Annotated in this window: 54 protein-coding genes and 1 tRNA gene (1 of these 55 running past the window's edge); 27 read left to right on the top strand and 28 right to left on the bottom strand. The window is 37.0% G+C overall.

What is annotated here, in order from left to right; genetic code table 11:
* Window positions 1-1,403 carry the 3' portion of a ribonuclease Y gene (gene rny / locus NAT51_RS11540; RefSeq protein WP_250599082.1) on the top strand. It extends 160 nt beyond the left edge of the window, so only the last 1,403 of its 1,563 coding nucleotides appear in the window; its start codon lies beyond the left edge, outside the window; the stop codon is at window positions 1,401-1,403.
* A gap of 43 nt (window positions 1,404-1,446) precedes the next feature.
* Here rny and NAT51_RS11535 read toward each other — a convergent pair whose 3' ends face one another.
* Window positions 1,447-2,910, bottom strand: a complete 1,464-nt coding sequence (locus NAT51_RS11535) for a PAS domain-containing sensor histidine kinase (protein ID WP_250599081.1) — start codon at window positions 2,908-2,910, stop codon at window positions 1,447-1,449.
* 315 nt (window positions 2,911-3,225) lie between these two features.
* Here NAT51_RS11535 and NAT51_RS11530 point away from each other — a divergent pair, with 315 nt between their 5' ends.
* Window positions 3,226-4,890, top strand: a complete 1,665-nt coding sequence (locus NAT51_RS11530) for a S8/S53 family peptidase (RefSeq protein ID WP_250599080.1) — start codon at window positions 3,226-3,228, stop codon at window positions 4,888-4,890.
* Window positions 4,891-5,275: 385 nt separating this feature from the next.
* Here NAT51_RS11530 and NAT51_RS11525 read toward each other — a convergent pair.
* A tRNA-Met gene (locus tag NAT51_RS11525) sits at window positions 5,276-5,349 on the bottom strand.
* A gap of 149 nt (window positions 5,350-5,498) precedes the next feature.
* Between NAT51_RS11525 and NAT51_RS11520 the strand changes: the two genes are divergently transcribed.
* Both NAT51_RS11520 and NAT51_RS11515 read left to right on the top strand, forming a co-directional pair.
* Window positions 5,499-5,891 carry an START-like domain-containing protein gene (locus NAT51_RS11520; protein WP_250599079.1) on the top strand — a complete coding sequence of 131 codons (393 nt, stop codon included), beginning with the start codon at window positions 5,499-5,501 and terminating at the stop codon, window positions 5,889-5,891.
* A gap of 65 nt (window positions 5,892-5,956) precedes the next feature.
* Window positions 5,957-6,766, top strand: coding sequence for an aminotransferase class IV (locus tag NAT51_RS11515; protein WP_250599078.1), 810 nt, complete (start codon window positions 5,957-5,959; stop codon window positions 6,764-6,766).
* Here the strand turns inward: NAT51_RS11515 and NAT51_RS11510 are convergent.
* The 5 genes from NAT51_RS11510 to NAT51_RS11490 form a co-directional block, all read right to left on the bottom strand.
* Window positions 6,763-7,323, bottom strand: coding sequence for a YqgE/AlgH family protein (locus NAT51_RS11510; protein ID WP_250599077.1), 561 nt, complete (start codon window positions 7,321-7,323; stop codon window positions 6,763-6,765). The genes NAT51_RS11515 and NAT51_RS11510 overlap by 4 nt on opposite strands.
* A gap of 117 nt (window positions 7,324-7,440) precedes the next feature.
* A complete protein-coding gene (locus NAT51_RS11505) occupies window positions 7,441-7,716 on the bottom strand; it encodes an HU family DNA-binding protein (protein ID WP_250599076.1) in 276 nt (91 codons plus the stop codon).
* Between the two features lie 180 nt (window positions 7,717-7,896).
* Window positions 7,897-8,847, bottom strand: a complete 951-nt coding sequence (fmt, locus tag NAT51_RS11500; protein WP_250599075.1) for a methionyl-tRNA formyltransferase — start codon at window positions 8,845-8,847, stop codon at window positions 7,897-7,899.
* A complete protein-coding gene (locus NAT51_RS11495) occupies window positions 8,847-10,742 on the bottom strand; it encodes a RecQ family ATP-dependent DNA helicase (protein ID WP_250599074.1) in 1,896 nt (631 codons plus the stop codon). The genes fmt and NAT51_RS11495 overlap by 1 nt, the downstream gene beginning before the upstream one ends.
* Before the next feature lie 77 nt (window positions 10,743-10,819).
* Window positions 10,820-11,353 carry an AAA family ATPase gene (locus NAT51_RS11490; protein WP_250599073.1) on the bottom strand — a complete coding sequence of 178 codons (534 nt, stop codon included), beginning with the start codon at window positions 11,351-11,353 and terminating at the stop codon, window positions 10,820-10,822.
* Window positions 11,354-11,491: 138 nt separating this feature from the next.
* Here NAT51_RS11490 and NAT51_RS11485 point away from each other — a divergent pair, with 138 nt between their 5' ends.
* The 4 genes from NAT51_RS11485 (at window position 11,492) to NAT51_RS11470 (ending at window position 14,718) form a co-directional block, all read left to right on the top strand.
* Entirely contained in the window at window positions 11,492-11,779 is a 288-nt protein-coding gene (locus tag NAT51_RS11485) for a DUF493 family protein (protein WP_250599072.1), read from the top strand.
* On the top strand, window positions 11,779-12,495 hold the full coding sequence (locus NAT51_RS11480; RefSeq protein WP_250599071.1) for a DUF4290 domain-containing protein: 717 nt from the start codon (window positions 11,779-11,781) through the stop codon (window positions 12,493-12,495). Before NAT51_RS11485 ends, NAT51_RS11480 begins: the two co-directional genes overlap by 1 nt.
* A gap of 58 nt (window positions 12,496-12,553) precedes the next feature.
* Window positions 12,554-13,864 carry a UDP-N-acetylglucosamine 1-carboxyvinyltransferase gene (murA, locus tag NAT51_RS11475; protein ID WP_250599070.1) on the top strand — a complete coding sequence of 437 codons (1,311 nt, stop codon included), beginning with the start codon at window positions 12,554-12,556 and terminating at the stop codon, window positions 13,862-13,864.
* Between the two features lie 83 nt (window positions 13,865-13,947).
* Window positions 13,948-14,718: a sulfite exporter TauE/SafE family protein gene (locus NAT51_RS11470; protein ID WP_250599069.1), complete on the top strand. Its 771-nt coding sequence runs from the start codon at window positions 13,948-13,950 to the stop codon at window positions 14,716-14,718.
* Here the strand turns inward: NAT51_RS11470 and NAT51_RS11465 are convergent.
* Complete coding sequence (locus tag NAT51_RS11465; protein WP_250599068.1) at window positions 14,715-15,128, bottom strand: type II 3-dehydroquinate dehydratase; 414 nt, start codon at window positions 15,126-15,128, stop codon at window positions 14,715-14,717. The genes NAT51_RS11470 and NAT51_RS11465 overlap by 4 nt on opposite strands.
* A 71-nt stretch (window positions 15,129-15,199) precedes the next feature.
* Window positions 15,200-15,739 (bottom strand): porin family protein, encoded by a 540-nt coding sequence (locus tag NAT51_RS11460; protein ID WP_250599067.1) that lies wholly within the window; start codon window positions 15,737-15,739, stop codon window positions 15,200-15,202.
* 294 nt (window positions 15,740-16,033) lie between these two features.
* Between NAT51_RS11460 and NAT51_RS11455 the strand changes: the two genes are divergently transcribed.
* From NAT51_RS11455 to xerD, 5 genes are all read left to right on the top strand, one after another.
* Complete coding sequence (locus NAT51_RS11455) at window positions 16,034-16,591, top strand: porin family protein (RefSeq protein ID WP_250599066.1); 558 nt, start codon at window positions 16,034-16,036, stop codon at window positions 16,589-16,591.
* Between the two features lie 112 nt (window positions 16,592-16,703).
* On the top strand, window positions 16,704-17,267 hold the full coding sequence (locus NAT51_RS11450) for a porin family protein (protein WP_250599065.1): 564 nt from the start codon (window positions 16,704-16,706) through the stop codon (window positions 17,265-17,267).
* A 162-nt stretch (window positions 17,268-17,429) separates the two neighbouring features.
* Window positions 17,430-18,023: a porin family protein gene (locus NAT51_RS11445; protein WP_250599064.1), complete on the top strand. Its 594-nt coding sequence runs from the start codon at window positions 17,430-17,432 to the stop codon at window positions 18,021-18,023.
* Window positions 18,024-18,310: 287 nt separating this feature from the next.
* Entirely contained in the window at window positions 18,311-18,868 is a 558-nt protein-coding gene (locus tag NAT51_RS11440) for a porin family protein (RefSeq protein ID WP_250599063.1), read from the top strand.
* Between the two features lie 77 nt (window positions 18,869-18,945).
* The gene (xerD, locus tag NAT51_RS11435) at window positions 18,946-19,845 is read left to right on the top strand and encodes a site-specific tyrosine recombinase XerD (protein ID WP_250599062.1); all 900 of its coding nucleotides are present in this window, start codon (window positions 18,946-18,948) and stop codon (window positions 19,843-19,845) included.
* 69 nt (window positions 19,846-19,914) lie between these two features.
* Here xerD and hisS read toward each other — a convergent pair whose 3' ends face one another.
* The gene (gene hisS / locus NAT51_RS11430) at window positions 19,915-21,342 is read right to left on the bottom strand and encodes a histidine--tRNA ligase (RefSeq protein WP_250599061.1); all 1,428 of its coding nucleotides are present in this window, start codon (window positions 21,340-21,342) and stop codon (window positions 19,915-19,917) included.
* Window positions 21,343-21,502: 160 nt separating this feature from the next.
* Here hisS and NAT51_RS11425 point away from each other — a divergent pair, with 160 nt between their 5' ends.
* Complete coding sequence (locus NAT51_RS11425) at window positions 21,503-22,744, top strand: ABC transporter permease (protein ID WP_250599060.1); 1,242 nt, start codon at window positions 21,503-21,505, stop codon at window positions 22,742-22,744.
* Window positions 22,745-23,261: 517 nt separating this feature from the next.
* On the opposite strand, the gene prmC is transcribed toward NAT51_RS11425, so the two are convergent.
* Both prmC and NAT51_RS11415 read right to left on the bottom strand, forming a co-directional pair.
* Window positions 23,262-24,116, bottom strand: a complete 855-nt coding sequence (prmC, locus tag NAT51_RS11420; protein WP_250599059.1) for a peptide chain release factor N(5)-glutamine methyltransferase — start codon at window positions 24,114-24,116, stop codon at window positions 23,262-23,264.
* Window positions 24,116-24,607, bottom strand: a complete 492-nt coding sequence (locus NAT51_RS11415) for a GNAT family N-acetyltransferase (protein ID WP_250599058.1) — start codon at window positions 24,605-24,607, stop codon at window positions 24,116-24,118. The genes prmC and NAT51_RS11415 overlap by 1 nt, the downstream gene beginning before the upstream one ends.
* A 46-nt stretch (window positions 24,608-24,653) precedes the next feature.
* On the opposite strand from NAT51_RS11415, the gene ribD reads away from it, so the two are divergent.
* From ribD to NAT51_RS11400, 3 genes are read left to right on the top strand one after another with little or no spacing between them, the layout of a single operon-like run.
* A complete protein-coding gene (ribD, locus tag NAT51_RS11410; protein ID WP_394799699.1) occupies window positions 24,654-25,709 on the top strand; it encodes a bifunctional diaminohydroxyphosphoribosylaminopyrimidine deaminase/5-amino-6-(5-phosphoribosylamino)uracil reductase RibD in 1,056 nt (351 codons plus the stop codon).
* Entirely contained in the window at window positions 25,706-26,314 is a 609-nt protein-coding gene (locus tag NAT51_RS11405) for an HAD family hydrolase (RefSeq protein WP_250599057.1), read from the top strand. The genes ribD and NAT51_RS11405 overlap by 4 nt, the downstream gene beginning before the upstream one ends.
* Window positions 26,315-26,356: 42 nt before the next feature.
* Window positions 26,357-26,956: an IMPACT family protein gene (locus tag NAT51_RS11400; protein ID WP_250599056.1), complete on the top strand. Its 600-nt coding sequence runs from the start codon at window positions 26,357-26,359 to the stop codon at window positions 26,954-26,956.
* On the opposite strand, the gene NAT51_RS11395 is transcribed toward NAT51_RS11400, so the two are convergent.
* Window positions 26,953-27,354, bottom strand: a complete 402-nt coding sequence (locus NAT51_RS11395; protein ID WP_250599196.1) for an acyl-CoA thioesterase — start codon at window positions 27,352-27,354, stop codon at window positions 26,953-26,955. The genes NAT51_RS11400 and NAT51_RS11395 overlap by 4 nt on opposite strands.
* Before the next feature lie 199 nt (window positions 27,355-27,553).
* Here NAT51_RS11395 and dnaA point away from each other — a divergent pair, with 199 nt between their 5' ends.
* Genes dnaA through NAT51_RS11380 form a run of 3 tightly spaced genes read left to right on the top strand, consistent with a single transcriptional unit; the run spans window position 27,554 to window position 30,170 of the window.
* On the top strand, window positions 27,554-28,981 hold the full coding sequence (gene dnaA / locus NAT51_RS11390) for a chromosomal replication initiator protein DnaA (protein ID WP_250599054.1): 1,428 nt from the start codon (window positions 27,554-27,556) through the stop codon (window positions 28,979-28,981).
* Window positions 28,981-29,439, top strand: coding sequence for a low molecular weight protein-tyrosine-phosphatase (locus tag NAT51_RS11385; protein ID WP_250599052.1), 459 nt, complete (start codon window positions 28,981-28,983; stop codon window positions 29,437-29,439). Before dnaA ends, NAT51_RS11385 begins: the two co-directional genes overlap by 1 nt.
* A gap of 5 nt (window positions 29,440-29,444) precedes the next feature.
* Window positions 29,445-30,170 carry an SAM-dependent methyltransferase gene (locus tag NAT51_RS11380; RefSeq protein WP_250599050.1) on the top strand — a complete coding sequence of 242 codons (726 nt, stop codon included), beginning with the start codon at window positions 29,445-29,447 and terminating at the stop codon, window positions 30,168-30,170.
* Here NAT51_RS11380 and NAT51_RS11375 read toward each other — a convergent pair.
* The 5 genes from NAT51_RS11375 to dapF form a co-directional block, all read right to left on the bottom strand.
* Window positions 30,167-30,811, bottom strand: a complete 645-nt coding sequence (locus tag NAT51_RS11375; RefSeq protein WP_250599049.1) for a peptidoglycan-binding protein LysM — start codon at window positions 30,809-30,811, stop codon at window positions 30,167-30,169. The two genes, NAT51_RS11380 and NAT51_RS11375, sit on opposite strands and share 4 nt — an antisense overlap.
* 119 nt (window positions 30,812-30,930) lie before the next feature.
* Window positions 30,931-31,809, bottom strand: a complete 879-nt coding sequence (locus NAT51_RS11370) for a YfiM family protein (RefSeq protein ID WP_262921811.1) — start codon at window positions 31,807-31,809, stop codon at window positions 30,931-30,933.
* Window positions 31,810-31,842: 33 nt separating this feature from the next.
* Window positions 31,843-32,871, bottom strand: a complete 1,029-nt coding sequence (gene mltG, locus NAT51_RS11365) for an endolytic transglycosylase MltG (RefSeq protein WP_250599048.1) — start codon at window positions 32,869-32,871, stop codon at window positions 31,843-31,845.
* Window positions 32,872-32,882: 11 nt separating this feature from the next.
* On the bottom strand, window positions 32,883-33,416 hold the full coding sequence (locus NAT51_RS11360; protein WP_250599047.1) for a GNAT family N-acetyltransferase: 534 nt from the start codon (window positions 33,414-33,416) through the stop codon (window positions 32,883-32,885).
* Between the two features lie 11 nt (window positions 33,417-33,427).
* Entirely contained in the window at window positions 33,428-34,210 is a 783-nt protein-coding gene (dapF, locus tag NAT51_RS11355; protein WP_250599046.1) for a diaminopimelate epimerase, read from the bottom strand.
* 222 nt (window positions 34,211-34,432) lie between these two features.
* On the opposite strand from dapF, the gene NAT51_RS11350 reads away from it, so the two are divergent.
* From NAT51_RS11350 to NAT51_RS11340, 3 genes are all read left to right on the top strand, one after another.
* The gene (locus NAT51_RS11350) at window positions 34,433-35,824 is read left to right on the top strand and encodes a Do family serine endopeptidase (protein WP_250599045.1); all 1,392 of its coding nucleotides are present in this window, start codon (window positions 34,433-34,435) and stop codon (window positions 35,822-35,824) included.
* Window positions 35,825-35,966: 142 nt separating this feature from the next.
* The gene (locus NAT51_RS11345) at window positions 35,967-37,415 is read left to right on the top strand and encodes a glyceraldehyde-3-phosphate dehydrogenase (protein WP_250599044.1); all 1,449 of its coding nucleotides are present in this window, start codon (window positions 35,967-35,969) and stop codon (window positions 37,413-37,415) included.
* Between the two features lie 120 nt (window positions 37,416-37,535).
* Window positions 37,536-37,868: a YegP family protein gene (locus NAT51_RS11340; protein ID WP_250599043.1), complete on the top strand. Its 333-nt coding sequence runs from the start codon at window positions 37,536-37,538 to the stop codon at window positions 37,866-37,868.
* Between the two features lie 68 nt (window positions 37,869-37,936).
* On the opposite strand, the gene NAT51_RS11335 is transcribed toward NAT51_RS11340, so the two are convergent.
* Window positions 37,937-39,148, bottom strand: a complete 1,212-nt coding sequence (locus NAT51_RS11335) for a peptidoglycan endopeptidase (protein ID WP_250599042.1) — start codon at window positions 39,146-39,148, stop codon at window positions 37,937-37,939.
* Between the two features lie 219 nt (window positions 39,149-39,367).
* On the opposite strand from NAT51_RS11335, the gene NAT51_RS11330 reads away from it, so the two are divergent.
* The 4 genes from NAT51_RS11330 (at window position 39,368) to NAT51_RS11315 (ending at window position 41,963) form a co-directional block, all read left to right on the top strand.
* The gene (locus tag NAT51_RS11330; RefSeq protein WP_250599040.1) at window positions 39,368-40,180 is read left to right on the top strand and encodes an SMP-30/gluconolactonase/LRE family protein; all 813 of its coding nucleotides are present in this window, start codon (window positions 39,368-39,370) and stop codon (window positions 40,178-40,180) included.
* Window positions 40,181-40,185: 5 nt separating this feature from the next.
* Window positions 40,186-40,431 (top strand): hypothetical protein, encoded by a 246-nt coding sequence (locus tag NAT51_RS11325; RefSeq protein WP_250599039.1) that lies wholly within the window; start codon window positions 40,186-40,188, stop codon window positions 40,429-40,431.
* A 156-nt stretch (window positions 40,432-40,587) separates the two neighbouring features.
* On the top strand, window positions 40,588-41,463 hold the full coding sequence (locus NAT51_RS11320; RefSeq protein WP_250599038.1) for a TolB family protein: 876 nt from the start codon (window positions 40,588-40,590) through the stop codon (window positions 41,461-41,463).
* Window positions 41,463-41,963, top strand: coding sequence for a 2'-5' RNA ligase family protein (locus tag NAT51_RS11315; protein WP_250599037.1), 501 nt, complete (start codon window positions 41,463-41,465; stop codon window positions 41,961-41,963). The genes NAT51_RS11320 and NAT51_RS11315 overlap by 1 nt, the downstream gene beginning before the upstream one ends.
* Before the next feature lie 50 nt (window positions 41,964-42,013).
* Here NAT51_RS11315 and NAT51_RS11310 read toward each other — a convergent pair whose 3' ends face one another.
* The 9 genes from NAT51_RS11310 to NAT51_RS11270 form a co-directional block, all read right to left on the bottom strand.
* On the bottom strand, window positions 42,014-44,278 hold the full coding sequence (locus NAT51_RS11310; protein WP_250599036.1) for an aconitate hydratase: 2,265 nt from the start codon (window positions 44,276-44,278) through the stop codon (window positions 42,014-42,016).
* Window positions 44,279-44,811: 533 nt separating this feature from the next.
* Window positions 44,812-47,583, bottom strand: a complete 2,772-nt coding sequence (locus NAT51_RS11305) for a bifunctional aconitate hydratase 2/2-methylisocitrate dehydratase (RefSeq protein WP_250599035.1) — start codon at window positions 47,581-47,583, stop codon at window positions 44,812-44,814.
* Window positions 47,584-47,747: 164 nt separating this feature from the next.
* Window positions 47,748-48,869 (bottom strand): acyltransferase family protein, encoded by a 1,122-nt coding sequence (locus tag NAT51_RS11300; protein WP_250599034.1) that lies wholly within the window; start codon window positions 48,867-48,869, stop codon window positions 47,748-47,750.
* 11 nt (window positions 48,870-48,880) lie between these two features.
* Window positions 48,881-49,834: an AAA family ATPase gene (locus NAT51_RS11295; RefSeq protein ID WP_250599033.1), complete on the bottom strand. Its 954-nt coding sequence runs from the start codon at window positions 49,832-49,834 to the stop codon at window positions 48,881-48,883.
* A 78-nt stretch (window positions 49,835-49,912) separates the two neighbouring features.
* On the bottom strand, window positions 49,913-51,274 hold the full coding sequence (locus NAT51_RS11290) for a peptidylprolyl isomerase (protein WP_250599032.1): 1,362 nt from the start codon (window positions 51,272-51,274) through the stop codon (window positions 49,913-49,915).
* Window positions 51,275-51,296: 22 nt separating this feature from the next.
* Window positions 51,297-53,273, bottom strand: coding sequence for a peptidylprolyl isomerase (locus NAT51_RS11285; protein WP_250599030.1), 1,977 nt, complete (start codon window positions 53,271-53,273; stop codon window positions 51,297-51,299).
* Between the two features lie 165 nt (window positions 53,274-53,438).
* Window positions 53,439-55,376 (bottom strand): OmpA family protein, encoded by a 1,938-nt coding sequence (locus NAT51_RS11280; protein ID WP_250599028.1) that lies wholly within the window; start codon window positions 55,374-55,376, stop codon window positions 53,439-53,441.
* Window positions 55,377-55,388: 12 nt separating this feature from the next.
* Window positions 55,389-56,306, bottom strand: coding sequence for a PorP/SprF family type IX secretion system membrane protein (locus tag NAT51_RS11275; RefSeq protein WP_250599026.1), 918 nt, complete (start codon window positions 56,304-56,306; stop codon window positions 55,389-55,391).
* 34 nt (window positions 56,307-56,340) lie between these two features.
* A partial coding sequence (locus NAT51_RS11270; RefSeq protein WP_250599024.1) for a gliding motility-associated C-terminal domain-containing protein occupies window positions 56,341-57,671 on the bottom strand: 1,331 nt, incomplete at its 5' end.

The following is a 57,671-nucleotide window of genomic DNA, read 5'->3' as shown; positions in this document are numbered from 1 at the left end:
CCAAAAAAGATAAAATCTTACAGGCCAAAGAAAAATTCATCGAATTAAAAGCTGAGCATGAGCAGGTAATTATTGCCCGTGACCGAAAAGTTGCCGAGGTTGAAAAAAGGGTAAGAGACAAAGAATCACAGATCTCAAATGAATTAGCAAAAGCTAAAAAAGTTAACGACGAATTTGAATCAAAAGCAGCCGAATACCAAACAAAGATTGAGTCTTTGGACAAAAAAGCTGCCGAAGTAGAAAAAATGCACCGCTCACAAGTAGAACAACTGGAAACTATTTCGGGATTATCTGCAGAAGAAGCAAAAGAACAATTAGTAGAAAGCTTAAAAGCTGAAGCTAAAACCAGTGCTATGGCGCACATTCAGGAAACAATTGAAGAAGCCAAGTTAACAGCACAACAGGAAGCTAAAAAAATCATCATCAATACCATTCAGAGAGTTGGTACAGAAGAAGCCGTTGAAAACTGTGTTTCTGTATTCAACATCGAATCTGACGACGTAAAAGGACGTATCATTGGCCGTGAAGGACGTAACATTCGTGCTATTGAAGCCGCTACAGGAGTTGAAATCATCGTTGACGATACACCTGAAGCTATTATCCTTTCATGTTTTGACCCGGTACGCCGTGAAGTTGCCCGTTTAGCATTACACAAACTAGTTACAGACGGACGCATCCACCCGGCACGTATTGAAGAAGTTGTTGCCAAAACGCAAAAACAAATCGAAGATGAAATTATTGAAGTTGGTAAACGTACCGTTATCGATCTTGGTATTCACGGATTACACCCTGAATTAATCAAAATCGTAGGACGTATGAAATACCGTTCTTCATACGGGCAAAACTTACTACAACACTCCCGTGAAGTGGCTAAACTATGTGGTTTGATGGCTGCTGAACTTGGATTAAACGTAAAACTGGCAAAAAGAGCCGGTTTATTACACGACATCGGAAAAGTTCCTGATACTGAAAGTGACCTACCACATGCTTTGTTAGGTATGCAATGGGCCGAAAAATACGGTGAAAAAGAAGAGGTTTGCAACGCAATTGGAGCACACCACGATGAAATCGAAATGAAATCATTGCTATCTCCTATCATTCAGGTTTGTGATGCCATTTCCGGAGCACGTCCAGGAGCTAGACGTCAGGTTTTAGACTCTTATATCCAACGTTTGAAAGATCTTGAAGATATCGCTTACGGATTTGGCGGGGTAAAAAGCGCTTACGCCATTCAAGCCGGTAGAGAATTACGCGTAATTGTAGAAAGCGAAAAAGTTTCCGATGAAATGGCAGCCAAATTATCTTTCGACATTTCGCATAAAATCCAAACAGAAATGACTTATCCTGGACAAGTGAAAATCACTGTAATCAGAGAAACAAGAGCGGTTAACATCGCTAAATAAGATAAAACAAAAAAAGACCGTTAAAAATTATAGCGGTCTTTTTTTATCTCTTAAAATACACTTTAAAAATCGTTCCTTCACCTACTTCACTCTGCACCTCTATCTTCCCTCCCATGGCTTCAATCTGGTTTTTGGTAATATACAGCCCGATTCCTGTCGAATCTTTATGCTTGTGGAATGTTTTATACAAACCAAAAATAACATCTTTATATTTAACCAAATCAATCCCCAAACCGTTGTCTTTTACACAAAGTACGTAATACTCTATAAATTCTTCACAATCTTCCAAATAAAACTCAATCTTAGTTTCGGGTTTATCAGGGTCAGAATACTTAATTGCGTTCGTTGCCAGATTCAGAATAATACTTTCCAGATAAGCCGGAATAAATGAAACAGCAACATCATTAGGCACTTTATTGACTATAGAGACTTTTTTCTTCTGTATTTCATCATTCAAAATCAATAACACCTTAGCCAAATATTCGGCTATATTCAGATCTTGTTTTTCAACACTTGCAGAAACCTGGACATTCACCAATTCAACAAGATTTTCAATCGTCCCGGTCAATTCATCCGAAACAGTCTGTAAACTATTAATCACCTCTTCAGTAGTCAGGTAGCCATTTTTATGAAACGTAAGCAACGTACTGAAATTACCGGTATGGTTTTTTAAATTATGAGAAACAATATGGGCAAAATTAAGCAGCTTCCCTTTTTGGTTATTTACCATATCAAAAGTCTCCTGAAGCTTCTGTTCTTTTTCCTTTTGAGCCGTAACATCTGTATGTGTACCTATAATCCGCAAAGGTTTTTCATTTTCATCCCGCAGAATCACTTTCCCTCTGTCCAAAATCCATTTGTAGCGACCCTTACACAAAACCCTGTGATACGTTTCGTAATAAGGTATTTTTCCGTCAAAATGCTCCTGAATATTTCCAAAATAAGCCGCCTTGTCATCAGGATGCACCAACTCATCCCATTTCTCAGGATTATCAACTAAATCATTATCATTATCTTCTATTTCAAGGATTTTAAGTGACTGGGCGGAGTAAAACACCTTATTGGTAACCATATCCCAGTCCCAAACCCCGATACTGGACGCCAAATTTGCAAATTGACTACGCAACTCGGAAACTTTATGTTCTTCTTCCTGCTTTTTCTGACGGGTGATATTCGAATTGATTCCGTAAAAAATAACTGTTCCGTTATCTGTTTTTTCGGTCATGGCCATCACCTTACACCAACGTAAACCATCATCCGGAACAAGAATACGGAATTCAATTTCCCAATTTCCCGGAAAAACCCTTTTCTCATTAACAGATTCAATTATTCTGGATTTATCTTCGGGATGTATCAGACGTTTAAAAACAGCCCATGGATCATCTTCAAATTCAGAAAAAGTAGCACCGCAGAATTCTTCAATCTGACCATTCAAATAGTCAAATCTAAGCTCACCATCCTGATCAATAGTAAACTGAAAGAAAATATAAGGTTGTTTAGAAATCATTCGGTTCAAATAAATTTCATCAAGTACATTCAATTTCTTCTCCCTCACCTCTTAAAATTTATCGTGTTGTTAAGCAATATTAATGAAATTATTGAATAAAAGTAAGAATTTTATAAAAATTTCAGCCATTTTTTCTGCCCAAATTTCAATCCTAAAACATTTAACTTCAAGATTTTCAAACCATCACTTTTAACATTCAACTAAACAGAAATAGATTTCATTCTTATCAAATTTAAAATTTAAATCTTCAAATAAGATTGAAATACAACAAATTGACATTGGCTTTTAATACCTTTGTCAAAAACACCAAACAATTTGAAACAGCTAACCTACCTATTAATTTTAACGAGCTTACACTTTTTTGCACAAAACAGAAAAGGAAATCTCCATTTGACTCCCAATTCAGAATCACACGAGTTGTACATATCTATAAAACCATCAATCAATCTTAATCCTGAAGATTTCAATAAGGACCTCATCCAACTTATTCCTGAGATGAAATCATTGATTACCGAATACGGCATTCATTTTGAAAAAGGAATAAATATTTCAGAAGACAAATTGAAATTCCTGTCATCTGAAGCCTTCCGATTAACCAAAAACGATGTTTCCATACAAAAACTCAGAAATATTTTAAAAATTAAAATCAACAACCCGACCAATCAAAAACTTTGGGAATTAGCCGAAAAACTGGAAGCGCTCAAAGACGTCGAATATTGTTCTTTGATGACATTGACTCCTATCGCTCCACCAACCGATATACCGCCAACAACAAGCAATTACGAGCTCAATCAAACATATTTTGGAGCTAATCCGGGTGTAAACATGAATTACGCACACGGATTGGGGCTTTCCGGAAATGGAATCCGTGTTCGTGATGTTGAATATGGTTTCAATCATAATCATGAAGACCTGAACGAAGTAAACGCCTCAATTGCTCCGGGAATGACCATAAGTCCTGATGCCACATCTTTATACACAGAACATGGAACGTCAGTTTTCGGAATTGTAATGGGACACAAAGACACCTATGGAACTACAGGATTAGCTTATAATGCCCAGGAAATGGTTTTATTTCCTGAATGGCAGGAAATTGGCTATGACCGTGTAAATGCAGTCAGCGAAGCCATTACCGCATCTCAGGCCGGAGATGTGATCATATACGAAATGCAAACTTACGGACAAGGGAATAATTACGTGCTTGCTGAATTTGACAATCCAATCTGGGATTTGACAAAAGCTGCAACCGACGCCGGAATCATTATCGTTGCAGCAGCCGGTAACGGCAACCAAAATTTGGATTCGGCGTATTATACTTCTTACAGGGCCAGAGGAAATTCGGGCGCTATCATTGTAGGCGGCGGAAGATCTAACACGACACACAACAGAATTTCATACAGCACATACGGAGCAAGAGTCGACGTGCAGGGATGGTCTGAAAATGTTTTCACCTGTGGTTACGGAGATTCGGTTTTGATCAACAATGATATGAATCAGGGCTATACTAATTTTTCAGGAACAAGTTCAGCCACACCAATGGTAGCATCCTGCGTGGTTGTCTTACAATCTTATTACCACAATTCAACCGGATCATTCATGTCACCTTCAGAAATGAATACCTTATTAAAAAACACAGGAACACCACAAGGAAGCGGAGTAAGCGGACATATCGGACCACTTCCCAACATGCAGGCAGCCATTCAGCAAATACAAGGAACTTTAACTGTTGATGACGAATCACAATTACAGTTTTCTGTTTTCCCAAATCCTGCAGAAGATCACCTGACAATTAATTTACCTGAATCGGTTTCAGGAAAAACTTCTGTTGAATTGTATGATAACTTAGGAAGAAGCTTATTTTTTAATCCTGAATTCATAAAAGAAATCCAAATTGACCTTTCAAATTTCCCAACCGGGATGTATTTTATCAAAATAACATCTGAAAATAAAACCGCAACAAGGAAATTTCTAAAAAAATAAATACACTTTTTAAAACAACAGAAGAAATAAAGTTATCTGACCACACTTTTTAAAATTATTGAAACGAACCTAAGAAAAAAAAAAAAAAAAATCATCTCTATCTTTTAGTTTCGTTTCACCTTGTGACAAATAATTAATTCTCATTTTTTTGTCACAACTTTAAAACAAGATTTCATTGTCCGGCAGCAAAACAAGAAGTAAATCGAAGCAAAAACCATGTTTTTTTTTGAATCGGGATCGGGATACTGAATCTTCAATTGAGTTATAAAACAATGTTCGCTTTTATGTTCTAAGCGAACACACTTTCAAATTAGTTTCAGATAATTTTAAATTTTTGAACATAAAAAAACCCTAACTATTTGATTAGTTAGGGTTTACTTTTCAGTAGCGAGGACGGGAGTTGAACCCGTGACCTCAGGGTTATGAATCCTGCGCTCTAACCGACTGAGCTACCTCGCCATTTTACGTCGGTATTGCATCTCTCAATGCGGGTGCAAATATAACACTAAATTCATTTGTTCCAAATTTATTTTAAGAAAAATATTTATTTCAAATTTTATTTTTTTTTCAAACTTAATTCTATATATTTCCAAAAAAAACAATAGTACATGGATAGCAAAATACGTTATGAATTAGAATTTCCTATTCACTCTTCGCCGCAACTTTTATATCAATATATATCAACACCATCAGGTTTACAGGAATGGTTTGCAGACAATGTAAATTCGCGTGGCGAATTCTTTACTTTCATTTGGGACGACTCGCAGGAAAAAGCGCGCTTGTACTCAAAGAAAACAGGTGAAAAGATTAAGTTCAGATGGGTTGATGATGAAAATAAAGACACTGAATATTACTTCGAATTACGAATATTGGAAGATGACATCACAAAAGACGTTTCTTTAATGGTAATTGATTTTGCCGAAAAAGATGATCTGGAAGAAGCCAAAATGCTTTGGGAAAACCAAGTATCCGATTTGAAACACGTGATAGGATCTGTATAGGAATTCCAAATATTAAAACTTAAATTTGTCCCGTCTTGTTCTAAAAACAAGTCGGGATTTTTTTTATGCAACCACATTCTTTACATACAAACAGAGGTTTTTTATTTGGCGATGCTGTTTTTGAAACGGTAAAAATTTTAGACAGCAAAGTTCTTTTTGCCGAAGATCATTATTTCAGGTTAATGGCTTCTATGCGTATTTTGAGAATGGAAATCCCGATGGATTTTACTTTAGAATTCTTCGAAAACATAATCCTTTCCGATGCCAAAAAAGAACAAGTGGAAAATTCTTCCAGAGCCCGTTTAACCGTTTTCAGAAAAGACGGCGGTTTGTATTTACCAAAAACCAATGAAGTGGATTACATCATTTCCGTTTCCGGAGTTGAAAATCCGCTATACACAATCGAAAACAAAACATACGAGGTCGATATCTACAAAGATTTTCATGTTTCGAAGCAATTGCTTTCCACTTTAAAAACAACCAACAAGATATGCCACATAACCGGAAGCATCTTTGCCAATGAAAACGGATTGGACAGTTGTATTTTATTAAATGAAGAAAGAAATGTAACTGAATTCCTGAACGGCAATATTTTCATGCTAAAAGAAGGCGTTTTAAGCACTCCTCCCATCAACGAAGGATGTTTGAACGGCATTATGCGCAAACAAGTCTTAGCGATAGCCAAAACCATCAAAAACATCGAAGTCAAAGAAGAACCTGTCTCACCTTTTGATCTTCAAAAAGCAGACGAACTTTTTCTTACAAACGTAATAAAAGGAATCCAGCCGATTACCAAGTACCGAAAAAAGGAATTTGAAACAGTTTTTTCAAGTAATTTACTTCAAAAATTAAATACTAAAATTAGATTGGGTTAATTATAAATTGGATTTTCCGGAGCGTTAGACCAAATCAAATACTCACCGCCCTGCTCTTTGATTTTTTCTTTCCAGAAATCGGTAGGTGATTTTGCAATGATTTTATTTCTCAATTCATTTTCAGAAATAATCCAGGAATTAGACTCCAATTCATTCTGCAATTGTTCGGCATCCCAACCGGAATACCCCAAAAAGAACCGGATATTGTTACGCCCAACCTTACCTTCATTAATCAGGTTTTTGGTCAGTTCAAAATCGCCACCCCAATAAATACCTTCTGCAATTTCAATGCTCCCGGGAATTAGCTGTGGAACGTTGTGGATGAAATACAGATTGTCCTGTTCGATTGGTCCGCCGTTATAAATCTTGAATGTAGCACTGATTTCAGGTATCAGCTCATGTAAGGTATAACCAAGCGGTTTGTTAAGTATGAATCCTACCGAACCATCTTCGTTGTGGTCTGCAAGCAAAACCACAGATCTATTAAAAGATAAGTCTCCCGTAATAGAAGGTTCTGCCACAAGCAAGTGTCCTTTTTTTGGTTTTACAGCTATCATAACTCTATATTTTAGACTTAAATTTAACAAATTAATTGTCGATACTCCAAATAAAATCGTCAAATAGCACAAAAAAAGCCACGCAATGCGTGGCTTTTTATAATTTATAAAAAACTATTATTTGTTTACTGCACCTTCTAATTCAGCTCCAGCTTTGAATTTTACTACATTTTTAGCAGCAATCTTGATAGTTTTACCTGTTTGAGGATTTCTTCCTTCTCTTGCAGCTCTTTTAGAAACTGACCAAGATCCAAATCCAACTAGAGATACTCTTCCACCTTTTTTCAAAGTACCTTCAACATTGTCTAAGAATGATTCTAAAGCTAATTTAGCAGCAGCTTTTGTAATACCAGCGTGAGCTGCCATAGCATCGATTAAATCTGATTTGTTCATAATAATTGTTATTAATGATTGGTTAATACTAATTGTTAGTCTTACAAATTTAATAGGATTTCCTTACTACACAACACCTTAGCGTTATTTTTGCCAAATTTGTTAATAACTTCGATTTTTTGTTGATAAAACCCCGCTATTCATCGATAAAACCTACGATTTCTTTATTTTTTTCAAGGATTAACAGGCCTTGACAGCATCTGTAAATATCATTCCATTCAACAATTCATGGATTAACATTCGTTTTTTGCCCGGAAATTGTATGGATTTCACAACAAGATAACCACCATTTACAGCTAATTTCATCTCTTTTTTACCCAAAATTACCTTACCCGCTTCAAAATCATGATCCTCAATCTCCTTTTCAACATCATAAATTTTAACATTCCACTCTTCTTCACCATCCCTAAAACTACAGTAAGCAGCCGGATAAGGAGACAAACCTCTTATTAAGTCATAAACCTCATCAATGGATTTAGAAAAATCAATTTTACAATTTTCCCTGTCTAATTTATAGGCCGTCCTTATTTCAGGAGTATCTTTCTGTATGGTTGTTGCTACGTTCCCTTCTGAAATCCGGGATAGTGTTTCCAAAACCGCCCCACATCCTATAGCCATCAACCTGTCGTGTAATTCACCTGCATTTTCATCTGCTCCAATCATAGTCTCTTTGCTTAAAATCATGGCTCCGGTATCAATTTTCTCATCAATAAAAAAAGTTGTAACTCCGGTTTTTGCTTCACCATTAATAATTGCCCAATTAATAGGCGCTGCACCACGATAATTTGGCAAAAGCGAAGCATGCAGATTAAATGTCCCAAATTTTGGCATAGCCCAAACTGCTTTTGGCAACATTCTGAAAGCAACCACAACCTGCAAATTTGCTTCAAGTGAAGCCAACTCTGTTAAAAATTCTTCACTTTTCAAATTGGTTGGCTGTAATAATCGCAATCCTTTTTCAAGTGCATATTCTTTCACCGCCGAATACTTAATCTTCTGTCCACGCCCAGCAGGCTTATCTGCTGCTGTTATCACGCCAACTACTTCATGTTTCCCTTCCTGTACAATAGCATCCAGGATTCCCACCGCAAATTCCGGGGTACCCATAAAAACGATTTTTAATTTTTCCATTATTTATTTAATGTAAACTGATTTTTTGTGTTGATTGAAATTATATGATACTCCAGCATTTGCCTCAGTATATCCAAAATTTCCCTTTCTTCAAATTTTACCATTTCAACAATTTCCCTTGATGATAAATCTTTTTCGTTGAGCACTCGCCTTATGGCATCCTGAATTTCTTCTTTATTATTGACCACTTTATTTTTGGCAAGACAATAAGAACAAACTCCACATTGGCCAGTTGTTTCTTCTCCAAAATAATGCAACAATAAATTACTCTTACATTCCTTTCCGTCTTTCACATAATCAATTACAGAAGCCAATTGTCCCTTCTTAACTTCATTTTGTTTTTCAAGATACTTTGCTACCCGGTTTATGGTACGGTCATCTTCCCTGACTTCTAAAAAAGTAATTTTAGATTCATTTTGCTGGGCTAAATAATCAATAATTTGTGATTCTCCCAATTTTTCGAGCAAAGTTAAAACTTTAGCTTCTGTTGTACCTGCTTTTTTAGCCACAAATGCAGTATTGATATTTACCTGCATGTCAAAAACCCCGGGATAAGCACGCAAAACAGTTGTCATGACCAACTCATCTTCAGGATGCAGACTTATATAGCGGATCACTTCTTTGGATTCTATTATAAACTGAATTTGGGCTTTTTCTGAATATTCATTACTCAATGCAATAATCCCTTGCCGGTCCAAGAATTGCAAAGCATTAAAAGCTTTCAAAACCGGCAATTGGTATTTGGCACAAAACTGATTCAAACTGAACGCATATTCCTCATTAATTCCTTCTCCGTAAGCAATCTGAAAATAATTACAAAGTTTGACATATACCAACTTCAGAAAGGAGACATCCGGTAAAACAGCAATAAACTGACTTTCAGCCTGAATAGTATCCTGAGGCGAATGAATCAAAATCCCGAACGCTTTTTCACCGTTACGACCAGCCCGCCCAGCTTCCTGATAATAACTTTCCAGATTTTCCGGCAAATTAACATGGATAACCGTTTTTACATCCGGTTTATCAATCCCCATTCCGAAAGCACTCGTCGCAATCATTATCTGTGCTTCATTTTTCATCCACAAACCCATGTTTGACTCTTTCTCTTTTACAGGTAAACCTCCGTGATAGTAAGTAGCCTTAAATCCCATTTGATTCAATTTGGCTGCATACTCATGGCAACTTTTCCTGTTACGTACATACACAATGGATGACTGTTGGTTCTTAATCAGAATCTGATTGATTTTATACAATTTATCTTCAGCATTGACAACATGATAACCCAAGTTAGTTCTCGCGAAAGATTGTTTAAAAACCACAGGGTTATCCAAAGAGAGCAATTCAACAATATCTTTTTGGATCTGCGGAGTAGCCGAAGCTGTTAATGCTATAAAAGGAATTTTCGGAAAATGTATTTTAAGATTTTTTATTTTCAGATAAGAAGGTCTGAAATCGTGCCCCCATTGTGACACACAATGCGCCTCATCAACGGCAATCATGGAAATCGGCAAAGCTTTAATCCGCTCCAGAATCCATTCCTGCTCAAGGCGTTCAGGAGAAAGATACAAAAACTTATAATTACCAAACTGACAATTATCAAGCAGTTGAATCATCTCATCAGATTTAATACTCCCTGTCAGTGCAATTGCTTTAATATTTCTGTTTTGCAGCTGGGCAACCTGGTCTTTCATCAAAGCCACCAAAGGAGAAATCACAAGACATATTCCATTAAAAACCATGCCCGGCACTTGAAAACACAATGATTTCCCACCTCCGGTTGGCATTAGTCCGAAAGTATCTTTTTTTTCTAAAACAGAATGAATGATTTCTTCCTGTACCGGCCTGAACTCAGAATAGCCCCAATATTTCCCAAGAATCTGTAATGCTTCCTGCATTCTAAAAGTTTATGGTTTTATGGTCAGCAAGTTAAGTAATTTCGTTTTTAACTCACAATACCATAAACCAACTTTATTTATAAGTGGTTTAAGATATAGAGAATGCGGTCTTCAACCGTACCTTTAGGAACTTCAACCAGGGAATATCCATATTTAGCATAGGTTTCCTTCAAATGCTCATAGATAACTTTAGCCTGTTCAAAATCTTCATAACGGGCTTCATCACTTTCGTAGATTTCTTCCCAAGGAGGTAAAACAAAGACTTTTGAATAACGGCTTTCATGGCAGGTATTATCAAAATGATCAGGATAATCATCACCTATAAAATGCATATAAGCTAATATATCAGGAATTCCCCTGTCCATAAAGACAAGATCACTTTCTTCCGTTATGGCGCTTTGAAACTGTTTAAGTCTTCCCTCAAGCAACATTTGACTAAACAAAAGAGGCTCAGTCAAAAACAACTGGTCAATTCCCTGTCTTTTCGCTTCCAAAGTAACTTCGCGCGAAATTTCAGGATAACAAGAATATCCTTTTTCGATTAATGCATCGATAATGGTCGATTTACCGGTTCCCGGTCCACCGGTTATAACAATTACTTCTTTTTTCAAAACCCGATTTTCAAGGTGCAAACTTAAATAAACTATTTGGTTTTTTAAAATTGAATTAAAATATTAGCATTTCAATTTTCAGATATCCCGGTTTCTAATTTCAAAAAACGTATATTTGCGTTTATTTTAATGCAGAAGATGGATAAAAAAACTACCGAATTTTATATTCGTTTAAAAGAAGAATTAAATAGTGTTAACAAAGTTTGGCCTTCAAAATATTTATATAAATTTATAGTTCCGACAGATACTGATAAAATTCATGCTGTGGAAAAAGCTTTTGACAGAATGGGCGCAATTATAGACACTCGCCAATCGAAAAACGGTAAATTTACCAGTATTTCGGTAGATGTTGTGATGCCAAGTGCTGACGAAATCATTAAAAAATATCAAGAAGTCTCAACTATTGAAGGTATAATCTCATTATAATGGTCACAAAATACACGCAAGAAAATGCCGGGGATGTGGTAATTCATTTAGAATACAATTCTGAAAGAAAACCTTTAATCATTCCTGAATATGGACGCCATTTGCAAAAACTGATTGATCAGGCAGTAGCAGTAGAAAGCCGAGAGGAAAGAAACAAATTGGCCAAATATATCATTTCGGTTATGGGAAGCATGAATCCCCATTTAAGAGATGTACCTGATTTCCAACACAAATTATGGGATCAGATTTTCATCATGTCTAAATTTGAATTGGATGTCGACTCTCCTTACCCTATTCCTTCAAAAGAGGTTTTAGAGTTAAAACCGGATCCTTTGAAGTACCCTCAAAACTTCCCTAAGTATCGTTTCTACGGAAATAACATTACCTACATGATTGAAAAAGCCAATCAATGGGAAGACGGAGAAATGAAACAGGCTTTGGTGCGTGTAATTGCAAACCATATGAAAAAATCATATTTAAGCTGGAACAAGGACACCGTTACCGATGCTGTTATTTTCGAACATTTGTACGAGCTTTCGGGAGGAAAATTAAATTTAATGAGTACAACCGAAGAATTGTCCAACACCCAGGATTTGATGCGCACCAACAAACGCATGTCAAACAAAATCCAAAACAATCCGGGAGGTAAGCCAAAATTTAATCCAAAAAACAACAACAACAAAAAACCATTCAATAAAAATAATAATCAGAAATAAAGTCAAAAGCAAAGTCTGTAATTAAAACACCAGACCTAAACTTTTAATCATAAAACATATGGGTACTTTTAAAATCGAAGGAGGGAAACCGTTAAAAGGGAATGTACAACCGCAAGGAGCAAAAAATGAGGCATTACAAGTGTTATGCCCAGTTTTGTTAACTTCGGAAAAAGTCAGAATTACCAATATTCCAGACATTATTGATGTTAATAAACTTATTATCCTTTTAGGCAATTTAGGTGTTAAAATACAAAAAAACGGCCCTGGTGATTATACTTTTCAGGCCGATGAAGTTAATATTGACTACTTAAAAACCGAAGCTTTCAAAAAAGAAGGCGGAAGTTTGAGAGGATCTATCATGATTGTCGGACCACTTTTAGCTCGTTTTGGCTGTGGTTACATCCCAAAACCAGGAGGAGATAAAATCGGACGTCGTCGTTTAGACACACATTTTGAAGGATTCATCAATTTAGGCGCTAAATTCAGATACGAAAGAGAAGATCATTTTTACGGAGTTGAAATTGACGGACGTTTACAAGGCGCCTACATGTTACTGGATGAAGCATCAGTAACCGGAACGGCAAACATTGTTATGGCTGCAGTATTAGCAGAAGGAACAACCACAATTTACAATGCTGCCTGCGAACCTTATCTTCAGCAATTATGCAAAATGTTGAACTCCATGGGAGCAAAAATCACAGGTGTTGGTTCTAACTTACTTACTATTGAAGGAGTTGAGAAGTTAGGAGGATGCGAGCATAGAATTTTACCGGATATGATTGAAATAGGTTCATGGATTGGCTTAGCTGCCATGACCCGAAGCGAAATTACAATCAAAGATGTTTCGTGGGAAAATTTAGGAGTAATCCCTAATGTGTTCCGAAAATTAGGAATCACTTTAGAAAGAAAAGGTGATGATATTTATATTCCGGCACATAAAGACGGTTATGAAATCAAAACTGATATTGATGGATCAATTTTAACTGTTGCCGATGCACCTTGGCCAGGATTTACACCAGATCTATTAAGCATCGTTTTAGTAGTGGCCACTCAGGCTAAAGGAGACGTTTTGATTCATCAGAAAATGTTCGAAAGCCGTTTATTCTTCGTGGATAAATTAATTGACATGGGCGCAAAAATCATGTTGTGCGACCCACACAGAGCAGTTGTAATGGGGCATAATTTCCAATCACAGCTAAAAGCAACGACCATGAGTTCACCTGACATCAGAGCCGGTATCTCATTATTGATCGCAGCCTTAACAGCTAAAGGAACCAGTACAATCCAAAACATTGAACAAATCGACCGTGGTTATGAGCGTATCGACGAACGTTTAAGAGCATTGGGAGCAAATATCGTTAGAGCATAATCATCAAAAGCAAATGATAAATAATTCCAAATTCCAATTGCATCACTATTGGGATTTGGAATTTCTTTTTTAACCAAACTGCTATGGAATCCTACATTATTATTTTGCTTTGCATTGCTTCTTTTTTAGCTGGCTTTATAGATGCTGTTGCCGGTGGTGGCGGACTTATACAGACACCTACTGCGCTTATTCTACTACCTCAACAACCGGTCTCAAGTTTAATGGGTTCACTTAAAATACCTGGATTCACCGGGACAAGCGTAGCATCATTACAGTATTTGAAAAAAGTCGACATGAACTGGAAATTATTACTCACAATGTCATTTTTCTCATGTTTGGCAGCTTTTGCCGGAAGTTATGTCATGACAATTGTTAGTAATGATTTCATGAAACCTTTATTATTTCTTGTCTTGACAGGAGTTGCAATTTATACTTTCTTCAAAAAAGATTTCGGGAACCATAAACCAAAAAAAATCAGCTATAAAAAATCGGTAGCTTTAGGAATACTAATTAGTGTACTGATAGGTTTTTATGATGGATTCATCGGTCCGGGAACCGGAAGTTTCCTGATACTCGCTTTTATCTCAATTTTGGGGTTTGACTTTCTCCATGCTTCCGCAAATGCCAAATTAGTCAATCTGGCTTCAAACGTAGGCTCGTTGGTTTTATTCATTTCCAAAGGAAAAATTCTTTGGATAATGGCAATTCCAATGGCTTTTTGCAACGGGATTGGCGGATGGATGGGTGCCAAACTCGCAATAAAAAAAGGGAATTCCTTTATCAGGGTCTTTTTTCTGGTTGTCGTAATCGGGACTTTAATCCGTTTGAGTTACGATATTTTTATGAAAGCCTAAAGAAGAGATTGAATCCCCAAATCATAACTTTGTAATCCAAATCCAATAATTATTCCTTTTGCATTGGGTGAAATATAGGATTGATGACGAAAACTTTCCCTTGAAAAAGTATTCGATATATGCACTTCTATCACTGGTGTTGTAATCGCTTTTATACAATCCCCTATTCCTATTGAAGTATGTGTGTAAGCACCGGCATTCAAAACAATTCCATCATAATCAAATCCGACTTCCTGAAGTTTATTTATCAGCCCCCCTTCAACATTACTTTGGTAATACTCCAATTCAACTTGTGGGAATTTAAGTTTTAAGTCGGTGAAATATTGCTCAAAACTCTGACTCCCATAAATTTCAGGTTCTCTTTTTCCAAGTAAATTAAGGTTCGGTCCGTTGATGATCAGAATTTTCATATGGTGATTTTTGGTAAAAATAAAAAAACCATTCCGAATTAGAATGGTTTTTTATAAGTAGATTGAGATTCTTAAAATCTAAAACCGGCCGACAATTGTCCTACAGAGTTCTTAACATCCGCGCTTTTGGATATTTCAGTCAACCCAAGCACATATCTTCCCTGAATAAATATATTATCAGTTATGTTAACGGTCAAACCTCCAACTCCGGCAAAATCGAATTCATTGATATCAGTATCAAAATCTACATCTTTGGATAATAAATACGAGAATTGCGGACCTAAATCAAGACTGATTGTTTTTCCCATATGAATTCTTGCCAATAAAGGAACCGAAATATAACCAAGTTTAGCTTTCACTTCTTCCGAAAGATTATCATATGAAGCTCCTTGTGTTGAATACATTACTTCAGGCTGAAAAGACAGTTTTTCCCCCAGCTTAATCTGTGCCAACAATCCGGCATGATAACTGGTTATAGCATCTGTTTGCAAATCAGATCCGCTGAAGTTTGCATAATTAACCCCAGCTTTAACACCTAACTTCAATACTTGTGCGTGACCAAAAGTTGCAAATCCGGCAACCATAAGTCCAGTAAAAATTAGTTTCCTCATAAATTTGTTTTTATAATAAAGTAACGAAAATTATGCCAAATTTATTACTTTCCCTTCATTTTCAAGCCCATATCAAGAAAACCATCAAAACCAACCAAAAGAAATAACTTACAAAATATCACCAAAATTAGTGAGACATCAACACCAAAATTAGGTATAAAACCAACCTAAAAAACACTTAAACCACTGGTTTTCAATGTTAATTAAAATTGTTAATAACTTTAATATAGCCCATATGTTAAATTATTAAATTTTAGTACTTTTCAATCAACAAATTTTAATACAAAATAGACTATGAAAAAATTATTTTTAACTGCAGCTGCAATTTTCGCATTCGGATTTGCTAATGCACAGGAAACAAAGTTTGGGGTAAAAGCTGGTTTAAACATGGCTGACCTTGGAGGTGATGACGCTGACGGAATCGATTCTAAAATAGGTTTTCACGTTGGTGGTTTCGCTGAAATCAAATTATCTGACAAATTTGCCGTACAACCAGAGTTAGTATACTCTACACAAGGAGGTAAAGTTGATGGTGGTAAATACAACTTCGACTACCTTAACATCCCAGTAATGGCTAAATTCTATGCAACTGAACAATTCAGTATTGAAGCTGGTCCACAAATCGGTTTCTTAATGTCTGCTAAAGTTAAGCCGGATTCTGGTGACAGTGTTGACGTAAAAGATGAATTAAAATCTACAGATTTTGGTGCTAACTTAGGTCTTGGATACAACTTCACAGAAAACATTTCAGCTAACTTAAGATATAACTTAGGTTTATCAAACATTATTGATGCTGACGGTGCAGATGTTAAAAACAACGTATTCTCTTTATCAGTAGGATACAAATTTTAATCTGAACCAAGATTAATAAAAATATAAAAAGCCATGTTAAACATGGCTTTTTTTTATACGAAAAAGATTAAGTATTCAAAACAAATTAAATAAACAATTAAACTAGAAAACAATGAAAAAACTATTATTCGCAGCTGTAGCTGTATTTGCATTTGGGACTGCAAATGCACAGGGAATGAAATTCGGGGCTAAAGCCGGTTTAAACATGGCAGACTGGTATGGGGACGATGCCGAAGGTGCTGATTCAAGAACAAGCTTCCACGTAGGAGGTTTTGCTGAATTCAAAGTGTCTGACAAATTCGCTGTACAACCTGAATTACTTTATTCATCACAAGGCGCCAAAGGGGAAGGCGCTAAAATCAACACTGATTATATTAACTTACCTGTAATGGCTAAATTCTATGCAACTGACAAATTAAGCATCGAAGCCGGTCCACAAATCGGTTTCTTAATGTCTGCTAAATTAAAACCAGAATCAGGTGGAGGTTCTCAAGACGTTAAAGACCAATTAAAGTCTACAGATTTTGGTGTAAACTTTGGTCTTGGCTACAACTTCACGGATAACATTTCAGGCAATTTAAGATACAACTTAGGTTTATCTGAAGTTCCTGATTCTGCTGATGTAAGTGATGTAAAGAACGGGGTATTCTCTTTATCACTGGGATACAGCTTCTAAGAACTATTTAATTAAAATATTACAAAAAGCCATGTTTACCATGGCTTTTCTATTTTAAAAACATTCTAAATACCTCATTTTAAGGCATCAAAAACACAAAAATGGCTGATCGATAATAATTTTTTGAATATTTTTGCCTTAAATTCAAATACATAACAAACTATGAAAAAGATTTTACTTACCACAGCTGCATTGTTTGCATTTAGTTTTGCACATGCACAGGAAACAAAATTCGGAGTTAAAGCTGGTTTAAATTTGGGGAATTTATCCGGTAACGCTACTGATGCTTTCGTTGATGAAGACACTAAAATGAGAACTTCATTCCACGTAGGCGGATTTGCCGAAATCAAATTATCAGAAAAATTTGCTCTTCAACCGGAGGTTTTATACTCTGTAGAAGGAGCTAAACAGGACATCGATGGTGAATCTGAAAAACTAATCTGGGATTTAGCCTTTGTAAACATTCCTGTAATGGCTAAATACTATGCAACAGACAAATTAAGCATTGAAGCCGGACCACAAATTGGTTTCCTGACAAAAGCTGAATTAACTTTTGACGGGGATACTGTAGAAGATTTAAAAGAAGACTCTACAAAATCAACTGCTTTCAGTGGAAATTTCGGAGTAGGTTATAACTTTACCGATAATATTTCTGCTAATTTAAGATACAGTTTAGGTCTGTCTGACATCCTAGACGTTGACGGATTTGAATTAAAAAGCAATGTATTATCATTATCAGTTGGATATAAATTCTAATACAATATATAGAACATTAAAAACCTCCGCTATGGAGGTTTTTTTATTTAAAGAAGAAAAGTAGAATTATGATTTTCCCTTTTATATTATTTTTTTCTATTTATTCCAAAAAACAGTATTTTCTCACTTTCTTTACAAATGAAATTATAATTTTTTCACAAATTAAAAACAAAAGAGACTGATAATCAATTGTTAAAAAACGAAAACAAAAAAAGCGGCCACCCAGTGCTTCAAGCTATTGGTAATTTTACCTAACTTCGCATTCAAATTTTAAATAAAAACAAATTATGAAAAAATTGGTATTAACTGTTGCTGCAGTTTTCGCTTTTGGTTTTGCAAATGCACAAGAAACTAAATTTGGTGTTAAAGGTGGTTTAAACTTAGCTGACTGGTCAGGTGATGACGCAGACGGTATTGATTCTAAAATTGGTTTCCACATTGGTGGTTTCGCTGAAATTAAAGTTTCTGACAAATTCGCTGTACAACCAGAATTATTATACTCTGCTCAAGGTGGTAAAGCTGACGGTGGTAAAGTAAATGTTGATTACATCAACATCCCGGTAATGGCTAAATTCTATGCTACTGAGCAATTCAGCATTGAGGCTGGACCACAAGTTGGTTTCTTAATGTCTGCTAAAGTAAAACCAGATTCAGGTGATGATGTTGATATCAAAGATCAATTAAAATCTACTGACTTCGGTGTTAACGTTGGTTTAGGTTACAACTTTACTGAAAATGTTTCAGCTGGTTTAAGATATAACTTAGGTTTATCTAACATCGTTGATGCTGACGGTGCTGATGTTAAAAACAACGTTTTCTCTTTATCAGTAGGATACAAATTCTAATCTGTAAACATATCTACAAAGAATCCCGTCTTTTATGGCGGGATTTTTTTATGCTTATTTTTTCCTAAATTGGCCGTATGAATTGGCAAGGCTACATCAAAAATTATCAATCGTATTTAAAAATAGAAAGAGGCTTATCAAAAAACTCCATCGACAACTACACCCTGGACATTGAAAAGCTGTGCCTTTATCTTGACGCAAACAATATTTCTGTTTCTCCTGTGCAGATTAATGAAGAAACCATCCAGGAATTCATTTATGATGCCTCCAAAAAAGTAAATCCCAGAAGTCAGGCCCGTTTAATTTCGGGATTGAAAAGTTTTTTCAATTATTTGATTTTTGAAGATTACAGGAAAGACAATCCGCTTGAACTCATCGAAGCACCACGTTTAGGCAGAAAATTACCGGACACCCTCAATATTGAAGATATCGACAACCTGATTGCCGCCGTTGATTTATCCACTAACGAAGGTGAGCGCAACAGAGCCATGCTCGAAACACTTTATGGTTGTGGCTTACGTGTTTCGGAGATGGTCAGCTTGAAGATATCCGACTTATTTTTTGAAGAGGGTTTCATCAAAATAACCGGTAAAGGAAACAAGCAGCGCTTTGTTCCGGTTAGCCCGCATACCCAGAAATACATTGAACTTTACAAGAATGAAGTCCGTATTCATTTGCCCATACAAAAAGAATTCGGGGACACCCTGTTTTTAAACCGTAGAGGAAAACAACTCACCAGAGCGATGATATTTACGATCATCAAAGATTTGGCTAAAAAAATCAACCTCAACAAAACGATTAGTCCGCACACCTTCCGCCATTCCTTTGCAACGCATTTGCTTGAGAACGGCGCCGATTTACGTTCCATCCAATTAATGTTGGGACACGAATCGATCACCACAACAGAGATTTACATGCATGTAGACCGGAAACACCTCAATCAGGTTATGCAAACGTATCACCCGAGAAATAAATAAAGAAACCGCAGATTCACAAATTAAATAAGTACAATTTGCGAATCTGCGGTCTATTTAAACTAAAGCTTATTATTTTAAAGCTTTCAGCAACTCATCAAAATTTACGGTTTGCTTTTCACCTGTAACCAGGTTTTTAATATTGTATTCGTTTTTCATCACTTCTTCCCCACCCACAATTACGGCGTACGGAATTCCGCGCTTTTCAGCATGCTTGTACTGCTTGTCCATTTTAGCCGCATCAGGATATAATTCTACTTTGATTCCCTGTTGACGTAATTTGGCAATTGCACGCATCGCATATTTAGCCTCGGCATCACCAAAGTTCAGGAATATGGCTTTTGAAGTCGATGTAACGGTTTCAGGGAATAAATCCAATCCGAAAATTACATCATAAATCCGGTCAAGACCAAAAGAAATACCAACACCACTCATTTTATTCTTGGAGTCAAATATTCCTGTAAGATCATCGTAACGGCCACCGCCACCGATAGAACCTATACTTACTCCTTCTGGAGCCGAAACTTCAAAAATTGCTCCGGTATAGTAATTCAATCCGCGGGCTAAGGTTACATCCAAATCCAGATTAGCCGAAAGCAACCCAATTTCCAGTACGTTCTCACAAATGAATTTTAATTCGGCCACACCTTTCAAACCTTCTTCCGAAGACTCCAGTAACTGCGATAATTTTTGAATCTTCTCATCAATTGTTCCGTCAAAACTGAACAAAGGCTGTACTTTAGTAATAGCTTCTGATGAAATACCTTTACCCAGCATTTCATTCTTCACCCCTTCTTCTCCTATTTTATCCAATTTATCCAGCGCCACCGTAAAATCAATCAATTTATCAGAAGCTCCGATTACTTCGGCAATACCGGATAAAATTTTGCGGTTATTGATTTTTATCGTTGTTCCTTTTAAACCTAAATCGTTAAAAACCGAATCGTACAATTGCACCAATTCCACTTCCTGCCACAATGAAGTTGACCCCACTACATCGGCATCGCATTGGTAAAATTCCCTGTAACGGCTTTTCTGTGGTTTATCAGCACGCCATACCGGCTGAATCTGGTAACGTTTGAACGGAAATTCAATCTCATTCCTGTGTTGCACTACATAACGCGCAAACGGCACGGTTAAATCATAACGCAATGCTTTTTCGGAAATACTGTTCGTAAATTTATTCAACTCGATTCGTTGTTCCAAACTAATTTTATCGGCAGGATTCGCCTGTAGTTCCTCAATTGATTTTGGTAGTTCAATCTTTTTACTATCAAATAAGAAATTCCCCGAATTCAATATCTTAAAAATCAGACGGTCACCTTCTTCACCGTATTTCCCCATCAATGTTTCCGAATTTTCAAACGTAGGCGTTTCAATAGGCTGGAATCCGAAACGCTCGAAATGGGTACGGATCGTACTGAATATATAGTTACGTTTAGCCACTTCGGCTGGTGAAAAATCTCTGGTTCCTTTTGGAATACTGGGTTTCTGGGCCATCTTTTGAATTATGAGTTATAAATTATGAATTATGAATGAGCAATGCACAGATAATTGTGGCCATTTCATAAATTGCCCTACAAATATCTTACATTTTGAACGAATACTAAAATTTAGTAAGTGATTGTAACAAAAAACACAAATTAGTGTCTTATTGACTATGGTAGGATTATTTAGAGAAAACGTAAAAATCGCCCTGGGCTCGATCAGAACCCAATTACTGCGTACGATTTTAACTGTCATCATTATTGCTTTCGGAATAACTGCTTTAGTGGGTATCCTGAGCCTGGTTTCTGCATTGGAAAACACGTTATCGAAAGATTTTGCCTCAATGGGTTCCAACACGTTTACCATCAATCAATATGATAATTTAACCCGTACCGAAGGCGGCGGCGAACTCAAGAAAATTAACCCTATTATTTCTTATCCAGAGGTTAAAGCCTTTAAAGAAAACTACAATTATCCTTTTACACATACCTCCATATCGTTTACAGCCACAGCATCCGCAGAAGTAAAGTTCGAAAATAAAAAAACCGATCCCGAAGTATCTGTATTGGGAATTGATGATAATTACACCTCAAATTCAGGTCTTGAAGTAGTGAAAGGACGAAACTTCAATCCTTTTGATATCGAAAATAACAACTACGTATGTATCCTTGGTTCTGATTTTGAAAAGAAATTACTGGCCGGTGTAAACCCGATTGGCAAAACCATTTCGGTACGTGGTGCCAAATTCAAGGTTGTGGGTGTTTTGAAAGAAAAAGGATCTACTTTCGGAAACAGTCAGGACTTAAGGGTTTTGGTTCCCATCCAGGTAGCCCGCACTTTATTTACCGCTCCGAATATCAATTACACGACCAGTGTCATGATTGATAAAAAGGAACTGCTTAATGAAGCGGTTGACAACGCGACCATCACCATGCGTAAAGTACGTAAACTCAATCCGGTTGAAGATGACAATTTCGGTGTTTCGAGAAGTGACGACCTTATCAATAAAATCTTGGGCATTACCCAATATTTAGGTATGGCTGCATGGGTAATTGGGGTAATTACCATTTTCGGTTCTTCGATTGCATTGATGAATATCATGCTGGTTTCGGTAACGGAAAGAACACGCGAAATAGGCACAAGAAAAGCATTAGGCGCCAAAAAAAGTACCATTGCGATGCAGTTTTTTATGGAAACTCTTGTTATCGGACAATTAGGCGGACTCTTTGGTGTTATTTTCGGGATTTTAATCGGTTATGCCATTGCAGCCGGTATGAGCTTCCAGTTTGTTATTCCGTGGCTGGCCATTTCATCTGCTTTTGTGGTTTGTTTTATCGTTGCAGTGGCATCAGGCTCTTATCCTGCCATTAAAGCCGCAAATCTGGATCCTATCGAAGCGCTTCGTTACGAGTAATCTTTTGGTTTAGTAATTAGTGACTAGTGAAGAGTGATTAGTAAATAGTCCTTAGTAATTAGTGACTAGTACTTAGCGAGTAGTTCACGTCACTTAATAACTCGTTCTAATCTTTTAGTTTATAGTTCACGTTACTTAATAACTAGTTCTAATCTTTTAGTTTATAGTTCACGTTACTTAGTAACTAGTTCTCATCTTTTAGTTTATAGTTCACGTTACTTAGTAACTAGTTCACCTAATTAAGTTTGGAGTTCTACTTACTTAATAACTAGTTCACCTAATTAAGTTTGGAGTTCTACTTACTTAGTAACTAGTTCACCTAATTAAGTTTGGAGTTCTACTTACTTAATAACTAGTTCACCTAATTAAGTTTGGAGTTCTACTTACTTAATAACTAGTTCACCTAATTAAGTTTGGAGTTCTACTTACTTAGTAACTAGTTCACCTAATTAAGTTTGGAGTTCACATTTTCGAATTGACAAAATTGTCTCTTAACCTGTAATAAAGCAGATATTCATTACAAAATACCGAAAATCATCCGGTCGTTTCCGTAAATATCTTTGCGGAGTTCGATGTTTGAGAAATTATAATCCTTAAGCAATTGGATCATCTCGTTCCCTAAGTATTGGTTGATCTCAAAAAACAACTGGCCGCCATCCGAAAGATTCTTTTGGGCTAATTCAGTAATTTTCCGATAGAAAAGCAAGGCGTCATGATCTTCCACAAAAAGCGCCAGATGCGGTTCGTATTCCAGGACATTCTTTTTGATTTCTTCTTTCTCCAGATTCCGCACATAAGGCGGATTGGAAACGATGATATCAAACTGCTGAAGCAAATCTTCGGTCTCCAGAATACTTTGGTGCAGAAAAGTAACTTCCGCTGTGTTGCGGTTTGCATTTTTTTGGGCTACAGCCAAAGCCTTCTCCGAAACATCCATGGCATAGACTTCGGCATTTGGCAAGTTTTTGGCCAAAGATATTGCAATGCATCCCGTCCCTGTTCCGATGTCTAAAATTTTTACTTTGCTCTTTGGATTTTCGACTTTGGACTTCTCCAGAATCCAATCGACCAATTCTTCGGTTTCCGGTCTCGGAATTAACGTATTTTCATTTACATAAAAAGGCAATCCGAAAAACTCGGTTTCTCCTAATATATACTGAATGGGTTTTTGTTCTTTAAGTTGGGATAAAACCGTTTCCCACTGCAACAATTGCATGGTATCGATTTCCATTTCAGGCTTCATCGCCAGATCGATTCTTTTCATCTGATGGAAAGCTTCCAGCAGGATATAGAAAAAACTGTCGATCTCATGTTCATCATAAACAGGAGTTAATTCTTGGGTAAACTGGATTTTATATTCTTTCAGTATCATTATTCGGTATCAGTTGTCAAATCCTTAATCATCCAGACTCCGCAAGAAGTGTGTCCGGTACAACCCATCGGTTTATCTAAATATTCAAAACCGGATCTTTGATATAGTTTTTGAGCAGCTTCCATATAAGGCATGGTTTCCAGGTAACATTGTTTAAAACCAAGTGACTTTGCTTTTTCAAGACAAACTTCCATCATTTTGGCCCCCACTCCCAGCCCTCTTGTTTCCGGTAAGAAATACATCTTTTGCAATTCACAGACATCCGGCGAACCGTTAGCTAACGGAGCTATTCCGGCCGTACCGATAATTCTTTCTTCGTTTTCGACCACAAAGTAAGCCGATTTGGGTTCCTTATACGTTTCATACATTCGGTCCAATTGCGGATCAGCATAAGCAGTCCCCACTTTAGGCACATTAAATTCTTCCAGAACAGTACGGATTACCTTAGCAACCTGTACATTATCTTCCAACTGGATTTCACGGATCAACATAAATTTAAAAGCTTATTTTTGTGTTGTGAAGATACACGAAACGTCAATGAAAAAAAAGAGTTATTCCGAAATAATGAGCCATACATCCAAAGCTGCTTTTACAACAGATGAGAAATTCATCAGCCGCTGCATTGAATTAGCCCAAAACGGGTTAGGCACCACTTACCCCAACCCGTTAGTAGGCAGTGTTATTGTTCACGACGGAAAAATCATTGGCGAAGGCTGGCACAGGAAAGCCGGCGAACCCCATGCCGAAGTTAATGCGGTCAATTCGGTAAAAGACAAAACATTGCTATCCCAATCGACGATTTATGTCAGTTTAGAACCTTGCAGTCATTTTGGAAAAACACCTCCCTGCGCTGATTTAATCATTCATCATAAAATACCGAATGTGGTCATCGGAACAATCGATCCTTTTGCCAAAGTTTCGGGTAACGGCATCCGCAAACTGAAAGAAGCCGGGGCCAATGTCACAGTTGGTATCTTGGAAGACCGGTGCAATGCGCTCAACAAACGATTCTTTACCTTTCATACCGAAAAGCGTCCCTACATCATCTTAAAATGGGCCGAAACCGAAGACGGCTTCATTGCTCCAGAAAAAAGAGACAAACAGGAACCGGTATGGATAACGAATCAATACTCACGCCAACTGGTTCACAAATGGCGCACCGAAGAACAGGGAATACTCGTTGGCACCCAGACCGTAATCGATGACAACCCGAGTTTAACAGCCCGCAACTGGAAAGGAAACCATCCGGTGCGAATTGTTCTCGATAAAAAAAACCGGATTTCAAAAGAAAGTGCTATATTTGATAATTCGGCCTTAACTTTTTTGATTACCGAAACCGAAATTGACTTCACCCAAAACGTTGCAAAACAGCTTTGTGACTATTTATTTGGGAAGGGAATCCAATCTGTAATCATCGAAGGCGGAAACCGGACCCTACAAACCTTTATTGATTCCCAACTGTGGGATGAAGCAAGGGTTTTCAAAGGAAATTCGCATTTTTCAAGTGGAATAACAGCCCCTAAAATCACTGGAAAAATAATAGAAGAACAAAAAATAGGAAGTGACGAACTAATAATTTATGCTAAACTATGATTAACACTATTATTTTCGATTTTGGCGATGTATTGATTAATTTAGATAAGAATGCTTCACTCAATGCATTAAAGAAACTGGGGCTACCCGGATGGAGTAAAGAACTTGATGATATCAACATACAATTTGAAAAAGGAAAAATCACCGAAGTTCAGTTCATGATTGAAATGAAAAAGATGATTCCGAATGCATCCATCGACGAAATAAGAACTGCCTGGAATTCAGTTTTGCTTGATTTTCCGTTAGAGAGACTTGAGTTTTTACAGAAACTGTCACACAAATACCGCTTATTCCTTTTAAGCAACACAGACGAAATACATGTTGCCAAATTTGAACACAAAGTAGGCCACACATTCGCCCGTGAATTTTACCAATGCTTCGAAAGAATTTACTTTTCTTTTGAAATAGGCTGGCGTAAACCCGAGCCCGAAGCTTTTAACTACATTGTCAAGAAACATGAGTTATCAATGAAACGCACTTTATTTATTGATGACAAAAAAGAGAACACTGACATTGCCGCATCCCTTGGAATGCACGTTTGGAACCTTCAGGTGGGTGAAGAAGATGTAACCGATTTGTTCATGCAGAAAGAAATTCCGGTTTAAATTTCAAAAAATAAGTATTTTTGAAGCCGAAAAACAACTTCATTGGATACTTACAAAACAATAGACGAAGCTTCACCGGAAACTTTATACAAAGAGAAAAACAGTAAGTTTTTCGGCTTTGCCTTTCCCATTACTTCCGAAGAAGAAGTCAAAACCCATATTGATAAGCTCAAAAAAGAACATTTTTCGGCCAGACACTGGTGTTATGCCTATCAGATAGGAACAACCAAAATACAATACCGCGCCAATGATGACGGCGAACCCAACAACAGTGCCGGAATGCCCATTTACGGACAGATACAGTCATTTGACGTCACCAATGTCTTAGTTGTTGTTGTGCGGTATTTCGGCGGTGTAAAATTAGGTGTTGGCGGATTGATATCCGCTTACCGCGAAAGTGCCAAAATGGCTTTGGAGGCTTCGACCATAATCGAAAAAACGATCGATATTCATTTCAGTGTAACATTTGATTACAAAAACATGAACAAAGTGATGCGTATTATTAAGGAGAAAAACCTCAATATCGTTTCACAGAAAATGGAAGAAAACTGTCAGATTGAAATTTCAACCCGAAAAAAAAATGCCGAAATGGTATTCGACATTTTTACAAATTTGTTTGAAGTTGACATAAAAGAAATCTAAAGTTCTGTCAACAACTTTTTAAGATAATCAGGAGGTAAAATTGGCTTACCGGTTTTCATATCCACAAACACCAAAACAGAATTTCCGGTTGTTAATAACTCACCTTTACTGTTAAAGATTTCATAGTCGAATTCTATCTTAACCGACTCCTGTTTTTTCATAATCGTACGCACCGTCAACTCATCATCGTAGCGAGCCGGTTTTTTATAATTCATCGTCAGGGAAACCACCGGAAGCATTATTCCTGCTTCTTCCATCAACTTATACGAAACACCCAGATTTCTAAGCCATTCCACACGTCCCAACTCAAAATACTGCGCATAATTCCCGTGATAAACCATTCCCATCTGATCCGTTTCGGCATACCTGACCCTTACTTTTAATTCATGAATTTTCATCAATTTCTTATAATTATTATTTAAACATTTCTTAACCCCAATAAAATTTCTTACAACAATTTTTTCATAAAATCAATATCAAAAAAATTTTTTTTTACAATATTTATAATCCATATTTGCTATCCCAATCTACTCAAATTCTTGGCCCGTAATTTGTCCAAGTAAAACCTTTAAAACTAACAATATAAGAATGCACACAATGAATAAAACTGCGGAATCGGTCTGGGAAAATTGTCTGTCTTTCATAAAGGACAACATACAGGAGCAAGCATACAAAACTTGGTTTGAACCAATCAAGTCTGTAGAGCTTACCGATAATGCGCTTTATATTCAAGTGCCGAGTAAATTCTTTTACGAATGGCTAGAGGAACACTATGTTAAGTTATTAAAAGTTGCCTTACAGAAAGAACTTGGAAAAAATGCGAAGTTACTGTATAAAATTAAAATGGAAAACACCTACGGGAACAAACTTCCATTTACAGAACAGCTACCAAGCGCAACACGCCAACCTGTAAAAACACAGGAAATCGACGTGCCGGTTCAACAAAAAAATCCGGAATTAAAAAACCCATTTATCATCCCGGGAATCCGAAACATCAAAATCGAATCACAACTGAATGCCAATTACAGTTTTGACAATTTCCTTGAAGGAGATTCAAACCGTTTGGCCCGTAGTGCCGGTATGGCTGTTGCCAATAAACCGGGCGGAACTTCATTCAACCCGTTATTGATTTTCGGAGGTGTAGGATTAGGAAAAACACACTTAGCACATGCTATCGGTGTTGAAATAAAAGACAAATACCCTGAAAAAACGGTTTTATATATTTCTGCTGAAATTTTCACACAACAATATATAGATTCCGTTAAAAAAAATACCCGAAATGACTTTATTCATTTCTACCAGTTAATCGATGTATTAATCATTGACGACGTACAGTTTTTATCAGGAAAATCAGGAACCCAGGATGTGTTTTTCCACATCTTCAACCACTTGCACCAAAACGGCAAACAGGTTATCCTGACTTCAGATAAAGCTCCGGTTGACATGCAGGACATCGAGCAACGTTTATTATCCCGTTTCAAATGGGGATTATCTGCCGAGTTACACCAGCCAGACTACGAAACAAGGGTTTCAATTTTGAAAAACATCCTGTTCCGCGATGGTGTTGAAATGCCGGAAGACATTATTGAATATGTTGCCCGCAACATCAAAACCAATGTACGCGAACTGGAAGGCGCAATCATTTCATTGATCGCCCAATCTTCTTTTAACAAAAAAGAAGTTACCATTGACTTAGCAAAACAAATCGTTGAGAAGTTTGTGAAAAATGTGAAGCGTGAAATTTCTATCGACTACATCCAAAAAGTAGTTTCGGATTATTTCCAGCTTGACGTATCAACCTTACAATCACAGACAAGAAAACGCCACGTGGTACAGGCACGCCAGTTAGCGATGTTCTTTGCTAAAAAATACACGAAAGCATCTTTGGCAAACATCGGATCACAAATTGGAGACAGAGACCATGCCACCGTTTTACACGCCTGCAAAACAGTAGACAATTTAGTTTCTACCGATAAACAGTTCAAAAAATTTGTTGACGACATCAACAAAAAATTATCACTGTAATGACTACAAAAATATTGATGGTTTGTTTGGGGAACATATGTCGTTCTCCATTGGCCGAAGGCATACTTCGCTCTAAACTTTCCAACGATTATATTGTAGATTCTGCAGGAACCGGAAGTTGGCACGTAGGTCAGCCCCCCGACAAAAGATCTGTACTCACGGCTAAAAACTACAATCTCGATATCACCCACTTAAGAGGCCGTCACTTTTCGAAAAAAGATTTTCAGGAATTTGACTATATTTATGTTATGGACAATCAAAATTATAAAGATGTGATTGCCCAGGCACAAAATAATACAGATAAAGCTAAAGTACAGCTTATTCTGGATGAGATTTTTCCCGGCGAACGCGTAGACGTTCCGGATCCGTATTACGGACAACAGGATGGCTTTGAAAAAGTCTACCACATGTTAGACAAAGCCTGCGACAGTATTGCACAAAAACTTTTGAAAAAATAAAACCGATGAAGCCCATTACATTTTTAGGAAAATTATATCTAATCCCAACCACTTTGGGCGAAATGAATCCAGAAGATGTATTACCTCAAACTATCAAAAGGAGCATTGATTTCATTGATCATTACATCGTTGAAAACGAAAAAACCGCACGCCGCTTTATCAAAAGTGTTCATCCTGAAAAAAAACAACCCAGCTTACACATTTCAGTATTAAACAAACATACCGAAACACACGAGCATCAGGAATTCATCAAACCACTTTTAAGCGGGCAGAACATAGGCTTAATGAGTGAAGCCGGATGTCCGGGTGTTGCCGATCCAGGAGCCGTTATTGTAAAATTAGCCCACGAAAAAGGAATTCAGGTCGTTCCGCTAGTTGGACCAAGCTCAATTTTACTAGCCGTGATGGCATCAGGGATGAATGGCCAGAGTTTTGCTTTCAACGGTTATTTACCAATTGACAAAGGTGAAAAAAAATCTGCACTGAAGAATTTTGAAAAGTTGTCTTTTGAAAAGAATCAATCTCAGCTTTTCATTGAAACTCCGTACCGAAACAACAAATTAATGGAAGATCTTTTAAGTACATTGCAACCCAACACCAATCTTTGTATTGCATGCGACATCACGCTTCCCACTGAATACATTAAAACATTAGCTGTAAAAGACTGGAAAAAACAAAAGGTCGATTTACATAATCGACCTTGCATTTTCATCATCCACAAAAACTATTAATACACGTAGTAATTAGCTTTTGCTTTTTTATTTGCCTCAATAAAACTGGTATCATAACCAGCGAATTCTCTTAAATACTCAGCAATCGAAGTCCCAAAACCATCGACAAACTTTTTACGTCCTCCCGAACGCAAAAAACGTTTAACCGATCCCGGCCCTCCAAGATGTGCTGCAGCTAATATACCCGATTCAGTAATAGGAATACCCCTGATTACCTTTCCGGAATACCTTTCAATCTCTTTCCGTAAGTCCCATTTGTTACGCGCCAAATAAGCAATAAATGCCTTCTCCTGAAGCTTTCTGCTTTTCAGGAAGTTTTGTTCATCATTGATTCCTAACTCTTCTAGAGTTTCGGTACCAAATTGATATTTTCCAAGATAACCAAAAGAATTTACTTTATGATATTTTCCCTGGGATTCACGGGCCGCTAAACTCTGCTGGAAACCAACGAAAGTTTTCCCCGTAAAAGGAATATCAAAAAATGTTTGGCCAACTTCTACTTCTGTAGGTACTGTGTAGGTAATTTCCTTTTCAAATACATGAAACCAAGGAAATAATTCAGATTGGAATGGTCTAAAACCAGAACTTAATGTGATGATTGAGGCAAATAATCCAAAATAGAATATTTGTTTTTTTGTCATAAATATAATTTTCTTCTAACTAAGAACCCTGAACGTATTTTACCCGGATTCTATCATTGCCAGAAAATTTCTACGGGACAAAGGTAAGGCGTAAATACTTAAAAACGTGTTAATTTCTGTCAAAAATATAAACAGTCAAAGTTAACAACTCCGTTAGCACCCAGTTTTACAGTTGGTGCGGGGATTTTAATCATGTTAATAACAGAGAAAAAAGTTTTTAAAAAGTGTGATTTTGTTTCAATTTTTGACAAATCTGCATCAAAACTCAAATAAAACTCACGATTTCTTTTTATGTAAGACAAATCAGAATCAGAATTTACGAAATCCTCACCTGTAATCATTCCATTTCCGCCATATCCAAGCGCAATATTGAACCATTTCGGAAGCTTAGACTCCTTAAAAAAAGAGCGCAAATTAAAAGATAACCAATACGTTTGTCCATTATAATCTTTCAGCAATTGCTCATTAAAATTTTCTCCTAATGCTTCCGGACGGAGCTTAGCATATTTTGTGGTATGGAAAGAAAACTTTGGAATAATCCGTTGTTCATTCCAGAGCAATTCCTGTGATACATACAAACCAGCCCCAGACACATTCGCAATAATATCACCGGAGGAAGCCCCCCATTTCTGTGAAAATCCGTCAAAAACCTCAACAGTCGTTAAAAAACCCAAACTCAATACCGAGCCATAAACCAATTGTTTATTTTTAGGCAATCCGGCCCAATTCATCGTTTCACAACCCAAGCGGTTTAAATGGTAAGCCGAATAAAAATGTCCAATTTTATCCATTTGAAGCCATTCTGAATTATCATTTATAAAATGAAACTTACTCTGCGGATAATCTTTATACCACAACTGACTCAAACCAACCAATGCACCGGCTGCCAATCCAAATTCGGAGTAAAGGACAGCCTTTTCCCTACTCACATTAAGCGAATCGGCAGGCGTTAAAAAAGAATCGATTCCGGATTGTGAAAATACCGGAATCGAAATCAATAAAAATAGTATGTATTGAAAAAACCTCAAAAACTACTTAATTCCCAATTTATTAACCCATTCAGCATACTTATTGGCATTTTCCACATGCTCCGCATAAGAAGCCGTGAAATCATGGTAACCAAAACGCTCCACACTTGCACAAAAATAAATGTAATCATGCTTTTCAGGATTTAAAACTGCATCAATTGCCGAAATATCAGGCATTGCAATTGGCCCGGGAGGCAATCCAGTATGCACATAAGTATTATAAGGAGAATCAACCCCTAACATTTCTCTACCTTTCACGCGTTTAATCACCAAATCCAAATTATTAGCCTTACGGCGCATAGCAAAAATAATAGTTGGATCAGCCTGCAAAGGCATTTCGGTTTTTAAACGGTTTAAATATACACCAGCCACTCTTGGACGCTCATCTGCTTTTACCGTTTCCTTATGAACAACTGCTGCCAACGTAATCACCTCAACCGGAGTCATATCTAAAGCTTTCGCTTTTGCTTTTCTTTCTTCCGTCCAGAAATTCTCAAATTCAGCAAACATTTTATCCCTGAATTTCTCTGCAGAAGTATTCCATTTGAATTGGTAAGTATTCGGAATAAACATCCCTAAAACCGTTTCCTCATTAAATCCGTTTTTTTTCATGAAAGCCGGATCTTTAATTGCTTTCATCAGACTAAGACTATCTGCTTCAATTTGCGACGAAACCCTTGAAACCAATTTTTCCAGACTTTCCTGATTATTAAAAGCCAGATCAAGCGGTTGATTATGACGCAAAGCCGAAACCAACCCTAAACTTCCGGTTCCTTTCTTAAACAAAAACCGTCCCGGAAATACATTTTCGTCGTACGATCTTATTTTAGCTACAACTTTAAAACCATCAACATCTTTAACATAAGGCTCGATGATTTTCAGAACATCTTCATACTTAGAACCAGTCGGAACAAAAACATAAACCTCATCTTTATCAAACTTTGTATTCGATGCAAAAAGGCTAACATATAAATAGGCTGCAACAGCAACTGCTATTACAGAAAGGACAATAAGAATCTTCTTTTTATTCAAAATAGTGAAATTTAAAAATTTGTATTGATTAACTGGAACAGTATTTCGTCGTAAAATTTACCATTGCGGTAATTCCAGTCTTTTTTGGTTCCAGCTTTAAAGAACCCAAAATTAGTAAAAAGCTTTAAACTTGGCGCATTATCAGAACCAATATTTGCATACAACTGATGTAGATTTAACTTATTAAATGCATAATTAATCAGTAAACCCAACGATTCTTTGCCAATTCCTTTATTACGTTCATCCGGATTATTAATTACAATCCCCAAACCTGCCCTTTTATGCTGTGGATCAAAATCAAACAAATCAATCAAACCGACAGCTTCAAAGGATTCATTTTTACAAATTGCCAAACGCAATTGCTTTGCCTGATAAATATCCTGATGTGCATTTTCGAGATATTGCCGGATTAAAAATCGCGAATACGGTGTTTGCGTACTACTGACTTCCCAAATTGATTCATCATTTTCAATTTTATAGATAAATTCCAAATCTTCGGGTTCGAGTGCGCGCAGGTAAATATTTTCTCCTTTTAAAGTAATCATCCAATTACAATTTAAACAGTAATAATACCTTGGTAAACAAACTTAGCCGGCCCTTTCAAGAACACCTGTGTAAAGAATCCGTTTTTCTCATTAAAGGAAACTTCCAATTCCCCTCCTTCCACACGAAGTTGGATTACCGAACTATTTGTTTTTCCAATTGATTTCATTGCAATAGCCACTGCCGTTGCGCCGGTTCCACAGGAAAGTGTTTCATCTTCCACTCCACGCTCATATGTTCGCAATGCGAATTTGTTTTCATCCGTTTGTGTGACAAAATTCACATTACTTCCTGCCTCACCATACAGATTACCATAACGGATACGTGATCCTTCATTTCTGACATCGAAAATATGCAAATCTTCAACCAATTGAACATGATGCGGTGAACCCGTATTCAGGAAAATGTGGTTTTCATGCTGTTGCACTTCATCAACATCCTTCATCTGAAGCGACACAATATCATTCTCATCAATGGTAGCGTGATGCAAACCGTCAACAGCAATAAAAGTTGTATCATTTTGGATAACACCCAATTTCTTGGCAAAAGCTACCAGACACCGGCCACCGTTACCACACATCGAACTTTGATTCCCATCCGAATTATAATAGACCATTTTGAAATCGGTCGATTCGTCATTTTCCAACAACATCAATCCATCGGCACCAATACCAAAACGGCGGTCGCACAGGAATTCGATTAGTTTGGTATCATTTTTGGGAAATGTTTCAAGGCGATTGTCAATTATAACAAAATCATTCCCTGTTCCCTGATATTTGTAAAATGTATAGTTCATTATAATTATTACTCTTTTAAAATCTGAATCAACGAGATGTAATATAACGCCAAATTCAGAAAAATGATATATTACAGAAGCCTGAAAAAGGCATTCTTACATTACAAAAGTACAAATATTAATGATACGTTAAAGATTGTTAAACGAGCGTTAAACCCATTGACATAAAATAAGAAAATTATATTTTTACGTTATAGAATTATAAAACAAACAATTACAGTTATGAAAAGATTTGGAAGTTTATTTTTAGTTTCTTTATTAAGTGGAGCGACTACTTTGGGAGCTTACAAATTATTAATGGAAAATGATGTTCCCGGCTCAAAATTATCAATTGCATCAGACAGCTTTGCCAGAAACGTGGGTTTTAATGGTGATGCCGTTGATTTTACTGCAGCTGCAGATAATGCAATTCACACAGTAGTACACGTTAAAAACGTTACTGTTTACAATGTTCCCAACAACCCTTTAATGGAATTCTTTTATGGTTACCAGGGAGGTGGCACACCCCAAAAACAAATTGGAACCGGATCAGGAGTTATCATTAGTGAAGATGGATATATCGTAACCAATAACCACGTGGTAAAAGATGCTACAGAATTAGAAGTTACACTAAACAACAACAAAACGTACAAGGCAAAATTAGTGGGTACCGACAGCAAGATGGACATTGCTTTAATCAAAGTTGAAGCGAATGAAAAATTACCGTACGCAACTTTCGGAAATTCAGACAACATCAAAGTTGGCGAATGGGTATTGGCCGTTGGAAATCCATACAATTTAACCTCAACGGTAACTGCTGGAATTGTTTCGGCAAAAGCAAGGGATTTATCAAACAACGGAATTCAGTCGTTTATCCAGACTGATGCAGCGGTAAATCCAGGTAACAGTGGAGGCGCATTGGTAAACACCAGAGGTGAATTAATCGGCATTAACACCATGATATCTTCACCTACAGGAAGTTACACAGGCTATTCATTCGCAGTTCCTTCAAATATCACCCGTAAAATAGTTGAAGACTTAATGGAATTCGGAAATGTACAACGCGGTGTTTTAGGTGTTGAAGGTGGTGAATTGAACGATGCCGCTTCAAAAGAATTCGGCGTAAAGGAGACACAAGGATTTTATGTCAATAAAGTATACAAAAATTCTGGTGCAGAAAAAGGCGGATTGAAAAAAGGCGATGTGATTGTACAGTTAGACAACCAAAAAATTAAAGGTTTTGCTGATCTTACCTCTTACATCAACACCAAACGCCCTAACGATCAGGTACAAGTGGGAATTTTAAGAGGAGATGACAAATTAAACCTACCAATCAAATTAACTAAAAAAGAATTAGTTAACTATGAATACAATGGCTTTGAACTGGAAGATATCGATGCGGCTGATAAAAAACGCTTCAGATTAAGCAACGGTGTAAAAATCAAGGATGTGACCAATGAAAAATTCATGGAATACAAAAATGAATTAATCGGAAGTATCATCTTAAGCATTGACGGTTCGAAAATCACATCAATGGAACAGGCGTCAAAAATGCTGAATTCCAAATCAGGAACTGACAAATTCAGAATTGAAATATTAACCCAAAACGGAGAACAAGTACGCATGTTATTATAAATTGGTTATGTACTTAATTTCTTTAAAAACCTCGGGCTACCCCGAGGTTTTTTTATTTCAAAAATATCCGTTAAAAAGTTTTACGAAAACGTTTGAAATAGCTAATTTTGCGACAGTAAAAACAAAAAACATTTTCATAAAAATGAGCAACACAGCAGTTTACGAAAAAGAGTTAGCTTTTCAGGCAGACAGGAGAAAGGCAGCAGTAGAGTTTATCAAAATTGTCAGCGATTTATGGTACGACAAATCAATCGAAATGGTTCTTTTCAGAAACCAATTGATTGACAGAAGCGTGAGTGATATCATGAATTTACATGAATATGCAGGCGAATTTGTACAAAAACCTATCAATGTATTTGATTCTGTTGAAATCTTAAGAGCAATCAATAATTTAGATTTACCACCTTCACGTTTAGATATTGGAAAACTAACGTACGAATACCACTTAGAAGACAACAAATACAACGATGCGACCGCATTCGTTATCGACAAATTAAAAGACGCTAAACACACGAACGAAATCAAACCTAAAGATGTTGTTTTGTATGGTTTTGGACGTATCGGACGTTTATTGGCTCGTGAAATGATGTCGAAAATTGGAAAAGGGCAACAATTACGTTTACGCGCCATTGTAACACGTGATAAGAATGATGCTGTTTTATTGGAAAAAAGAGCTTCATTATTACGTTACGATTCAGTACACGGAGATTTCGAAGGTTCTGTTCAAGCTGACGTAGAAAACAATGCATTATTAATCAATGGAACTACCGTTCACATCATCACGGCAAATGGTCCGGAAGAAATTGATTATACACAATACGGAATCAACGATGCTTTGGTGATTGACAATACAGGAGCTTTCACAACTGAAGAAGCATTAAGCAGACATTTAACTTCAAAAGGTGTTGACAAAGTATTATTGACAGCACCAGGAAAAGGAGTTCCAAATATCGTATACGGTGTAAACCACGAAGATTACAATCCTGAAGAAGTAAAAATCTACTCAGCTGCATCTTGTACAACCAATGCAATCACTCCGGTTTTAGCTGCAATTGAAGAAACTTTAGGAGTTGAAAAAGGACACATCGAAACAATTCACGCCTACACTAATGACCAAAACTTAGTGGACAATATGCACAAAAAATACCGTCGCGGACGTTCAGCTGCCTTAAACATGGTTATCACCGAAACAGGAGCCGGTAGTGCTGTTGCCAAAGCTTTACCAAGCTTAGCCGGTAAATTAACCTCAAATGCAATCCGCGTACCGGTTCCAAACGGTTCATTGGTAGTTTTAAATCTGGAAGTAAACAAAAACACTTCAGTACAGGATTTAAACAACATTATGAAGAAATATGCATTGGAAGGCAAATTAGTTGAGCAAATCAAATATTCATTAAACAACGAATTAGTTTCATCTGACATTGTAGGAACTTCTGCTCCGGCAATTTTCGACAGCAACGCAACAATTGTTTCGGCTGACGGAAAAAATGTTGTAATGTATGTTTGGTATGATAACGAATACGGATACAGCCATCAGGTAATCCGTTTAGCTAAATATATCGCTCAGGTAAGACGTTATACTTATTATTAATAGTTATTGAATATCACAGTAAAAATCCGCTTTCATGATGAGAGCGGATTTTTTTTATCATCGTATCTTAAAAAGTAGTATCTTTCTTAAAATAAATTAAGAACTTTAAACCAATCATTTATGGGAAAATTTGTAATTTCTAAAAGAACAAACGGTGAGTTTCAGTTTAATTTAAAAGCAGGGAACGGCCAAGTCATTCTTACCAGTGAAGGATATTCAGCCAAAGCAGGTTGTGAAAACGGAATCGAATCGGTTAGAAAAAACTCACAAGACGAATCAAATTTCGACAAAAAAACAGCAGCGAACGGCAAATTTCATTTTAACCTAAAAGCAGGAAACGGCCAAATAATAGGCTCAAGCCAAATGTATGAAGCTGAAGCCGGAAGAGATAACGGCATTAACTCTGTGAAAGAAAATGCACCAGATGCAACTGTTGAAGATGAAACTGTATAATAATTTTATATAAACAATAAAAAACCGCCTTAATATAGGGCGGTTTTTTTTCAATATATAACATAGATTTATTCCAAAACCCTGTTCACCTGAACAAAGCGTCTGGCATAATAAGCCTCTTTTGTCGAAGAAATGATTACACCTGCACTTGTAGAAGAGTGTATGAATTTAATTTCATCTTCCAGCACTTCGGTTACCATTCCCACATGACTCACCCTTCCGCCTCCCATGGTTGCAAAAAAGATCAAATCACCTTTTTGTGCCTGACTGCGCTCAATACGTGTTCCGGCATTTTGAGCCATATCGCGTGAAGAACGCGGCAATGTCATCTCAATGTTTTTAAAAGTCGCAAACATTAATCCAGAGCAATCAAAACCTGCCGGTGTTGTTCCTCCGCTTCTGTAACGTGATCCCAAATTTTCTGATGCTTTTGCAATTAAAAAATCGGCTTTCATGCTCGCATCTGCCGATAAAGGCAACATAGCAACAGGAGCATTTTCGGTAGTAGCCACATCCTGATTGTTTTGAATTTCCTGATTTTCTGGCTGATTCGCTACAACTTCAGTATTTTCCTTATCTTTTTCTTTCTCCTTTTTAATCTCACCTTTGATAACCAAAACATCACCCACATGAAGTCCGCCTCTTGCGTGAGGATTCTTTTCCTCTAAATCAGCTATGGAAATTCCGTAACGCTTGGAGATTCCATATTTCGTTTCTTTTAACTGAACCGTATGTGTAATATTCTCTTCCGAAGTTGCAACATTTTCAACAGCATCTTTTGTACCAACTTCATTCCTTACCGAAGTTGACACATTTTCCAATTCTACTTTTTTTGGTAATTCAGCAATTGAATTTTGACCATAAACTTCTTCAGAAACAGGAATCTGCAATTTCATTCCAATTGCCAAACCTTCTTTTTCAATAGCAGGATTGTTTTCTTTAATGGTCTCGATACTCACTTTGTATTTTTTTGAAATTCCATACAAAGTTTCTTTTGGTAATACTTCGTGATTTACAGTTTTATCTAGCTTTTCATTTTTAACCAACTCTTTCTCAGCGCGTGAAGTTTGCTTGACCGGTATCCACAAAACCGACTTAAGTGCTAAAACACTTCCTTTGGCTTTCGGATTCAACTGATAAATATCATTCAGTTTTACATCATATTTTTTGGCAATGCTATATACAGATTCCCCGCCCGCAACGATGTGTTTGATTTTCTCTTGAGAAAACCCCTTAAACGTAAACAAAAACAGAAATAATAAACAACAATACCTCAACATAAATTTATTTTTGGTTTCGCAAGATAGCGCTAAAGAACCAAACGAAAAAACCTTCACTTTATTTTAGCATTTCTTTAAGATTTCCAAAACACAGAAAATCAATATCAAATTATTAAAAATTGTCAATTTTTCTTAATAAAAAGTTGATAAGTTATTCAACTCTATGTTGTTATTTGAAAAATTAGTAATTTAATTGCACTAAACTAATTAACAATCATAATGAAAAAACTTTACTCTCTATTATTATTCTTTTCGATGGGGATTTTTTACGGAAACGCACAAAAACTTGAACTTCCCGAAAGCGCCACTTATCACCTGCCAACCAAATCGTTTTATATATCCAATGTAAAAAGCAAAAACATCATCCGTCAGAATGCAAAAGGCCAACAGACCGTTTTTGCTCACATAGACGCACAATGTCTGGGTCTAACCATTTACAAGAATACTTTATATGTTGTTGCCGATGATCAGATTATGGGATTTGACATCACGTCCAAAAAATCAGTATTTACAATCACAATCGATGAGGCCAAACAACTCAACGACATAACGGCTGACGAAACCGGAACCTTATATGTTTCAGATAAAGCTGGCAACAACATCTACAAAATCAACACTAAGGAAAAGAAATTCAGCAAACTACTTAAAGCAAATGCCATCAAAGCACCTAACGGACTTTATTATGACAAAACATCAAAAGTCCTTCTGGTTTGCAACACCACCGAAAACAGTAGTATTTTTACAGTTGATTTAAAAGACGGAGATGTTATATCACAATTTGCGACCAATTATACTAATTTTGACGGTTTAGCCGTTGATAACTTAGGAAACATGTACGTTACCAGTTGGTCCAAAGATTGGAAGAAAAGCAAATTACTTCAATTTGGAAAAATGGCCAAACAACCTAAAGTACTGTTATCCAATTCCAAAGGAATGTCTGATTTAGACTATAGTCCGGCTTTAAATAAGTTGATTATGGTAAATTCATTCGAAGGAACCATCAAAGCAGAAAACCCGAAATTAATAAAATAAATACCATGAAAAAGCTCTCTTTTCTTACCTTAACCATTATTCTGGCGAGTTGTAATTGCACCAAAAAAGCTTCCACAACACTGATTCAGGATTGTCCTGATGAAAAAATAGTTGATAAAATGCCAACTGTTGGTGAAAGCAACACTCCAAAAGAATATTACATTTATAAAGGTGAACGTAAAGAAATAAAAGATTTTGATGCAGCCTGGGTTTCCAAAAACTGTAATGTTAAAACCACAACTGTACATTAAAATATCATAATCCGCTTGAAATCAATCAGGCGGATTTTTTTTAATCTGCCAACCCTAATTTTATCACAATTTTTATTTAACAAACTGTTAATTCACTTCAGGCCGAACCGCAATCTGTTTACATTTGACAAAATCAAAAGCAAACAGTTTAAACAAATGAGAAAAATTTTCCTAGCCATCAGCTTACTATCCATTTCATTCACACAAGCACAAACAGAACCAGAAAAATTTGAACCTTATAAAATCTCAAACGGAGGTGTTTTCGGATTGACAATATCTCCCGATTCTGAGACAGCTCTTTGGGTCAATTCCAAAGGAAAAAGAGACACTTTAATCATTATGGAATCCCACAAAAGAGATGGCAAATGGACAAAACCGGTTGTCGCTTCTTTTTCAAGTCAAAAAGGGATGTGGAAAGATATCGATCCTGTATTCACACCTGACGGAAAAACTGTTTTATTCCAATCCAACAGAAGTGTGGAAAACTATCCTGACCGGCAAGGTTTCGATATTTGGGCTGCTAAAAAAATAAAAAACGGTTGGAGCGAACCTTATCATTTAGGACACACCATTAACACCAATGCTTCTGAATCTTTTGCTTCAATGGCCAAAAACGGAAACATTTACTTCATGAAAGACAATGAAAACAAAAAGGGGAATTCAGATATTTGGGTTTCCAAATATGTTAAAGGAGAATACCAAAAACCGGTTAATTTAGGCAATCCGATAAATACCGACGAAAGAGAGTCCAATCCATTCATTTCACCTAATGAAGATTATCTTATTTATTTCTCAACCAAACCGGGCGGATTTGGCGAAATCGATTTTTACATCAGCTTCAACAAGAAAGGAAAATGGAGTGAACCGATTAATTTAGGAAAATCAATTAATTCTGAACTTGCCGAATTCTGCCCGTTTGTACACCAAAAAGAGAAAAAGCTATATTTTTCACGTCAGAAAAAAGAAGAAAACGGAACAATGACCGAGGACATTTATTCCGTTGACTTTGATATAAAGAAATATAAAAAGTAATGATCCAGAAAAGAATACAGCTCACTTTATTTATTCCGTCATTTCAATCTGAAACAATTGAAAAAATAAGAGCTGAATTCAACCCTGAACAATTTCGCTTAATTGATGCACACGTTACTTTATGCCGTGAAGACGAGCTGACAGATATCGGACAGGTTATTCGGAACATTAAAAACAATCCTTTAGAATCAGTAACATTGAATTTAGGCAAAACCAAGCGCTTTTCCGAAGAAAAAGGTGTTTTGATACCTGCTGTCAGTCGTGATGATTCATTTAAACAATTACGGAAAAACATTCTTTCAGGAATTATTGCCGACATAAGAAACCATGAAGCCCACATCACTTTGATGCATCCCAGAAATTCAACATGCACAAATGAAATTTTCAGTCAGATAGAACAATTTCCAATTCCGAAGACAATTATTTTCAATGAAATTTGCCTGATTGAACAAGAAATTGGCCAAAAATGGAAAATTTTGGAGCGATTCCAATTAAAATAAAAAACTCCTGCAGTTGCAGGAGTTTTTTATTTTATACAATTACTTTATCATTAAGCTTTACCGGCAGCAATCAAGTTCAGTGCTGAACCCGCGACAAACCAGCCAATCTGGCTTTCATTATACGTATGGTTCGCAATGATTAGATCTTTTGAACCATCGGCATGGACAAACTCCAAAGTCAATGGTTTTCCCGGTGCAAATTCTGTTAAATCCAAAAAGTTGATCGTATCGTCTTCCTTGATTTTATCATAATCGGCTTCGTTAGCAAATGTCAAGGCTAACATTCCTTGTTTTTTAAGGTTTGTCTCATGAATACGCGCGAAAGATTTCACCAACACAGCTTTCACACCTAAGAAACGTGGTTCCATAGCTGCATGCTCACGGGAAGAACCTTCACCATAATTGTGATCACCCACAACTATAGACGGAACTCCGGAAGCCTTATATGCTCTTTGCACTTTTGGCACCTCATCGTAAGTTCCCGTCAATTGATTTTTAACTGAATTAGCCTTATTATTGAAAGCATTTTCGGCTCCGATTAACATGTTATTTGAAATATTATCCAAATGACCACGGTAACGCAACCATGGACCGGCCATTGAAATGTGGTCGGTTGTACATTTTCCGAAAGCCTTGATCAACAATTTCGCTCCTGTAATATTTTTCCCGTCCCAAGCATCGAAAGGCGCTAATAATTGTAAACGGTCTGATGTTGGCGAAACCACTACCTGAACCGAAGAACCATCAGCAGCAGGAGGTTGGAATCCGGCATCCTCCACATCAAATCCTTTCGTTGGCAACTCATCACCAACAGGAGCATTCAATTTAACTTCCTCTCCATTATCATTCAATAAAGTATCTGTAAGCGGATTGAAATCCAAACGTCCCGAAATTGCAAGTGCCGCCACCATTTCAGGAGAAGTTACAAAAGCATGTGTATTCGGATTACCATCAGCCCTTTTCGAGAAGTTACGGTTGAAGGAATGAACAATTGTATTTTTCTCTTGTTTATCAGCACCTTCCCTATCCCATTGTCCGATACATGGCCCACAGGCATTCGTAAAGACTTTGGTACCCATTTTTTCGAAAGTGGCAATTATGCCGTCTCTTTCAATTGTATAGCGGATTTGTTCAGAACCCGGATTGATACCGAATTCCGCTTTTGGCGTGATACCGTGTGCAACTGCCTGCTCCACAATAGAAGCTGCCCGTGACATATCCTCATAAGACGAATTGGTACACGAACCAATTAGTCCCCATTCAATTTTGATTGGCCATCCGTTCGCTTCTGCTTCTGCTTTCATTTTAGAAACAGGAGTTCCGCGATCCGGAGTAAACGGTCCGTTGATATGTGGTTCTAATTCGGATAAATTGATTTCGATTAATTGGTCGAAATATTGATTTGGATTTGTATATACTTCCGCATCCGCTGTTAGGTAAGAAGCTACTTTATCAGCTGCATTTACCACATCCTGACGGCCTGTAGCGGTTAAATATCTTCTCATCGAATCATCGTAACCAAAGGTTGAAGTTGTCGCACCGATTTCGGCACCCATATTACAGATTGTTCCTTTTCCGGTGCAAGACATTGATTCAGCACCTTCACCAAAATATTCCACAATAGCTCCGGTTCCTCCTTTTACGGTTAGGATATCGGCTACTTTCAAAATAACATCTTTCGGTGCAGTCCAGCCGTTTAGTTTTCCGGTCAATTTTACACCGATTAATTTCGGAAACTTCAATTCCCATGACATTCCCGACATGACATCAACCGCATCGGCACCACCCACACCAATGGCCAGCATACCCAAACCACCGGCATTAACCGTGTGTGAATCGGTACCAATCATCATTCCGCCCGGAAAGGCATAATTTTCCAATACGATTTGGTGGATAATCCCGGATCCCGGTTTCCAGAATCCGATTCCGTATTTATTTGAAACAGAAGATAAGAAATCAAAAACTTCTTTCGACTGTGTATTTGCAACCTGCAAATCTGTAGCAGCACCAACCTTAGCCTGGATCAAGTGATCACAGTGCACGGTTGTAGGAACCGCCACTTTACTTTTACCTGCATGCATGAACTGCAATAACGCCATTTGGGCCGTTGCATCCTGGCACGCCACTCTATCGGGAGCAAAATCAACATAATCTTTACCTCTTGAAAACGCCTGTGTAGGGTTTCCTTCCCAAAGGTGGGAATATAAAATCTTTTCTGATAACGTAAGCGGACGCCCGACCAATTCACGTGCTTTATCCACACGGGAAGCCATAGTTGCGTACACTTTTTCAATCATTTCAATATCAAAAGCCATAATAGTAAGTTTTTATTTTTTGTTGTTTGTTTATAACCCTACAAGTTACAAAAAAATTGCGCAGTAATAAAAAAAAGCCCGGGTTATTAGCTCGGGCCTGAGGTTATACCTGCATATGTTTATCATCTTTTAATTCGTCAAACAAAATGATTGTTGAATTAGAAGTGCAAAGTCAGATCCCGATAGCTATCGGGATTGCGGAGCAAACCTATCTTAAGACTTCGCAGAGCTGGGGATGACCTTTTATTTTTTTGTGATAAATTTTTTGTGATAAATTTTTTTATCACACTTTTTTTATCACAAACTTGTGATAATTTTTCTGTGATATTTTTTTTTATCACACTTTTTTTATCACATGCTTTGTATAACTGATAAAAGTTGTGAGGTAGGCAACGAGAATTTAAAAGATTGACGATGATAGATATTCAAAGTCAGGTCCCGATAGCTATCGGGATTGCGGAGCGGGATAAAACAGCAATAAAAAAAAGCCCGAGTTTTAGGACTCGGGCTTCTGGTATTTATATACTAAATAATTATTTCACTAACAACTTGTGCGAAGGCGCAAACTTAGTTAAGTTGATACCTTCTACCGCTGTAGTATATTCTTCGATAGTTGGAGTTCTACCTAAGATTGTAGACAATACCACAACCGGAGTTGAAGAAAGTAATGATTCTCCTTTTTTCTCTGTAGAATCTTCTACCACACGGCCTTGGAACAAACGTGTAGACGTAGCCATTACCGTATCTCCTTTAGCCGCTTTTTCCTGGTTACCCATACAAAGGTTACATCCAGGACGCTCCAGATATAACATGTTTTCGTATTCAGTACGTGCTGCACCTTTAGGCGCATTATCGTCGAATTCGAAACCAGAGTATTTCTGTAATACTTCCCAGTCGCCTTCCGCTTTTAATTCATCAACGATGTTGTATGTTGGAGGAGCAACAACAAGCGGAGCATTAAACTCAACCTTCCCTTTTTGTGCTTCCACATTTTTAAGCATTTGAGCCAGGATTTTCATATCGCCTTTGTGCACCATACAAGATCCGATGAATCCTAGATCCACTTTTTTAGTCCCTCCGTAGAAAGATAACGGACGGATAGTATCATGTGTATAACGTTTTGAAACATCAGCATTGTTTACATCCGGGTCAGCAATCATCGGCTCAGCGATCTGATCTAAATCAACAACCACCTCAGCATAATATTTAGCGTTTGCATCTGGACGTAAAGCTGGTTTTTCACCTGATCTGATTTCAGCAATACGCTTGTTTGCCCTGTCAATTAAACCTTGTAATACTTGGTTTGCATTGTCCATTCCTTTATCGATCATGATTTGGATTCTGCCTTTCGCAATTTCCAATGATTCGATTAACGTTTCATCTTCAGAAATACAGATAGACGCTTTTGCTTTCATTTCAGCCGTCCAATCGGTAAAGGTAAATGCCTGATCCGCTGTTAACGTACCAATGTGAACCTCGATAATTCTTCCCTGGAAAACATTTTCCCCACCATATTGGTGCAACATTTGTGCTTGCGTCGCGTGAACCACATCACGGAAGTCCATGAACGAAGCCATATTTCCTTTGAAAGTCACTTTTACCGATTCCGGAATTGGCATAGAAGCCTCACCGGTTGCCAAAGCTAAAGCTACAGTACCAGAGTCGGCACCGAAAGCCACACCTTTAGACATACGTGTATGCGAGTCACCACCGATGATGATTGCCCACTCATCGATAGTAATATCGTTCAATACTTTGTGGATAACGTCAGTCATTGAATGGTAAACACCTTTCGGATCACGGGCTGTGATCAAACCGAAGTCATTCATGAATTTCATCAATTTCGGAATGTTAGCCTGTGCCTTTTTATCCCAAACCGAAGCGGTGTGACATCCCGATTGGTACGCACCGTCAACGATTGGCGAAATCACGGTAGCCGCCATTGATTCTAATTCCTGAGCCGTCATTAAACCTGTAGTATCCTGAGAACCTACGATGTTTACCGTCACACGAACGTCTGAACCTGCATGTAACGTTTTTCCCGGAGTCGTTCCCACAGCATTTCTGTTGAAGATTTTCTCAACTGCTGTTAAACCTTGTCCGTCATTAGAAATTTCTTTTGATGGAGCAAATACAACCGGTGCTGTAATCCCCAATGTTTTAGCAGCAAATGTTTGTAGTTTTTTTCCAAAAACAATTGCGTATGATCCACCCGCTTTGATAAATTCCATTTTTTGCGGTGTGAATGCTTTGGCAACATCAATCAATTCCTGATCTCCGTTGTATAATTTTTTTGCTTTTGTATTAATAGTAAGCACGGTTCCGGTTGCAACTGAATAAGCTTCTTCCAAAATCGGCTCTCCGCTTTCGTTACGGACAACTTCACCATTAGCATCCGTCTTTTTAACCCAGTTTTTAAGGTCAAGACCAATACCTCCGGTTACGTCAACAGTAGTAAGGAAAATTGGAGAAATTCCGTTGGTACCACCCACAATTGGAGCGAAGTTTACGAAAGGAACATATTTACTTGCCTGTTTACCTGTCCAAAGCGCTACGTTATTCACACCTGACATACGGGAAGAACCTACACCCATTGTACCTTTTTCAGCAATTAACATCACCGATTTATCAGGATGTTGTGCCTGTAATGCTTTGATTTCTTCCTGAGCTTCAGGTGTAATCATACATTTCCCGTGTAATTCACGGTCAGAACGTGAGTGTGCCTGGTTACCCGGTGATAATAAATCGGTTGAAATATCTCCTTCGCCGGCGATAAAAGTAACTACTTTGATTTCTTCAGCAACCTCTGGAAGCTTTGTAAAAAATTCGGCTTTAGCATAGCTTTCCAAAATCCCTTTTGCTACTGCATTTCCTTTTTCAAAAGCCACTTTCAAGCGATCCATATCAGCATCGTATAAGAAAACCTGCGTTTTTAAAACTTCACCGGCTTGCTCAGCAATGGCGCCATCATTTCCTAAAGCCAAATCCAACAATACCTTGATTGAAGGACCACCTTTCATATGTGATAACAATTCAAAAGCAAATATCGGAGTGATTTCAGCAACAGCTACTTCTCCAAGAATAATTTCTTTTAAAAACTCAGCTTTTTCACCGGCAGCACTTGTAGTACCCGGCAACGTATTGTAAATAAAAAACTGAAGTGAATCTTCACGATATGGATTATTTACATCTTTTATCTGTGAAATAATTTCACTTAATAATTCTGCTCCATCGATTGGTTTCGGGTGAAGTCCCTGACCTTTACGTTCTTCAATTTCTTTAATGTAATCTTGATAAGTATTCATTTTAGAAGTTTTATTTTTTGTTGCACAAATTTACAAAATTGGATTTTTGGTTGAAAATTTTTCAATCAAATAAGTTATTCAGTTGTAATCATTTACGAAAAGCATACTCTAGGGAATGTTTTTTTGCGAAAATTCAAATTAACAGAAATATTATTGACAGAATATTAATTTTTATCCCTGAGATTTGTCATCGGTTTTTCAAAAAAACGGTATAAAAGATACGAAAGGGAAATAACCAGTAACCAATACACTAAAGTATAGATCCACAAACCTATACCTTTTAAATTTTCAGACGGACAAATGGTTTTCATCGCATGTAGAATAACCGTATAATGCAGTAAATAAATACTATATGCCAATAAACTGATTAATGTTACCCATTTCAGGACAAAACCTTCTTTCATCTTAAACCGGGCCAAATACGGAATGGTCAAACAAATCGCGATTGAATTGAGCGGCAAATACAAAACATCAAAAAAGAAAGGAGTACGCTGTACCTGTACACCGATAGCGAAAATAAAAATATGAAGTATGAAAACACCCAAAAAACCAACCACAAAGAATACGCGTTCCAACGTTGGTGTGATAATCCCTTTACTGAAGAAATAGTACAATACAAATCCGTAATAAATAGCGTCCAGACGATACACAGAAACTTTCCTTAGATTCTCGTTCCAATCGTATATGGATTTTGTTTCATGATGAAGATTGTAATACAGCCTGACACCGAAAAACACAGCTATAATAAACAGACACATCCATAAAAAAAGTTGGCTCCTCTTTTTTTCCGGAAAAAACCGTATTAGAAAAAAAAGCGTGAATGGCCCAATAATATAACAAAACTGCTCAACTGAAAGGCTCCAGGCAACCCGGTAAAAATCAGGCGAAGTGGTTGTGAAATTTTGAAGATAGACAAAATACAGAATCAGCTTTTCGGGGATTTTCTGATAAATAGCATACCATAAAATCAAATTCAGAAAAAGCACAAAATAATAGTTTGGTAAAGTTCGGTACCATCTTCTTTTCAAAAACTGAAAAATAGACTGCACCGAAAAATCATCATCCATAATGAGCCGCATTACTATTTTACCAATCAGAAAGCCGCTGATAACAAAAAAAATCTCAACCCCAATGGTACCGCTAAGCTGCATGAGCCAACTAACCAATGGCGGGTAATGATTGCTTATCCACAAAGTATGCGCAAAAACCACCAAAGTAATCGCAACAGTCCGAGCTAAATCCAGTCCGGGATTCCTTTTGGATAAATCAACATCTAAACCAAACATTCAAGTCAGTATTAAAACAACTTTTTGATGATTATTTCTTCAGAGATACCCTCAGCATCAGCTTTGTAATTTTTAATAATTCTGTGACGAAGGATTCCTGTGGCCACTGCTTGAACATCTTCGATATCCGGAGAGAATTTTCCGTTTAACGCTGCATGTGTCTTGGCAGCCAGGATCAGATTCTGCGAAGCTCTTGGTCCAGCCCCCCAATCCAGGTAATTTTTAATAAAATCTGTAGCCAATGCATTATCAGGGCGTGTTTTGGAAACCAAAGTAACGGCATATTCGATTACATTATCTGCTACCGGAATACGACGGATTAAATGTTGGAAATCGATAATTTCCTGCGCAGTAAACAACGGATTAATCTGAACTGAAGAATCAGTAGTTGTGCTTTTCACCACCTGAACCTCTTCAGCAAATGAAGGATAATCAAGCTTAATGGCAAACATAAAACGGTCCAACTGTGCTTCAGGCAACGGATAAGTTCCTTCCTGCTCAATTGGGTTTTGTGTTGCCAACACAAAGAAAGGCAAAGCTAATTTATAATGATGACCCGCAATGGTAACCGCTTTTTCCTGCATCGCTTCTAACAAGGCAGCCTGTGTTTTAGGCGGTGTACGGTTAATCTCATCCGCTAAAATAATATTGGAAAATATTGGTCCTTTAATAAATTTAAAAGTTCTGTTTTCGTCTAATATCTCACTTCCTAAAATATCCGAAGGCATCAAATCAGGAGTAAACTGAATACGTTTAAAATCCAAACCAAGTGCCTGGGAGATTGTATTCACCATTAACGTTTTTGCCAATCCGGGAACTCCTACCAACAAGGCATGACCACCCGAAAAAATACTCAGTATGATTTGATTGACAACTTCTTCCTGACCAACAATGATTTTTGAAATTTCCTGTTTAAGCTCTTTTTGTTTTTGAACTAAATTTTGAATAGCAGCGACATCAGACATCTTGGAATATATTTAAATTAAAAAGAGTTAGCTTATAGATTTATAAAACTAACTCTTTTCTTTGAAATACTAAAATAATTATTTTTTCAACCAGTTATTAGTAAAAGTACAATCGCGGTATTCGCCATTGATTTTCACATAGGTTTCTTTAATTTTTTCTTCAGACCATTTAGCAATAGCCTTGATTTGTTTTTCTTTTAAAGCCAATTCTTTCAAACGGCCGTAATCTTTTGAATAATCAGCTGTATGCTCATCAAAACGGTTTGTAACCGTCATGATTTTGAAGAATTTACCTCCGGCACGTTCTTCATCAGCCATTGGCAATGAAACTTCCCCTTCTTTCAAATTGGCAACAATACTATACAATGACGGATCCATTTTTGTCAATTCAAAACGAGAATCCTGTGTCTTAGGATTCGTCAAAACACCTCCATCATTACGGGTTTCTTTCTCATCAGACATTGTACGGGCAGCCTCTGCAAATGAGATTTCTTTGTTTACGATTCTTCTTCGGATCAAATCAATTTTTTCCTTAGCAGCTTTCATAGCTTCAGGAGAAACTTTTGGTTTTAAAAGAATGTGTCTTACATCAATTTCCTGACCTCTCACTTTCTCCAAATAAATAATATGGTAACCGAATTCTGTTTTGAATGGCTCGGAAATTTCACCTTCCTGCAAACTAAAAGCTACATCTTTAAACTCTTTAACAAATTGTGTTTTACGGTTCATTTTATATAAACCTCCGGTAGATCTAGATCCTTCATCTTCGGTATATAGAACTGCTTTACTGAAAAAACTAGCCCCGTTTTCAAGAATATCTTTCTTAAATCCTTTCAGCTGATCAATCACCTTTTGTTCCTCTTCTTTAGAAACTACTGGCTTCACAACAATTTGTGCCACTTCCATTTCAGCACCGAAAACCGGCAGCTCGTCTTTAGGTATTCTCTTGAAAAAATCACGGACCTCTTCAGGTGTAATCGTCACACCATCTACAATTTTACGCTGCATTTCGGCAGTTAATTTATTGGTTTTGATAATTTCAAAAAGTTCCGTTTTCAAATCTTCTTCACTCGATTTTTTAAAATACTGCACCACTTTTTCAGTACTTCCCAACTGCTCAACCATATAAGCATACTGCTCATCCAGCTTTTGATTTACTTCAGTATCGGTAACAATAATACTATCCTGAATAGCCTGATGAGCATAAAGTTTGTCTTCCAACATTTTCCCCAACATCTGGCAGCGTGAAATATCATTTGTTTCCACACCTTGCTGTTTCAATTCCAAATAGGTTTTATCAATATCAGAATCCAAAATAATATAATCACCCACTACACCAATCACACCATCAACTTTGGTTTTTTTCTCCTGTGCCGAAGCTCCGAAAGCCATCAGCAAAGTCGCGATGATTACATTACATTTAAAGTTTAAAAATTTCATTTTATCTATTTATTGGCATTAATTATTTTTTCATTGCTGTTTTCAATCTTTCAAAAACATCCTGATTTATAGCAATTTTAAATTCGTTTTTCAATTCAGAAACCCAGTTGTCTTCCAAAAATTGTTGGTAATCATTAATTACCCTACCACGGGTTTCGTCAAGTGCTTTAGGTCCGGCCGGGATGGTTTTTACCACTTTGTTTACAAAATAAAATTCACCATCCTTGTATACTTCAGAAACTCCTGTTTTAAAGGCAACATTTTTAGGAAAATGCTCATTACCTTCTTCAAACGTTTCTTCTTTGGCCATGATATTTACCACTTCTTTCGTGTTCAGTTTTTCCTTAATCGCATCGATAGTGGCATCAGACTGCAACATTTTTTGTGTTTTTTTGGCAAAATCAGATTTAGTCGACGAAGCAATAATTACATCCACCCTATTCTTCCATTGGTATTTACCCTTATTCTTTTCGTAGAAACCTTTCAAACCTAACGTATCCTGTTTAGCTTTATTCCAGATTTCTTTCTCCATTAAATCAAAAAGCAACAAACCATCACGGTACTCTTCCACCACGTTGGCGAATTCGGGAAATTCATTTTCCAGATTATCATTGTAATAGATATTCAACTGATTATCCACAAATTTCTCATACAAATGATCTACCAGGTTACCGATTGGCTTGATTTTAAGATTTGATTTTTGCTGTGACTCCAATTCTCTAAGGAATCCGGTAGCCAATACCGGTTTGTCCTGTATTTTCACCAATTCCTTTTCAAAATCTTTAGTATCCGCAGGCATTACCCATTTTCCTTCATAATAAACATCTGTTACTGCGGTTTTAATCTGTTTGTAAACTTTATCATTACGTTTAACAACGTACTTTTTACGGAGTTTAGCATTCAACGAGTTTGTAATTAAACGGGAACGGTCATCTCTTCTTATTTTATTTTCCAGTTCACGCTCTAAATCTTCTAACTTCTGAATGGGATGTTTTTCAACCAATTTTATGATATGCCATCCAAATTGTGTTTCAAACGGCTCTGAATAATCACCAACATTTTTCAATCCGAATGAAATGTTTTCAAATTCTTCCGAACTCAATTGGCCTGAACCGAATTTTGGCAATACACCGCCTCTCGGTCCGGAATTTTTATCTTCAGAAAATTGGGCTGCAAGGCTTTCAAATTTCTCTCCCTGCTTCAATTTTGTATAAATTTCTTTAATTGTATTTTTAGCTTTTTCCAAATCCGCCGATTCATTCCCGGTTGGTTTCGGTTTTACGATCATGATATGCGCTACGGAAACTTCTCCTCTGTTATCACGAAGATCGGCCACTTTTACCAAGTGGTATCCGAACTTTGTTCTGACCGGCATTGAAATATCACCAACTTTAGTTTTAAAGGCAGCACTTTCAAAAGGATACACCATTCTAAACGCCGAAAAATAGCCTAAATCTCCTTTATTTTCCTTTGCCGAAGGATCCTGGGAATATTTAGCTGCCAAATCACCGAAGTTCTCTCCGGCCAATGCGCGTTTTCTTAGATCCAGAATTTCATTATATGCTTTCAAAGAATCAGCAGGAGCTGCATTTTCATCAACCATAATTAAAATATGTGATGCTCTTACTTCTTTCTGCATTCTTGCATAAGCTTCGTCAATCAAAGCCTTAGTCACTTTGGTATCTGAAGTATAATTTTTAGCCAACTGACTTCTATATGATTTTAATTCGTTGACATATTTCGGATCGTTTTGCAATCCTAATTTATTCGCTTTATTGATTTTTAATTTGTATCCAACGAAAAGTTCCAGATACTGATTTAAATCTTTTTGCGATTCATCTTTGACAAGGTCGATATTCTTATTATAAACTCTTGCAAATTCATCGGTATAGTAAGGTTTATTATCTACCGTAAACAATACTTCTTTCTTAATTTCCTGCGAAAAAGAAACAGCATTTACGCCTAGCAGTACACTTAAAACTAATTTATTAAACTTCATATTCCTTAATTTAATGAGGCTGTTTTTGGGTTGGTTTTTTTAATAACGAACAAAAATAGCAATTCGGATACATTATACAAGTAAAATGCAATCTATTAACAATATTTTATCCAAAGAAAAAGGCATCAATTAACTGATGCCTTTTAAATTTTAATAAATATCCGTTTACATTTTCAAAATAATAAACTCACTTCTACGGTTCATCTGATGTTCTTCTTCAGAACAATTCACTCCGTCACCACAATGGTTTATCAACTGGCTTTCACCATAACCTCTTCCCGAAAGTCTTTCCTTCTCAATTCCGTTTTTAACCAACCAGTCAATAGTTGATTTTGCCCTTGCACTGGATAACTTTTCATTGTAAGCATTCGTTTGACGGCTATCCGTATGTGAACGGACATCAACTTTCATAGTTGGGAATTCCTTCATGATTTCAGCAATTTTAGCCAAATCAGCCTGAGCATCAGAACGGATATTTGATTTATCCAGATCAAAATAAATAATTTTTATATTGAACGTTTTTGCCAAATCGGTTCCCGGTTTGATCTCTTTAAGCTTTTTACTTAATGCAATCGGAAGATCTGTCTTCCCGCTTGAATCCGGCAGAACAACATTTTGTTCTTTGGTTTCATACTCTGCTTGCTCGGCCCTTACATAATACTTCTGACCACATTTAACCTCAAATTGATATGAAGATTTACCATCAGTAGTAACTTTTGAAAGTAAATTGAATTTATCATCAAATAAAGATACTGTTGAACCAGGCAAGATCACACCGGTTTCTGCATCAGTTACAAGACCGGCTAATTCACTTTTACAATCAATAACAAGAGGTTCCTTTTCGGTAAAACTATAAATATCGTCAAGTCCTTTTCCTCCGTTTCTGTTGGAAGAAAAATAACCTTTACGCGTAGAATTGTCAATTATAAAAGCGAAATCATCCATTGGACCGTTAATTGGCGCTCCTAAATTTACTACAGGACCAATTGATCCGTCCGTGTTTATTTTAGTCACAAAAACATCCAATCCACCTAATCCCTGATGACCATCTGATGCAAAATACAACTCATTATCCTGCGTAACAAACGGGAACGTTTCTCTTGCCTCCGTATTAATCGCATTTGATAATTTTTCAGGAGTTCCGTATTGGTTTTCACCTAAGATTGCTACTTTAAAAATATCAGACTGTCCGTTTGTACCCGGCATATTAGAAGCGAAATACAACGTTTTCTCGTCCGGACTTAAAGCAGGATGGGCAACACTGTATGCATTACTGTTAAAAGGTAACTCTGTAACATTCTCCCATTTACCTTCAGCATTCAATACCGCTTTGTATAACTTCAAATTAATTACTTGCTTCTCATCCCTTCCGATTTTTCCTTCAGTAAAATTATTACGGGTAAAATAAACCGTTTTCAAATCTTTTGTAAATACCGGAGTATCTTCGTGAAATTTAGAATTTATTGTTTTTGAGAAGCGTTCAGGGTTTGTCAGATCATTTTCTTCTGTTCTGTTTGAAACATAAAAATTAGTAAACGACTGATTTGTCCATCTTGTTTGAACACGGGCAAAACCGGTTGTATCCCTTGAAGTTGAAAAAACAACTTTGTCGCCAAAAAAAGCAGTTCCATAATCTGATTTACGGGTATTCACCGTGGTACTTTTAACTTCGTACCTTCCTGAATTTTTTTCAATTGTTTTTTTATAATCTCTTTGTTTGTTATATAAATTAGCCCGGATATCATTTGCAGACAACTTATAAAACTTGTCCAAATATTCATCCGCTTTTTTATAATCTTCGGCTGCTTTAAGTGTTTGTGAATAACGGTAATAATACTCACTTTCAATTGGCTGACCAAGTGCAAAAAGTTCTGTATACCATTTATTGGCTTCTTTCAGATTTGCATTGAAATAATAGGAATCTCCTAATTTCTGAAACAATTCTTTCGACTTATACCCTTTTTTAGCCACTTTCAAATAAGTTTCGGTAGCATCAATATAAGCAAGGTCATTAAATTGAGTATCTCCTTTTGCAACTTTTGTCTGTTGTGCCTGCATTTGCAATCCAAATAACAAAACACATATCATATAAATTTTTCTCATACCAGTCATTATTTAGAAGAATCTTGGAGAAATTACTTTATCATACTTTCTGAATAACTCATATCTAAGAAACACCTCATGTGATCCTGAATTAAAATTCCCCAGTCTTGTTGTTTCCCTGTCATATGAATAACCGATCAACCAGGAATCTGAAATCTGAAAACCTGCCATTGCACTTACCGCAGCACTCCATCGGTATGCAGCACCAAGTGTAAGTTTATCAAAAAACAGGAAATTAGCCGACAAATCAACCTGTAAAGGAGCACCTTGAACTACTTTACTTAAAACTGATGGTTTAAATTTCGTTTCACTTCCCAAATTAAAAACGTGTCCTGCCATGACATGCAAATGCATTCTATCACTCGCAACATACTGTATATCATTATCATAATAATTATTTTCCAAAATATAAGGAACAGACAATCCTAAGTATGTTTTTTCAGAATACCAATACAAACCAGCACCTATATTGGCAGAAAATCTATTATCGATATTTTCACGGTTCAGACCATCATTCGGATTAAACAGCTTAACTTTTGTAAAATCAACTTTGAACATATCTGCTGTTCCTTTTACCCCAAAAGCCAGTTTAAAGTTTTCGGAAGTAGGGACGTAATAACTCAAATCCACAGAAAGAACATTGTTGTCGGATGGACCTAATCTATCATTAATCACGCTCACACCTAAACCAAATTTTTGTGAAATTCCCAAAGGTGAACTGATAACCGCCGTATTTGTTACCGGCGCACCATCTAATCCCACCCATTGGGTTCTGTGCATAATCAATCCACTCAAAGAACCTCTTGAACCGGCATAAGCAGGATTTATATTCCCCGTATTGTACATATACTGGGTATACTGTGCTTCTTGTTGTGCATTAGCAAAGATGCAGCTCAGTAATAATCCTAATATAATTAATCTTAATTTCATAATCATTTTTTTAAATTTCAACAGACATTATAGATTATCTGTTTATATATAAATATCCTGCTTTTTCTTTTGTTACCCCATCAGTTTTGGTATATCTGACAATGTAATAATATGTTCCTTCCGGCAAATTATCATCTTCACTTACTGTCGTTCTTCCTCTTGATCTTCCGTCAAAAGCCACATCAGTATTGTTATACTTTTTAGCCTGATACACCAATATTCCCCATCTGTTGTAAATCTCAACAGTATTATTAGGATATTTAGTTATTCCATCGATATAGAACACATCATTATCTCCATCTCCGTTCGGTGTCATATGCGTATAAATATCTATATCTTCTATCGTGTTAACAATAACCGTTACAACAGCTGTAGAACAGTTACCCGGATTCAATATTTCACAAATTGTATATGTAATCTGATAAGTTCCTGCCGGTGTTCCCGGATTAACATAAACTGTTCCGTCTGGGTTCAAAACAATATGACCTGTAGGATCCGGAGCGTCAACTGTCAATGTGACTTCGGACAATCCTGTTGGATTCCCATCCAATGTATCATTCTCGAACACATCAATAACTGCTGTTCCACCATTTGATCCGGATTGCATCGTCTCCGAATCATCATTTGCATCGATCACAGGAGCCGTTACCGTAACCACACTGATTACCGTATCACAGTTCGATGGGTTGGTCACCTCACAGATGGTATATTCTACGTTGTACGATCCAGCCGGGGTATTACCTGCCACTGTCACCGTACCGTCAGGGTTTAAAGTTAAGCCCGTTGGAACACTAACCGGAGTTAATGTTACCTGTCCAGGATTTGTGCCGATCACTACCGGGTTACCGTTCAAAGTATCGTTCAGTACCACAGTCGGCGTTGTGCCGCCAGTGTTACCGCTGATTGGTCCGTAAGTCTCCGTTACCGCATCGATCACTGGAGCCGTTACCGTAACCACACTGATTACCGTATCACAGTTCGACGGGTTGGTCACCTCACAGATGGTATATTCTACGTTGTACGATCCAGCTGGGGTATTTCCTGCCACTGTCACTGTACCGTCAGGGTTTAAAGTTAAGCCCGTTGGAACACTAACCGGGGTTAGGGTTACCTGTCCAGGATTTGTGCCGATCACTACCGGGTTACCGTTCAAAGTATCGTTCAGTACCACAGTCGGCGTTGTGCCGCCGGTGTTACCATTAATCGGCCCGTAAGTCTCCGTTACCGCATCGATCACTGGAGCCGTTACCGTAACCACACTGATTACCGTATCACAGTTCGACGGGTTGGTCACCTCACAGATGGTATATTCTACGTTGTACGATCCAGCCGGGGTATTACCTGCCACTGTCACCGTACCGTCAG

It is taken from the genome of Flavobacterium amniphilum (assembly GCF_023634845.1).
GTDB classification, from domain to species: domain Bacteria; phylum Bacteroidota; class Bacteroidia; order Flavobacteriales; family Flavobacteriaceae; genus Flavobacterium; species Flavobacterium amniphilum.
The sequence above is the reverse complement of the archived record's forward strand: the minus strand, read 5'-3'. Positions and strand labels throughout refer to the sequence as shown.

Excerpts from the sequence above, each read along its gene's own strand:
- NAT51_RS11535 (WP_250599081.1), bottom strand. The coding sequence starts at position 2,910 with ATGATTTCTAAACAACCTTATATTTTCTTTCAGTTTACTATTGATCAG.
- NAT51_RS11520 (WP_250599079.1), top strand. The coding sequence starts at position 5,499 with ATGGATAGCAAAATACGTTATGAATTAGAATTTCCTATTCACTCTTCG.
- NAT51_RS11515 (WP_250599078.1), top strand. The coding sequence starts at position 5,957 with ATGCAACCACATTCTTTACATACAAACAGAGGTTTTTTATTTGGCGAT.
- NAT51_RS11510 (WP_250599077.1), bottom strand. The coding sequence starts at position 7,323 with ATGATAGCTGTAAAACCAAAAAAAGGACACTTGCTTGTGGCAGAACCT.
- NAT51_RS11505 (WP_250599076.1), bottom strand. The coding sequence starts at position 7,716 with ATGAACAAATCAGATTTAATCGATGCTATGGCAGCTCACGCTGGTATT.
- fmt (WP_250599075.1), bottom strand. The coding sequence starts at position 8,847 with ATGGAAAAATTAAAAATCGTTTTTATGGGTACCCCGGAATTTGCGGTG.
- NAT51_RS11495 (WP_250599074.1), bottom strand. The coding sequence starts at position 10,742 with ATGCAGGAAGCATTACAGATTCTTGGGAAATATTGGGGCTATTCTGAG.
- NAT51_RS11485 (WP_250599072.1), top strand. The coding sequence starts at position 11,492 with ATGGATAAAAAAACTACCGAATTTTATATTCGTTTAAAAGAAGAATTA.
- NAT51_RS11480 (WP_250599071.1), top strand. The coding sequence starts at position 11,779 with ATGGTCACAAAATACACGCAAGAAAATGCCGGGGATGTGGTAATTCAT.
- murA (WP_250599070.1), top strand. The coding sequence starts at position 12,554 with ATGGGTACTTTTAAAATCGAAGGAGGGAAACCGTTAAAAGGGAATGTA.
- NAT51_RS11470 (WP_250599069.1), top strand. The coding sequence starts at position 13,948 with ATGGAATCCTACATTATTATTTTGCTTTGCATTGCTTCTTTTTTAGCT.
- NAT51_RS11465 (WP_250599068.1), bottom strand. The coding sequence starts at position 15,128 with ATGAAAATTCTGATCATCAACGGACCGAACCTTAATTTACTTGGAAAA.
- NAT51_RS11460 (WP_250599067.1), bottom strand. The coding sequence starts at position 15,739 with ATGAGGAAACTAATTTTTACTGGACTTATGGTTGCCGGATTTGCAACT.
- NAT51_RS11455 (WP_250599066.1), top strand. The coding sequence starts at position 16,034 with ATGAAAAAATTATTTTTAACTGCAGCTGCAATTTTCGCATTCGGATTT.
- NAT51_RS11450 (WP_250599065.1), top strand. The coding sequence starts at position 16,704 with ATGAAAAAACTATTATTCGCAGCTGTAGCTGTATTTGCATTTGGGACT.
- NAT51_RS11445 (WP_250599064.1), top strand. The coding sequence starts at position 17,430 with ATGAAAAAGATTTTACTTACCACAGCTGCATTGTTTGCATTTAGTTTT.
- NAT51_RS11440 (WP_250599063.1), top strand. The coding sequence starts at position 18,311 with ATGAAAAAATTGGTATTAACTGTTGCTGCAGTTTTCGCTTTTGGTTTT.
- xerD (WP_250599062.1), top strand. The coding sequence starts at position 18,946 with ATGAATTGGCAAGGCTACATCAAAAATTATCAATCGTATTTAAAAATA.
- hisS (WP_250599061.1), bottom strand. The coding sequence starts at position 21,342 with ATGGCCCAGAAACCCAGTATTCCAAAAGGAACCAGAGATTTTTCACCA.
- NAT51_RS11425 (WP_250599060.1), top strand. The coding sequence starts at position 21,503 with ATGGTAGGATTATTTAGAGAAAACGTAAAAATCGCCCTGGGCTCGATC.
- prmC (WP_250599059.1), bottom strand. The coding sequence starts at position 24,116 with ATGATACTGAAAGAATATAAAATCCAGTTTACCCAAGAATTAACTCCT.
- NAT51_RS11415 (WP_250599058.1), bottom strand. The coding sequence starts at position 24,607 with ATGTTGATCCGTGAAATCCAGTTGGAAGATAATGTACAGGTTGCTAAG.
- ribD (WP_394799699.1), top strand. The coding sequence starts at position 24,654 with ATGAAAAAAAAGAGTTATTCCGAAATAATGAGCCATACATCCAAAGCT.
- NAT51_RS11405 (WP_250599057.1), top strand. The coding sequence starts at position 25,706 with ATGATTAACACTATTATTTTCGATTTTGGCGATGTATTGATTAATTTA.
- NAT51_RS11395 (WP_250599196.1), bottom strand. The coding sequence starts at position 27,354 with ATGAAAATTCATGAATTAAAAGTAAGGGTCAGGTATGCCGAAACGGAT.
- dnaA (WP_250599054.1), top strand. The coding sequence starts at position 27,554 with ATGAATAAAACTGCGGAATCGGTCTGGGAAAATTGTCTGTCTTTCATA.
- NAT51_RS11385 (WP_250599052.1), top strand. The coding sequence starts at position 28,981 with ATGACTACAAAAATATTGATGGTTTGTTTGGGGAACATATGTCGTTCT.
- NAT51_RS11380 (WP_250599050.1), top strand. The coding sequence starts at position 29,445 with ATGAAGCCCATTACATTTTTAGGAAAATTATATCTAATCCCAACCACT.
- NAT51_RS11375 (WP_250599049.1), bottom strand. The coding sequence starts at position 30,811 with ATGACAAAAAAACAAATATTCTATTTTGGATTATTTGCCTCAATCATC.
- NAT51_RS11360 (WP_250599047.1), bottom strand. The coding sequence starts at position 33,416 with ATGATTACTTTAAAAGGAGAAAATATTTACCTGCGCGCACTCGAACCC.
- dapF (WP_250599046.1), bottom strand. The coding sequence starts at position 34,210 with ATGAACTATACATTTTACAAATATCAGGGAACAGGGAATGATTTTGTT.
- NAT51_RS11350 (WP_250599045.1), top strand. The coding sequence starts at position 34,433 with ATGAAAAGATTTGGAAGTTTATTTTTAGTTTCTTTATTAAGTGGAGCG.
- NAT51_RS11345 (WP_250599044.1), top strand. The coding sequence starts at position 35,967 with ATGAGCAACACAGCAGTTTACGAAAAAGAGTTAGCTTTTCAGGCAGAC.
- NAT51_RS11340 (WP_250599043.1), top strand. The coding sequence starts at position 37,536 with ATGGGAAAATTTGTAATTTCTAAAAGAACAAACGGTGAGTTTCAGTTT.
- NAT51_RS11335 (WP_250599042.1), bottom strand. The coding sequence starts at position 39,148 with ATGTTGAGGTATTGTTGTTTATTATTTCTGTTTTTGTTTACGTTTAAG.
- NAT51_RS11330 (WP_250599040.1), top strand. The coding sequence starts at position 39,368 with ATGAAAAAACTTTACTCTCTATTATTATTCTTTTCGATGGGGATTTTT.
- NAT51_RS11325 (WP_250599039.1), top strand. The coding sequence starts at position 40,186 with ATGAAAAAGCTCTCTTTTCTTACCTTAACCATTATTCTGGCGAGTTGT.
- NAT51_RS11320 (WP_250599038.1), top strand. The coding sequence starts at position 40,588 with ATGAGAAAAATTTTCCTAGCCATCAGCTTACTATCCATTTCATTCACA.
- NAT51_RS11315 (WP_250599037.1), top strand. The coding sequence starts at position 41,463 with ATGATCCAGAAAAGAATACAGCTCACTTTATTTATTCCGTCATTTCAA.
- NAT51_RS11310 (WP_250599036.1), bottom strand. The coding sequence starts at position 44,278 with ATGGCTTTTGATATTGAAATGATTGAAAAAGTGTACGCAACTATGGCT.
- NAT51_RS11305 (WP_250599035.1), bottom strand. The coding sequence starts at position 47,583 with ATGAATACTTATCAAGATTACATTAAAGAAATTGAAGAACGTAAAGGT.
- NAT51_RS11300 (WP_250599034.1), bottom strand. The coding sequence starts at position 48,869 with ATGTTTGGTTTAGATGTTGATTTATCCAAAAGGAATCCCGGACTGGAT.
- NAT51_RS11295 (WP_250599033.1), bottom strand. The coding sequence starts at position 49,834 with ATGTCTGATGTCGCTGCTATTCAAAATTTAGTTCAAAAACAAAAAGAG.
- NAT51_RS11290 (WP_250599032.1), bottom strand. The coding sequence starts at position 51,274 with ATGAAATTTTTAAACTTTAAATGTAATGTAATCATCGCGACTTTGCTG.
- NAT51_RS11285 (WP_250599030.1), bottom strand. The coding sequence starts at position 53,273 with ATGAAGTTTAATAAATTAGTTTTAAGTGTACTGCTAGGCGTAAATGCT.
- NAT51_RS11280 (WP_250599028.1), bottom strand. The coding sequence starts at position 55,376 with ATGAGAAAAATTTATATGATATGTGTTTTGTTATTTGGATTGCAAATG.
- NAT51_RS11275 (WP_250599026.1), bottom strand. The coding sequence starts at position 56,306 with ATGAAATTAAGATTAATTATATTAGGATTATTACTGAGCTGCATCTTT.